Annotated in this window: 52 protein-coding genes and 1 tRNA gene (2 of these 53 only partly in view); 22 read left to right on the plus strand and 31 right to left on the minus strand. The window is 64.9% G+C overall.

Translation table 11 applies throughout. The annotated features are described in order from the left end of the window. From XI03_RS32345 to XI03_RS32375, 8 genes are all read right to left on the minus strand, one after another. Positions 1-218: the beginning of an McrB family protein gene (locus tag XI03_RS32345; protein ID WP_271594376.1), read on the minus strand. It extends 2,161 nt beyond the left edge of the window; only the first 218 of its 2,379 coding nucleotides appear in the window; it begins with the start codon at positions 216-218; the stop codon falls past the left edge of the window. Positions 219-226: 8 nt separating this feature from the next. Then, positions 227-3,109 (minus strand): ATP-binding protein, encoded by a 2,883-nt coding sequence (locus tag XI03_RS32350; RefSeq protein WP_271594377.1) that lies wholly within the window; start codon positions 3,107-3,109, stop codon positions 227-229. A gap of 10 nt (positions 3,110-3,119) precedes the next feature. Next, on the minus strand, positions 3,120-5,879 hold the full coding sequence (locus tag XI03_RS32355; RefSeq protein WP_271594378.1) for a DUF1156 domain-containing protein: 2,760 nt from the start codon (positions 5,877-5,879) through the stop codon (positions 3,120-3,122). After that, the gene (locus XI03_RS32360) at positions 5,876-9,286 is read right to left on the minus strand and encodes a helicase-related protein (protein ID WP_271594379.1); all 3,411 of its coding nucleotides are present in this window, start codon (positions 9,284-9,286) and stop codon (positions 5,876-5,878) included. The genes XI03_RS32355 and XI03_RS32360 overlap by 4 nt, the downstream gene beginning before the upstream one ends. Further along, on the minus strand, positions 9,283-9,564 hold the full coding sequence (locus XI03_RS40610) for a JAB domain-containing protein (RefSeq protein WP_442869762.1): 282 nt from the start codon (positions 9,562-9,564) through the stop codon (positions 9,283-9,285). The genes XI03_RS32360 and XI03_RS40610 overlap by 4 nt, the downstream gene beginning before the upstream one ends. 3 nt (positions 9,565-9,567) lie before the next feature. Next, the gene (gene mads1, locus XI03_RS32365; protein ID WP_232674383.1) at positions 9,568-9,765 is read right to left on the minus strand and encodes a methylation-associated defense system helix-turn-helix domain-containing protein MAD1; all 198 of its coding nucleotides are present in this window, start codon (positions 9,763-9,765) and stop codon (positions 9,568-9,570) included. A 468-nt stretch (positions 9,766-10,233) separates the two neighbouring features. Further along, positions 10,234-11,775, minus strand: a complete 1,542-nt coding sequence (locus tag XI03_RS32370) for a site-specific integrase (RefSeq protein WP_271594380.1) — start codon at positions 11,773-11,775, stop codon at positions 10,234-10,236. An 86-nt stretch (positions 11,776-11,861) separates the two neighbouring features. Continuing rightward, positions 11,862-11,948 (minus strand) — tRNA-Leu (locus tag XI03_RS32375). 151 nt (positions 11,949-12,099) lie between these two features. Between XI03_RS32375 and XI03_RS32380 the strand changes: the two genes are divergently transcribed. Continuing rightward, on the plus strand, positions 12,100-13,065 hold the full coding sequence (locus XI03_RS32380; RefSeq protein WP_271594381.1) for a complex I NDUFA9 subunit family protein: 966 nt from the start codon (positions 12,100-12,102) through the stop codon (positions 13,063-13,065). Positions 13,066-13,125: 60 nt separating this feature from the next. Here XI03_RS32380 and XI03_RS32385 read toward each other — a convergent pair whose 3' ends face one another. The 3 genes from XI03_RS32385 to XI03_RS32395 all read right to left on the minus strand — a co-directional run bounded on the left by XI03_RS32385 (position 13,126) and on the right by XI03_RS32395 (position 16,124). Further along, positions 13,126-13,866 (minus strand): SDR family oxidoreductase, encoded by a 741-nt coding sequence (locus tag XI03_RS32385; protein WP_271594382.1) that lies wholly within the window; start codon positions 13,864-13,866, stop codon positions 13,126-13,128. 3 nt (positions 13,867-13,869) lie between these two features. Beyond that, entirely contained in the window at positions 13,870-15,195 is a 1,326-nt protein-coding gene (locus tag XI03_RS32390) for an FAD-binding oxidoreductase (RefSeq protein ID WP_028139440.1), read from the minus strand. A gap of 122 nt (positions 15,196-15,317) precedes the next feature. Then, complete coding sequence (locus tag XI03_RS32395) at positions 15,318-16,124, minus strand: undecaprenyl-diphosphate phosphatase (protein WP_028139439.1); 807 nt, start codon at positions 16,122-16,124, stop codon at positions 15,318-15,320. Positions 16,125-16,293: 169 nt separating this feature from the next. On the opposite strand from XI03_RS32395, the gene XI03_RS32400 reads away from it, so the two are divergent. The 3 genes from XI03_RS32400 to XI03_RS32410 all read left to right on the plus strand — a co-directional run bounded on the left by XI03_RS32400 (position 16,294) and on the right by XI03_RS32410 (position 19,109). Then, entirely contained in the window at positions 16,294-16,986 is a 693-nt protein-coding gene (locus XI03_RS32400; protein ID WP_028139438.1) for a glutathione S-transferase family protein, read from the plus strand. Next, the gene (gene queG / locus XI03_RS32405; protein WP_271594383.1) at positions 16,935-18,110 is read left to right on the plus strand and encodes a tRNA epoxyqueuosine(34) reductase QueG; all 1,176 of its coding nucleotides are present in this window, start codon (positions 16,935-16,937) and stop codon (positions 18,108-18,110) included. Before XI03_RS32400 ends, queG begins: the two co-directional genes overlap by 52 nt. A gap of 201 nt (positions 18,111-18,311) precedes the next feature. Beyond that, positions 18,312-19,109, plus strand: a complete 798-nt coding sequence (locus tag XI03_RS32410) for an acyl-CoA thioesterase domain-containing protein (protein WP_271594384.1) — start codon at positions 18,312-18,314, stop codon at positions 19,107-19,109. A 133-nt stretch (positions 19,110-19,242) separates the two neighbouring features. On the opposite strand, the gene XI03_RS32415 is transcribed toward XI03_RS32410, so the two are convergent. Continuing rightward, positions 19,243-19,710, minus strand: coding sequence for a nuclear transport factor 2 family protein (locus XI03_RS32415; RefSeq protein ID WP_271594385.1), 468 nt, complete (start codon positions 19,708-19,710; stop codon positions 19,243-19,245). Between the two features lie 29 nt (positions 19,711-19,739). Then, entirely contained in the window at positions 19,740-20,525 is a 786-nt protein-coding gene (locus XI03_RS32420) for an alpha/beta hydrolase (protein ID WP_038972302.1), read from the minus strand. 246 nt (positions 20,526-20,771) lie between these two features. Here XI03_RS32420 and infC point away from each other — a divergent pair, with 246 nt between their 5' ends. Further along, the gene (gene infC, locus XI03_RS32425; RefSeq protein WP_080670072.1) at positions 20,772-21,311 is read left to right on the plus strand and encodes a translation initiation factor IF-3; all 540 of its coding nucleotides are present in this window, start codon (positions 20,772-20,774) and stop codon (positions 21,309-21,311) included. A gap of 196 nt (positions 21,312-21,507) precedes the next feature. Here the strand turns inward: infC and XI03_RS32430 are convergent, their stop codons facing one another. Continuing rightward, positions 21,508-21,912 carry a hypothetical protein gene (locus tag XI03_RS32430; RefSeq protein WP_038948624.1) on the minus strand — a complete coding sequence of 135 codons (405 nt, stop codon included), beginning with the start codon at positions 21,910-21,912 and terminating at the stop codon, positions 21,508-21,510. A gap of 262 nt (positions 21,913-22,174) precedes the next feature. Here XI03_RS32430 and rpmI point away from each other — a divergent pair, with 262 nt between their 5' ends. Then, the gene (gene rpmI, locus XI03_RS32435; RefSeq protein ID WP_008143958.1) at positions 22,175-22,375 is read left to right on the plus strand and encodes a 50S ribosomal protein L35; all 201 of its coding nucleotides are present in this window, start codon (positions 22,175-22,177) and stop codon (positions 22,373-22,375) included. A gap of 80 nt (positions 22,376-22,455) precedes the next feature. Next, entirely contained in the window at positions 22,456-22,815 is a 360-nt protein-coding gene (rplT, locus tag XI03_RS32440) for a 50S ribosomal protein L20 (protein ID WP_027561620.1), read from the plus strand. An 11-nt stretch (positions 22,816-22,826) separates the two neighbouring features. Here the strand turns inward: rplT and XI03_RS32445 are convergent, their stop codons facing one another. Next, positions 22,827-23,246, minus strand: a complete 420-nt coding sequence (locus XI03_RS32445) for a hypothetical protein (protein WP_271594466.1) — start codon at positions 23,244-23,246, stop codon at positions 22,827-22,829. Positions 23,247-23,390: 144 nt separating this feature from the next. On the opposite strand from XI03_RS32445, the gene pheS reads away from it, so the two are divergent. From pheS to XI03_RS32465, 4 genes are read left to right on the plus strand one after another with little or no spacing between them, the layout of a single operon-like run. Continuing rightward, positions 23,391-24,473, plus strand: coding sequence for a phenylalanine--tRNA ligase subunit alpha (pheS, locus tag XI03_RS32450; RefSeq protein WP_271594386.1), 1,083 nt, complete (start codon positions 23,391-23,393; stop codon positions 24,471-24,473). A 2-nt stretch (positions 24,474-24,475) separates the two neighbouring features. Then, positions 24,476-24,865: an ASCH domain-containing protein gene (locus XI03_RS32455; protein ID WP_271594467.1), complete on the plus strand. Its 390-nt coding sequence runs from the start codon at positions 24,476-24,478 to the stop codon at positions 24,863-24,865. 9 nt (positions 24,866-24,874) lie between these two features. Next, entirely contained in the window at positions 24,875-27,283 is a 2,409-nt protein-coding gene (pheT, locus tag XI03_RS32460; RefSeq protein WP_271594387.1) for a phenylalanine--tRNA ligase subunit beta, read from the plus strand. Continuing rightward, positions 27,280-28,050 carry a sulfite exporter TauE/SafE family protein gene (locus XI03_RS32465; RefSeq protein ID WP_271594388.1) on the plus strand — a complete coding sequence of 257 codons (771 nt, stop codon included), beginning with the start codon at positions 27,280-27,282 and terminating at the stop codon, positions 28,048-28,050. Before pheT ends, XI03_RS32465 begins: the two co-directional genes overlap by 4 nt. Before the next feature lie 179 nt (positions 28,051-28,229). On the opposite strand, the gene XI03_RS32470 is transcribed toward XI03_RS32465, so the two are convergent. Beyond that, positions 28,230-29,621 carry a flavin monoamine oxidase family protein gene (locus XI03_RS32470; protein ID WP_271594389.1) on the minus strand — a complete coding sequence of 464 codons (1,392 nt, stop codon included), beginning with the start codon at positions 29,619-29,621 and terminating at the stop codon, positions 28,230-28,232. 192 nt (positions 29,622-29,813) lie between these two features. Here XI03_RS32470 and XI03_RS32475 point away from each other — a divergent pair, with 192 nt between their 5' ends. Beyond that, positions 29,814-30,791: a YiiX/YebB-like N1pC/P60 family cysteine hydrolase gene (locus tag XI03_RS32475; RefSeq protein WP_271594390.1), complete on the plus strand. Its 978-nt coding sequence runs from the start codon at positions 29,814-29,816 to the stop codon at positions 30,789-30,791. Positions 30,792-30,983: 192 nt separating this feature from the next. Here XI03_RS32475 and XI03_RS32480 read toward each other — a convergent pair whose 3' ends face one another. Then, positions 30,984-31,259, minus strand: coding sequence for a metal-sensitive transcriptional regulator (locus XI03_RS32480; protein WP_007598521.1), 276 nt, complete (start codon positions 31,257-31,259; stop codon positions 30,984-30,986). A 65-nt stretch (positions 31,260-31,324) separates the two neighbouring features. On the opposite strand from XI03_RS32480, the gene XI03_RS32485 reads away from it, so the two are divergent. The 3 genes from XI03_RS32485 (at position 31,325) to XI03_RS32495 (ending at position 35,243) form a co-directional block, all read left to right on the plus strand. Then, positions 31,325-33,775 carry a heavy metal translocating P-type ATPase gene (locus tag XI03_RS32485; RefSeq protein ID WP_271594391.1) on the plus strand — a complete coding sequence of 817 codons (2,451 nt, stop codon included), beginning with the start codon at positions 31,325-31,327 and terminating at the stop codon, positions 33,773-33,775. A 58-nt stretch (positions 33,776-33,833) separates the two neighbouring features. Beyond that, positions 33,834-34,280 carry a nickel-responsive transcriptional regulator NikR gene (gene nikR / locus XI03_RS32490; protein ID WP_271594392.1) on the plus strand — a complete coding sequence of 149 codons (447 nt, stop codon included), beginning with the start codon at positions 33,834-33,836 and terminating at the stop codon, positions 34,278-34,280. 222 nt (positions 34,281-34,502) lie between these two features. Beyond that, on the plus strand, positions 34,503-35,243 hold the full coding sequence (locus XI03_RS32495) for a sulfate transporter family protein (protein WP_038948637.1): 741 nt from the start codon (positions 34,503-34,505) through the stop codon (positions 35,241-35,243). A gap of 6 nt (positions 35,244-35,249) precedes the next feature. Here XI03_RS32495 and XI03_RS32500 read toward each other — a convergent pair whose 3' ends face one another. From XI03_RS32500 to nth, 3 genes are all read right to left on the minus strand, one after another. After that, positions 35,250-36,878, minus strand: coding sequence for an MFS transporter (locus XI03_RS32500; protein WP_271594393.1), 1,629 nt, complete (start codon positions 36,876-36,878; stop codon positions 35,250-35,252). Then, positions 36,865-38,004, minus strand: a complete 1,140-nt coding sequence (locus XI03_RS32505) for an HlyD family secretion protein (protein ID WP_271594394.1) — start codon at positions 38,002-38,004, stop codon at positions 36,865-36,867. Before XI03_RS32505 ends, XI03_RS32500 begins: the two co-directional genes overlap by 14 nt. A 157-nt stretch (positions 38,005-38,161) precedes the next feature. Continuing rightward, positions 38,162-38,914, minus strand: coding sequence for an endonuclease III (nth, locus tag XI03_RS32510; RefSeq protein WP_271594395.1), 753 nt, complete (start codon positions 38,912-38,914; stop codon positions 38,162-38,164). Between the two features lie 22 nt (positions 38,915-38,936). Here nth and XI03_RS32515 point away from each other — a divergent pair, with 22 nt between their 5' ends. Together XI03_RS32515 and XI03_RS32520 are read left to right on the plus strand one after the other, a co-directional pair. Continuing rightward, positions 38,937-39,467, plus strand: coding sequence for a DUF2244 domain-containing protein (locus tag XI03_RS32515; RefSeq protein WP_038948641.1), 531 nt, complete (start codon positions 38,937-38,939; stop codon positions 39,465-39,467). A 54-nt stretch (positions 39,468-39,521) separates the two neighbouring features. Further along, a complete protein-coding gene (locus XI03_RS32520; protein WP_097668242.1) occupies positions 39,522-40,418 on the plus strand; it encodes a methylated-DNA--[protein]-cysteine S-methyltransferase in 897 nt (298 codons plus the stop codon). A 148-nt stretch (positions 40,419-40,566) separates the two neighbouring features. Here the strand turns inward: XI03_RS32520 and XI03_RS32525 are convergent, their stop codons facing one another. The 8 genes from XI03_RS32525 to dnaK all read right to left on the minus strand — a co-directional run bounded on the left by XI03_RS32525 (position 40,567) and on the right by dnaK (position 48,031). Then, entirely contained in the window at positions 40,567-41,190 is a 624-nt protein-coding gene (locus XI03_RS32525; protein WP_028139417.1) for a 2,3-bisphosphoglycerate-dependent phosphoglycerate mutase, read from the minus strand. Between the two features lie 82 nt (positions 41,191-41,272). Then, on the minus strand, positions 41,273-42,088 hold the full coding sequence (dapB, locus tag XI03_RS32530; RefSeq protein WP_028139416.1) for a 4-hydroxy-tetrahydrodipicolinate reductase: 816 nt from the start codon (positions 42,086-42,088) through the stop codon (positions 41,273-41,275). Between the two features lie 238 nt (positions 42,089-42,326). After that, the gene (locus XI03_RS32535; RefSeq protein ID WP_027566211.1) at positions 42,327-42,638 is read right to left on the minus strand and encodes a DUF1330 domain-containing protein; all 312 of its coding nucleotides are present in this window, start codon (positions 42,636-42,638) and stop codon (positions 42,327-42,329) included. Between the two features lie 80 nt (positions 42,639-42,718). Next, positions 42,719-43,426, minus strand: a complete 708-nt coding sequence (pyrF, locus tag XI03_RS32540; RefSeq protein WP_028139415.1) for an orotidine-5'-phosphate decarboxylase — start codon at positions 43,424-43,426, stop codon at positions 42,719-42,721. A 6-nt stretch (positions 43,427-43,432) separates the two neighbouring features. After that, the gene (locus XI03_RS32545) at positions 43,433-44,011 is read right to left on the minus strand and encodes an NADPH-dependent FMN reductase (protein WP_028139414.1); all 579 of its coding nucleotides are present in this window, start codon (positions 44,009-44,011) and stop codon (positions 43,433-43,435) included. Between the two features lie 57 nt (positions 44,012-44,068). Further along, positions 44,069-44,668 carry a class I SAM-dependent methyltransferase gene (locus tag XI03_RS32550; protein ID WP_038948644.1) on the minus strand — a complete coding sequence of 200 codons (600 nt, stop codon included), beginning with the start codon at positions 44,666-44,668 and terminating at the stop codon, positions 44,069-44,071. A gap of 88 nt (positions 44,669-44,756) precedes the next feature. Further along, entirely contained in the window at positions 44,757-45,884 is a 1,128-nt protein-coding gene (gene dnaJ, locus XI03_RS32555) for a molecular chaperone DnaJ (protein WP_028139412.1), read from the minus strand. A gap of 245 nt (positions 45,885-46,129) precedes the next feature. Continuing rightward, on the minus strand, positions 46,130-48,031 hold the full coding sequence (gene dnaK, locus XI03_RS32560; protein WP_028139411.1) for a molecular chaperone DnaK: 1,902 nt from the start codon (positions 48,029-48,031) through the stop codon (positions 46,130-46,132). 393 nt (positions 48,032-48,424) lie between these two features. Between dnaK and XI03_RS32565 the strand changes: the two genes are divergently transcribed. Together XI03_RS32565 and pncA are read left to right on the plus strand one after the other, a co-directional pair. Beyond that, on the plus strand, positions 48,425-49,366 hold the full coding sequence (locus XI03_RS32565; protein WP_212477304.1) for a hypothetical protein: 942 nt from the start codon (positions 48,425-48,427) through the stop codon (positions 49,364-49,366). Between the two features lie 305 nt (positions 49,367-49,671). Then, positions 49,672-50,397, plus strand: a complete 726-nt coding sequence (gene pncA, locus XI03_RS32570; protein ID WP_028139409.1) for a bifunctional nicotinamidase/pyrazinamidase — start codon at positions 49,672-49,674, stop codon at positions 50,395-50,397. Positions 50,398-50,512: 115 nt separating this feature from the next. Here the strand turns inward: pncA and grpE are convergent, their stop codons facing one another. Together grpE and hrcA are read right to left on the minus strand one after the other, a co-directional pair. Beyond that, on the minus strand, positions 50,513-51,124 hold the full coding sequence (gene grpE, locus XI03_RS32575; RefSeq protein ID WP_271594396.1) for a nucleotide exchange factor GrpE: 612 nt from the start codon (positions 51,122-51,124) through the stop codon (positions 50,513-50,515). Between the two features lie 96 nt (positions 51,125-51,220). Further along, complete coding sequence (hrcA, locus tag XI03_RS32580) at positions 51,221-52,309, minus strand: heat-inducible transcriptional repressor HrcA (protein WP_028139407.1); 1,089 nt, start codon at positions 52,307-52,309, stop codon at positions 51,221-51,223. A gap of 181 nt (positions 52,310-52,490) precedes the next feature. Here hrcA and rph point away from each other — a divergent pair, with 181 nt between their 5' ends. The 3 genes from rph to hemW are packed head-to-tail and all read left to right on the plus strand — an operon-like array spanning position 52,491 to position 54,992. Beyond that, entirely contained in the window at positions 52,491-53,204 is a 714-nt protein-coding gene (gene rph, locus XI03_RS32585; protein WP_018323503.1) for a ribonuclease PH, read from the plus strand. Between the two features lie 11 nt (positions 53,205-53,215). Continuing rightward, positions 53,216-53,851: an RdgB/HAM1 family non-canonical purine NTP pyrophosphatase gene (gene rdgB / locus XI03_RS32590; RefSeq protein ID WP_028139406.1), complete on the plus strand. Its 636-nt coding sequence runs from the start codon at positions 53,216-53,218 to the stop codon at positions 53,849-53,851. Then, positions 53,838-54,992, plus strand: a complete 1,155-nt coding sequence (hemW, locus tag XI03_RS32595; RefSeq protein WP_271594397.1) for a radical SAM family heme chaperone HemW — start codon at positions 53,838-53,840, stop codon at positions 54,990-54,992. Before rdgB ends, hemW begins: the two co-directional genes overlap by 14 nt. Positions 54,993-55,111: 119 nt before the next feature. Here the strand turns inward: hemW and XI03_RS32600 are convergent, their stop codons facing one another. After that, on the minus strand, positions 55,112-56,226 hold the 3' portion of the coding sequence (locus XI03_RS32600) for a penicillin-binding protein activator (RefSeq protein ID WP_271594398.1). It continues 118 nt past the right edge of the window; the window shows 1,115 of its 1,233 coding nt (coding positions 119-1,233); the start codon falls outside the window, past its right edge; the stop codon is at positions 55,112-55,114.

Genomic DNA, 56,226 nt, shown 5'->3' on the forward strand with positions numbered 1-56,226 from the left:
AACTCCAGCCAGTAGTCCATTGGCTGGTCGTTGCTCGCGTTGTGTGGGAGCTGCCGCAGCAGTTCTGTACCGCTCATCTTGGCGAGCTGCTCAGGCCCGAAGTGCGCAAGGAACGCCGAGCGCTGGCGCGAGAGCTCGGTGACGTCGGGAAGCACGAAGGAACGCCCTAGCTCCGCTGCGATGTAGCGATTGAGGATATCGTGGACGTCCTTGTTCATGAGCGCTCCTACGCCTCTTCGATCTTCAGGAGTTCATCGGAACGGAACAGGTTGAAGAGCGTCTCCTTGACCGTGTCCTCGATGAGCGTGGGACTAAAGCCGTTCTCTGCGGACGCTTCCACCTGCACGGTGATCTTGATATTGTCGGCGTTGCGGCCGAGCGCATTGATGATGCCGGTGTAGAACGTGTGAAAGTCGGTGAACGGCACCTCGACGTCGAGCTTGACGCGACGCGCTTTGTTGCTCGACGCACCACCATTGACAGGCTTCACCGTCGTGGCGGAATCGCCGGACACGGTGGTGACGCCTCCTGCGCTGCCGGACGAGCCGCCCGCCCCAGGGCCAGGGCTCGTCGGCTGCGCTACCACGGTTACGCCCCCGGTGGAGCCCGTACCGACGGTCGTTCCGCTTGGCGGCGGGGCCGCGAGCTTCTCGTCCGCGAGGCTGCTGCGGATGAGCAGATAGCCTTCTTCGAGAGAAACATCGGTGATGGCCAGTGCCGTCTTATAGTAGAGCACCTTCGCGTCTTCAGCGGCCGTACCCTCGCAAAGGGCGAATGTCCCGGCTCGTACGCCATCTGCGATCGACTGCTTCAGCACGTCGTCGTCCTTGAGGATCGGCAGGTGCGTGAACTGCCGGAAGTACCCGGGGAGCGCCTTGAGGCTGAGCGCAGGCTCCTTCTCCGGCCACACCTGCAGCTTCGTCGGATGCACTAGGAGAATCGGGGCGATCTGCTCCAGATACTTCTGCTTATCTTTGAGGAAGGCCACGACGAGCTCCGTGAGGTTCTGGTCCGTCGTCGCCGGCGGCTGCCCCATGTCGAGGGCCTTCAACGGTTCTCCGTTGCTACCGCCCCATGCGGCGTGACGATACGCGCGAAGAATCTGCTGCCGAACTCCCTTCGCAGCGTTCGACTTCTCGGTTTGCAGCTGCGTGTTCTGAGTCTTCGAGAGGTTGTGGCGCTCTCGGTTGGTGTCGACGTTCTCGGTCGCCAGGAGCCCCCGCACCCTTTCCTTGAGCGCCGCCACCTCGCTCTCATCCGCGATAACGAACACCAAGGTGTTGCGACGAGTGCGCGTCGACGTTCCGCTCTTGTTGAGGATGTCTAGTAGCGCAGCCTGCGTGTCGGCACGGCCTGCCACCCCGAGAGTGCGCTCGGGCGGCATCACGACGAGCTTGTTGCTCGCGCTGTCAGCGATGTCCCCGGAGCTCTCGGGCCAGACATAGGGAGAAAGTGGAGCTGCGGAGAGCAGCTTGCGCAGCTCACCGCCGAGTCGCTCCCGCACATTCTCGTCATCGACGCCGTTCTTAGCGTCGAGGAGGATGCGATTGAGGTTCGGCGTGGTCGAAAAGCGGAAGCGCTCGCCCTCAGTGTTGATGAAGTGGAAGCGCTCCTTCATCTGCAGCACGACGCCGGGGATGGTACCAAAGTCGATCTCGGGACGGGCCGACGCGAGGTGAAGCTCCGCAGGCGTTGCACCGCGCGAACCGTTTCCCGCTTCGCAGGTGAACAGGAATGTCGTGGTCGCGAGGCCCGCAGCGACGCGCCACTGCGTCATCAACGGACTCTGTTTGTCGAGCTCAGGGGCATTGGCCGTCGCGCCGATGATATCGGCCTCGAGCGCCGAGCGGAACTCGCGGTCGACGAGCTCCAGGAGTTCGGAGCGCAGCTCCTCGTTCGTCAGGTCGATGTCGCTCGCCTGGATGAGGCCTCCATTGTGGTTCTTCTTCAGTAGGTCCGCGACCAAGAGCGCGAGCACACGGAGCACGCCGCGCGTCCGCTGCAACTTCGGATTTGCACCGACGAGATTCAGGATGTCGAGCAGCGACGGATGGAACGGGTAGCACTTCTTGAACCGCTCGGCGTAGTCGTGCTCCTTCGCCGAGTCGGGGATCTGCGGGCGCGCCTTGAGGTCCGCAATGTACGCGTTGATCGTCCCGTCACGGCTGTTAGCCTTCTTCGTGCGCGTGCCCTTGTCGTCAGTGTCCTGCCCGAAGGGTACGAACAGCCGCCGACGGATGATCTCATGGACCTCGTCGCCCTGCACGGGCTCGCGGACCTTCTGCACGCGGCCGAAAACCTCCTGAAGGGCTTGCAGCACCTGCAGCGAGGCCGTGCCGTGGGTCTGCGTGCCGTCGCTACGTGGCAAAGTCGCAACCACAATGACGCGCGCGTGCTGACCGGCGCGCGTGGTGAGACGCTGGAGGAAGGTGCGCGTCTGCGCAGCCAGGGTAGACTCGGCAACTGAGACGGCGGCAGCGGTCTCGACGTAGTTTGCGACCTCGTCGAGGATAATAAGTCCGCCCTTCGACAGCTTAAGCAGCTTGTCTATGTCGTTGCCATCGGGCGAGACGCGGTCCGCATCGAAGTTCCGCACCAGCTCGTAGCCAGCCTTGCCAGCGAGCTGCCAGGCTAGGTGACCCCACATCGTTTGTACCGACAGGCCGGGTTCTAACTCCACGGCACCTACGCCGACTTGGTTGCCGTCGAAAGCGGCAACGGGAACCGCCGGAGGCGTCTTCCACCCGCGCTCGAACCAGTACTCTTTCAGAGCCGGATGATCGAAACAGGCGGCCCCGTTCTTCACGAGATGATAGAGCGTGATGAGCGTGTGCGTCTTGCCGCCACCGAAGGGCGTCTGGATCTGCATGACCGCGTCGCCGTCGCCCTGCCCGGTGAGGCGCCCAACTACCTCGCCGGCAAGCTGACGAAGGCCCGCCGTGAGGAAAGTGCGGTTGAAGAACCGGATCGGCTCGAAGTAGTCTGGGTTGCCGCTGCTGTTCAGCACGTCGGCAAGGCTGGCGGCGAAGTCGTTCTGCTTCACCTTGCCTTGCTTGATGTTGTCGTGCGGGGTGACAACATTCCGCCAGGGCGTTGTGGTGGTGGTCATGGTTCGTCTCCTAGAACAGCTTCCGCTGCCGCTCGGCAGCCTCGTCCTTCTTCGTGGGCGCCGGCAGCGAGCGTGCTCCGACTAGGAAGTTCTCGTACAGCGAGCGCTCTTTATCGCCGGGAGGCAGCACGTCGACGATGCTTTGCGCGAGGCGCTGCATGCGGTCGATGCCTCCGGGCAGAAGCGCCATCGCGAGGAAGTCCGCGAGGTCCTGTCGCTCGCCTGCCGCCCAGAGGTTGGCGGCGCGGTGGAGGACGTCGATGAGCGGCGCCAGCGTGCCCGTGGGCGCGGGCTCTCCGAGGCCCTTCGCCTTCTTGCGGTCTAGCGGTCCCTTCAGCGTGACCTTGTCGCCCGTCTTGGTCAGCACGCCCCTGTCGGAGACGAGCTCGGAGAACTCGCAGCCCATCGACTGCGCCATGTGAATCGCCTCGCCGCTCTCGACGACCGAAGCACCGAACGCCCATCGCCAGATGACGTAGAAGCGGCTCGCATCGTCGACGTCGCCAGCGGCTGCACCTTGAACGATGCGTTGGAGCGCGTAATCGGCGACGATGCCCCGGACCTTGTTGAGGAGCTCGGCGATCGACACCTCTTCCCCGCTGAGCTTCAACACTCGCTTGTGAGTCCCGAAGACCTCGATGGCGGGACCGATGGCCGACATGAAGAAGTCTGCGCCGCGAATTCCCTGCGTCCAGAAGTAGTCGAGGCGCTCATGAAGTCGTGCCTTCAGCGCCGGTTCGACGTCGTCGATGAAGCCCTCGTCATGTGCCGCGCGCTTGCGGCACACGATGAAGACCGAAGACGCGAGCGACGCCGCGCCCTGCGCGCCGGTGCGCGCGCCCATCTCCGTGTCGACTGGCCACGAGGCCGTGACGACGAGCCCGGCTGCCAGGAGAGAGGTCAGCAGCGTCTCCCAAGCGGCCGTGGTTTTGTGCGCGAACATGACGACGATGATTCCATCGTCCGCCAGAGTGCGGCCGGCCTCCTCGAAGGCCTTGGTCATCTCCGACTCGTAGAACGCGCGCGCCTTCGCCTCGCCGCCGTGGCGAGGGTTGTGTTGGATGATCTCACGGCGCTTCGGCGTTAGCGGACCGGAAAAGGCATCGGGAACGACGTCGCCGAGCGTTCGTCGCAGCCAGACGTAGAAGAAGTCCGAGATATCGGAGTACGGGACGGAGTCGTAGTACGGCGGGTCGGTGATCACCGCGTCGAGTCTCGGGAAGCGCGACGCGAGCTCCGTTGCGCTACCCATCAAGACGCGGGCCGGGTTGGGGAACGAGTTCTTGCGGATGACTTCGGTGCCCCACTCAACGGCACCGGACCAACTCGCGGTCTTCGATCCGATGGGGTTGCTCTCTACGTAGTCCCAGACCATCGCCACGGCCTGCTTGGAGTAGACGCCCTCGATCTTCTCGCCTGAGTTGTGCCAGCGAGACACCGTCGAGCACTGGTTCGCGATGCGGTCGAGCGCGAGCGCGAGATAGCAGGCGACAGCGTCAGCAAACGCTAGGTCCTCGCCGGTCTTCGCAATCTCGTCGCGCGTTGCTCGAATCGCCCGAGCGAAAGCGTCCAGCGTGACCGTCTGCCTCGCGTTGAAGAAGTCGGCAAACTTCGACATGCCGTAGCGCGTGACGGCGCTGAGCCCGCGGGCGTTGCCCGAGGGGCGGTCCGGGGTGACGTCGCCCTCGACGGGCTTGATCTTCGCCGCGAGTTCCTCTGCCTTCCGCCATGCCTTCCGATCAGCTTCGGTGGCCAAGCGATAAAAGCGCCCCTGCTGCTTCGTCGAGACCTCGCAGACGAGAACTAGATCCTGCTCGATCTTTCCGGCCATGCCTTCGGCCCGCATGTATTTGCCGTCGGTGACCTCACCGCAGCACGGGCAGAGCAGCTTGTTCTCGCCGTAGGTTCCGGTCTTTGGATCGAAGTCGATGTCCTCGTCGTAGTGGAGCGAGTACTCCACGCCGGTACGCTTCGCATTCGACTTGATGCGGTAGGCGATCTTACGGTTCGCCTTGTTGGCCAACCAGGTCTGGTTGACGACCGGGATCAACACGCGGCACGCCGGATTCGAGCAGTGAACCTGCCGCACCCAGAAGTAGCCCAGAACTTCACGGTCCGGGCCGCTCGAAGGGTAGAGGCTCCCGATCTCCTTGGCGACCCGCTGCTGGACCCAGTTCGCCCACCGCTCAACCTCGACAGCGAGGCGCGGCTCGGCGGGAACGTCGATGTTGGGAAGGTCACCGTCCTTCTTCGGTCGGACGACGTCCTCCGCAAAGCGCTGTGGGTAGTAGATCGAGCCGAGCTCGATGACGTGGGCCACGGGATTGAGATCATTCCCGAAGGTCTCGCAGCCGAGCCGCTGCGCCTCGAGAGGGATCGCGCCACCGCCGGCGAACGGGTCCAGTACGCGAGGATGCTCGTGCGCGTCGGTCGAGTCCTTTCCCTTGCGCCGGGCGAGGCGTGCCGCGTGGGCCTTCGTGATGTCGTCGGCCGCGACCTTGAGCAGCCCATGATCAGGGTGCGTGGGTTCGAGCACGTCCCAGTCGACAATCTTCTTTAGCAGCTCGTGCTGCCGCTGGCGCTCCTCCTTTGTCTTCGGTGCATCGACCATCGCGGCATAGACGGCTGCACGACACGCAGCGAGCGGTCGCCGCGCCCACCAGAGATGCAGCGTGCTGATGTGGCCCTTGCGGATGTACTTCTCCCGGGCGCTCTGCTCGCTGATCTCCGCCAATGGGAGGCTATCCTCGATGAGGCGCCTGTCGCTCATGCTTCGTTCCTTACGTGCTCTGGCATCGAGAGCTGGAGCCCGTCGATGTGGATGGATACCCGGCGGGTCATTTCGTCGACCTGGGCTGTCGCTGCGTCCTTCGGCGCAAGCCGGAGAAGCTGATCGTCCTTGGCGACGTAGAGCGCCGCGTGGCTATTGAGGTGCTGGAGCTGCGTCCACTCGGTGAACCTAAGCCAGATCTTGCCGTCGCCATCGAGGACGCGCGCCACGAGGAAGTCGACGCCTTGGCCCTCGGCGTCGCTCGCGACCGCGTCGAAGCCGAGGCCTTCGCGGCGCACGTCTTCGACCACGCGCCCTCGCGACGACTCGTACACGCGCACCTGTTCGAGCACGCTCTCGTCGGCCTTTGCCACGCCGACCTTGGCCAGAGCAGGCAGCACCGTCACAACTCCGAGGAACTCGGGAGCGCGCGGCACGAGCTGTTGCTCGAGCCGAATCTCGGCGAGGCGTTCCTGCTGGCGCCGCTTGGCCTCGTCCATGAGCCGCTGCTCGCGGCCGAGGGCGAGCGTCATGTCCTGGCCCGCGCTCGACTTGCTCTCAAGGTCGAGTAGGTGGTCGGAGTGACGGCTGATGACGACACGGAATGAGCGCTCGAGGTAGCGCTCCTTCAACGCCAGCTCCTTGAGCCGTCCGCTCGCAACCTCCTCGACGAAGCGCGGAACGAGAGCTTCGAGGCAGAAGCGCGTCGCGGCGTGCTTGCGCACGTCGAAGTCCGAGAGCGACGGCGGCGGTAGGCCATCGGTGCGCGGTCGCAGGTCATGGAGGCGAATCGGGTGCGCGGGCTCGAAGCTGGCGCTGCCCGGTGCGCCGAACTCGCGCACGGCGAAAAGGCGCTGCGAGAGTACGCGGCCAGTGCCGTCGCCGACGACGCCCCGGAAGAACCAGAGCAGCTCGGGCCCCTCGGCGTCGATGTCGAAGAACACAGCGCCGCGCGTGAGGGCGTCCGCGGAGCTGACCGACGCGGCCTGCAACACCGACTCGAACAGCGGATGGCCCGGGCCGAGCAACTCGGTGCGCCCATCTTCGCCGACGGCCTTCTTGTCGAATGTGAGCGATAGGTAGCTACGCTCGACCGTGCCGAAACGACGGCGGTAGTCGAGCTCTTGTTCGTGCCGCAAGTTCACTGGCACGCGTTCGACACGGAGCTTGCCGTCTGCGCGCCGCTCCGCGCGCCCACGGTTGCGCTCCAGCGCGCGCGTGAAGAAGGACTCGAGGTATGCCGGGATCAGCGAGTGGCTCGCCGACCGGGCCGCGTCCAGGCGAAGCTCCGGCAGGTTCAGGAACCGGCGCGCGAGCCCTTCCTCGCGGGCCGCGATGAGCGACGCTTGGTGTGCCGGACTCACCGCCTGTTCGATGCTCGAGATGGCGTCCTGCAGCCGACGGCGGTTCGTGATGCACGAGATGATGAGATCCGCCAGCGAGATCTCGTGGTCGTCGAGTAGATCGCCGACGAGGTCGAACACACGATCGGATCCGAGGCCCCGCCGCATCTCGTCCATCTTGTTGAGCAGCGCGGCGAGCACGGCGCCCTCGCGTGTGTCGGTCGCGACAAGATTGAAGATGAAGACCTCGTTCTTCTGGCCGATGCGGTGGATGCGCCCCATTCGCTGCTCGAGGCGATTGGGGTTCCACGGGATGTCGTAGTTGACCATCTGGTTGCAGAACTGCAGGTTGATGGACTCGCCACCCGCCTCTGTCGCCACCATCACCTGGGCCGGGCCTCGAAACAGTTCCTGCTGCTTGCGGCGCTGCTCCATCGAGAGCGAACCGTCGATGATGGCTACCGTGAAGCCCTGCTCGCGCAGCCTCTCGACGAGGAAGTCAAGCGTGTCCTTCGCCTCGGTGAAGATGAGGAGCTTCTCGCCACGCGCAGCGAGGCCCTCATCACGGAGGATCGCGTCGTTAAGCCTGATGAGTTTCGCCTCGATCCCGCTGCTGAGAGCCGCTCGGGCGCGACGCACGAGGCGTTCGAGGGCGAGTACCTCGGTCTGCAGCTCTTCAATCGACTCGGCGTTGGTGAGCCGCTCGACCAACGAGTCCTCGACTTTCCAGCGCTCCTCTTCGGTCAGGTCATCAAGGTCTTCGACTTCCGCACCGCCGAGCAATTCTTCGAGCCCAGTGTCGTTCTCGCTCGACTTCAGCGCGCCGCGCGCCTTGGTCGCGACGAGGGCGCGGACCTGGTCGAGAAGCGCCTGGAGCCGCTCATGGCGTCGCGTCAGCGACGCGGTGATCGCTGCGAGGCTGGAGGTCAGGCGGCGCTGCAGAATCGTCATAGCGAAGCCGACAGTGCGCTTCTCCTTCTGCATCGCCTTGTTGAAGTGCTCTGCGACGTACTCGGTGACCTCGTCGTACAGCTCGCGCTCGGCCCGACTCAGGTCGAACGTGACCGTCTTCACGGTGCGTTGCGGGAAAAGAGCCGAGCCGTCGAAGCGGCGCATCTCCTCCTTTAAGCGACGCAGGATAATCGGGTTGTCCGACGAGCGCATCGCCTCCTCGAGGATCTGCCGATCGGCGAAGAGGTCCTTGTCAAGCAGTTCGAGGAGCAGCCGGAAGTTCTCCGGGTCGCCCTTGTGCGGGGTGGCCGTGAGGAGCAACAGGTGCTTCGTGCGCACCGACAGCTCTTCGCCGAGCCGATAGAGCCGCGTCTTGCGCGTCTTCTGCGAGCGCACGCCCTGCTGGTATGCGGCCATCTTGTGGGCCTCGTCGACGATGACGAGGTCCCAGTCGGCATCCTTCAGCGACTCGAGTACGTTGTCGCGCGCCGCCCAATACACCGAGGCGATGCAGCGGTCGGCCTCGGTCCATGGGTTGCGGCCGACGTTCGCCTTGAGCGCCCCGTTGTCGATGATCGTGAACTCTTCGGAGAACTTGCTTGCGAGCTCCTCCTGCCACTGCCGCGCTACGAGCGGCGGGACGATGATGAGCACACGTTCGGCGAGCCCACGGAAGCGCAGCTCCTTGAGGAGCAGGCCCGCCATGATCGTCTTGCCAGCGCCGGGGTCGTCCGCAAGGAGGAAGCGAACAAGCGGTGACTTAAGCATGTAGCGGTAGACCGCGTCGAGCTGATGGGGCAGCGGTGTGATGGTCGATGCGTTCACCGCGAAGTGCGGGTCGTATTCGTAGGCCAGCCGGATCCGCATGGCCTCGATGGCAAGATGAAAGGCCTCGGCGTCGCCGGAGAAATCCATCCCCTTCGCGCTGGAGAGCACCTTGAGCGCTTCAACCTGCACAATCGTGACGATGATGCCGGGGTAGAACTGCCGCGTACGCATGCCGACGGCGTCGACCTGTAGCATGGTCCCGAAGTGGTCGACGCTGAGGACGCGCACGGGCTCGGGCCACAGCGGCCCCTCAATCACCATATCCTTCTCGAGGGTCACGCTCATGTCGTGGCTCCCGCGTTTGCGCGAAGGAGCCCGGCCTCAGTTATACTGAAAGTGCGAGGTCCCGCGCCGATCAGGCGGTCACCGACGGGCACACCGAGAGCATCGAACACTGCCGTCAACTGGGTAACAGCCGGATCTCCTTCGGAAGGCCGCGCCACGCCACCGGGGCAATTGTTCGCCAGGACGACCTGCACGACGCGGTGGTTCTCGAGCGTGCCGAGCACGCTCAAGTTGAAGCGATTGCGAAGCCGCTGGCGATGACCCTTGAGGCAAGACATCGCCTATTCGCGCTCCCCGTGGTCGCGAGAAGCAGCCTTCTGCTGCTCGATCCAGCGGTCAATGTCGACACGCTTGAACCGCCACTGTCCTCGCACCTTGAATGCCGGTAGTTGGCTCCTCTGAGCCATGGTGTAGACGGTCTTCTCGGCAACCTTGAGCAACAGGGCTACCTCCGGCAGCGTCAAAATCTCGTCCGGCATTAAACGGAGGCCCCATCGGAAAACATGGCAAAAGATGCCAGAAAGTACCGGATTTTGCCAGAGGAAAGGGTGACTGGTACCCGGTTCGTCGACTATTCGACAGGATAGCCTGCGGCAATTGTCCAATCTGCATCCCGGGAGGCTGCCTCCGTCCAGGACGGCCTCATCGATATGGGGCACAGGCAACGTCGGCCGAAACGACCCGGCACAGCAGGCACTGGTTGAAATTCTCAACGTGGATCAGTCCGCAAACAGAAGTAAATTCGCCCGCTCCTAGGATCGGCCTCTCAGCGAGAGGTGGGCGATTTCCCTGATGATGGCGCTATCGACGCGCGGTCGGACGTGTTGCCTAGGTCGCAACTTGCAGCACCAAGAACTCACTTTAGAACTCAAGTTTCGGAATTTTACAGATTCCCTCAACAAGGCCTCAACCGGAAATTCCCCATAGGTGAGCGCGTGGCTAACACATCAGAGAATCAGCTCCGGAATTCTGCAAAGCTCCCGATAAAGCGCTTCAACAGGAAATTCGCCGTAAGTATCTGCCACCGATTTCGATCCGTGACCGGTCATTGCCTCCAGAATATCCTTTGCTAGCCCGTGACGCCGTCCCAGTGTCTTGATGCGATGACGCCAAGAATGACTAGGCGAAACACGCGCATCCTTGATGCCGAGCTGACGCACAAATCGCCCGATAACCTTCGTGCCATTGCCGCCGCGCTTACCAAACTTGTCCGGCGACAAACCCGGAAAGATCGGCCCCTCCTTCTTCTTTTGAGCGAATCGTATGAAGCCATTTGCCTCCAGCGCCGGGTGAATAGGAATGATACGTTCCGACCCAGACGTTTTCACTGAACCGGCTTCAGGCATTACCTTTAGGCACCAAATCCCCTCGATCTCCACAATGTCTTCGTGTCGCAACTGGCAGATTTCGGATACGCGGGCCCCAGAGTACGCGCCGATCCATGGCACCCACCGGCGAACAGGATCTGTCTCCTTCAAGGCCGCGCGCAAGATGATCTTTGCTTCCTCCTCTGTGAAGCTCCGCTTCTTTTCGCCCTGCTTGCCGCGGGCATCAATCGTCACTCCGTCCGCGGCATTGACCGCCAATAGCTTGTTATCGACACCCCATTGCAGAATCGCTCGTACTGGAGCCAGCTTGGCGTCCTGGATGGTTTTGGGCCTCAGACCCTCGGCCACCATCGCCGCCTTCCAGCGAATCAGATCGTCGCCTGTCAATGCGCGTGCGTCGGCGTGCCCCAAAAACGCGATCAACTGTTTAAATACGCGGGACCACTCGTAAACCGTCTTGGGCGCTGGGCGACGCTCTGCGGTCCAGCCATCAACGACCTTTCCAAACGGCAACGGTTGTTTGTTCGAGGTGGGAGCGGACGAGGTAGTATGGCCGACGTGTGCGAACGGAAACACAGCGGCCTCTGGCTCACCGTCCGCTAGCCGTTTCAGCTTCAGACTGGCCCCCTGAATGATCCGAGCAACGCACCGGGCGAGCAATCGGACGCCGACATCGTCGAGTTGGATCCCCCGAGAACTTGAGATTTCCGTGGCGGCTTCGAGGCACCACCGTTCCATTTGCATAACTTCGATTTCGCCTTCCCTTAGCGCAAAGACGGCTTCAAGGCTGCTACCATTACCCAGGACCAGCGGGGGCTGTGGTGCGAAAACCCTCTCGCCATACTCGGTCCGCCATGAGGCCTGGGTACTAGGATTTTCGCGATGCTGAGAAATCCACCAGTCACCCAAGGGCGCTGCCAGATCGAGCGCTTCGCGCTCGGTCAAAACCTTGAGCCCGGCCCGAAGGTTTGCCCACTTGGCTTCAACCTCGGCTAACGCTGCCGCATGCCTCCCCTTGGCGACGGCCGGATCCCTCGTGCCGAGCGTGCGCAACTCTTCGCGCTTCCCGACGAGCCCAACCAGCTCATCCGGCACGCGTTTGCGTAACCAGTAAATTCCCGTTTTCGGATGCTTCCAAGGACGTGACATCGCAAGAGGCATGTGTATCACCCGTGTGTATCAAACGGGTAGCCTCAAGCTGTTGATTTTGCTCATTTGCTCTGAAAATCAGAGACTTATGAGTACGATGGTGCCCAGGAAAGGACTCGAACCTTCACGGCCGTTAAGCCACTGGCACCTGAAGCCAGCGCGTCTACCAATTCCACCACCTGGGCATGCCGTTTGGGGCACGGAGGCGGTTACTACGGTTCGGTGACGCCGTTGTCAATTCATGCGTGACCCGGGTTTGGGGATGCCGATTGCGCATCGCAAACCGGCCCGATACAAGCCTGACAAGACGCACTCTTTTCCGCAGGAACGGCTCCCATGGCATCGAATCTGGACACGCTCGTCACGGTTTTCGGCGGATCGGGGTTTTTGGGCCGGAATGTCGTCCGCGCGCTGTGCAAGCGCGATTACCGGGTCCGGGTCGCGGTGCGGCGGCCGGAACTGGCCGGATACCTCCAGCCCTCCGGCAAGGTCGGGCAGGTCCACACCGTGCAGGCCAATTTGCGCTATCCGGCCTCGGTCGAGGCGGCGCTGCGTGATTCGCACGTCGTCATCAACCTCGTGGGCGTCCTCACCGAGGGCGGCGCGCAGACCTTTGACGCCGTCCAGGCCAGGGGTGCCGAAACGGTCGCCAAGGCAGCGGCCGCGGCCGGCGCCCGCCTGGTGCATGTCTCGGCGATCGGGGCCGATGCCGAATCGCCCTCGCGCTATGCCAAGGCCAAGGCGGCCGGCGAAGCCGCGGTGTCGGCTGCGGTGCCCTCGGCCACGATCTTCCGCCCCTCCGTGATGTTCGGCCCCGAGGACCAGTTCACCAACCGGTTCGCCGCGCTGGCCCGGATGTCGCCGGTGCTGCCGCTGATCGGCGGCGAGACCAGGATGCAGCCGGTCTATGTCGGCGACGTCGCCACCGCGATCGCGGACGCCGTCGACGGCAAGGCCAAGGCGGGCGCGACCTACGAGCTCGGCGGGCCGGAAGTGCTGACCATGCGCGAGATCATCGAGGCCATCCTCGAGATCACCGCGCGCAAGCCGGCGCTGATCCCGCTGCCGTTCGGCCTCGCCCGCTTCCAGGCGCACTTCCTGCAATTCGCGCCGGGCGCCTTCAAGCTGACGCCGGACCAGATCACGATGCTCGAGCGTGACAATGTCGTGTCGGATGCGGCGAAGGCCGCCAGCCTGACGCTGGAAGGGCTCGGCATAACAGGCGATTCGCTGGAGGCGATCGCCCCGCAATATCTCTGGCGCTTCCGCGCCGCCGGTCAGTTCCAGCGTATGAGCGTGTGAGGTGGGTGTCACCTCTCCCGCTTGCGGGAGAGGGAGCAGACCGCCGCCGCGGCTACAGCCTCAAAACTTCAGCTTCTTGAACACCGCTTCCGGCAGCGTCTTGATGATCAGCATCACGAGGCGCCATTTGCCGCTGACATAGACGACGTCGGTCTTGTTCTCGACTGCCCGGAGAATGGCATCGCCAACCACCGGCGCTTCGACGGTGAGCGGGCCGATCAGCTTCATGCCATCAGTCATCTTGGTGCGGACGAAGCCGGGCTTGACGGTGACGACATGCACGCCGCCGCGGCTGGCGCGGGCGCGCAAGCCCGACAGGAAAGCGGAGAAGCCGGCCTTGGCCGAGCCATAGACATAGTTCGAGGCCCGGCCGCGATCGCCGGCCACGGACGACACGCCGACAAGCGTGCCGCTGCCGCGGCCTAAGAATTTTTCGGCGAACAGGCCGAGGATCAACGACGGGCCTTCGTAGTTCGAGCGCATGATCGCGGTGGCATGGACGAGATCGCTCTCGGCATTCTGCTGCATACCGAGCAGGCCGACGATCGAGATGACGACATCGGGCAATGCCGGCAGGCCGCTCACAAAGCCCTCGAATGAGGCGGTGTCGAGCACATCGAATTTGTAGAGACCGACGTCGATCGCGTAACGCGCGCGCAGATCGGCCGCGTCAGGCTCCAGCGCGGCGACGTCGCGGCCTGCGAGGCCGACATCGTAGCCGGCTTTGGCGAAGGCACGCGCGGCGGCGCGGCCGATGTCGGAGGAGCCGCCGAGCACCAAGACAGATTTGCGTGACGTCACGGCCTAGACCTCATCAAACAGACGCTGTGAAAGTTTCGATCGGATATTGCCGGCGGGATCGAGCGATTTGCGGATCGCGTTGAAACGCTGCAAGGCAGGATAGCCCGCCGCGAAGGTCGCGCGCGACTGGCGCGCGTCTTTCGCCAGATACAGCCGGCCGCCGGCGGCGACGACCAGGCGATCGATCTCGTCGAGGAAATTCAGGATGTCGCCCTTCACCGGGAAATCCAGCGCCAGCGTGTAGCCGGGCAGCGGGAACGACAGGATGCCGTCACCCTGCCCGAGCTTCTTGAGCACGGCGAGGAAGGAAGCATCGCCGCGCCGCGCGACACGATCGAGGATGTCGCCGAGCACGCCGCGCGCGCCGGCTTGCGGGATCACGCATTGATGCTGCAGGAAGCCGCGCTTGCCATAGATGCGATTCCACTCACCGACGCTGTCGAGCGGAAAGAAATACGGATAGAGCGAGACCACATGGCTGCCGCCGGCGCGCCGCGCGCCCATGCGATAGTAAAGTTCGTTGAAGGCGCGGACGCTGGTGCGGTTCAGTGCCATCGACGGCAGGTCGACGGGCACGCTGAGGCGAGACTCCTTGCCGACCGGAAATGCATCGGCGCCTTCCGTCAGCTCGCCCCTGCCCGCGTGCTCGCCGAGATAGATCAGCGAACGGCCGAGATCGCGCCCCCGTGCCACGCAATCGATCCAGGCCACCGAATAGGTCGCGGCATCGCCCGCCTCGAGCGCGCGCATCGCGGCATCGAGATCGGACGCGGAGATCACCCGCTCGCGGATCCACCCGGTCTCGACCCGGCGCAGCCGCATCGTCGCTTCGAGGATGATGCCGGTCAGGCCCATGCCGCCGACGGTCGCGAAGAAGGCATCGGAGTTCTGTTCACGCGATGCCTCGATGACCTCGCCCTGCCCGGTGCGCAGCAAAAGGCTGTCGACATAGCGACCGAAGCCGCCCTCGCAATGATGGTTCTTGCCGTGGACGTCGGCGGCGATGGCGCCGCCGATCGAGACGAAGCGGGTGCCGGGCACGACGAAAGGCAGAAAGCCACGCGGGCCAAAGGTGTCGATCAGGTCCGACAGGAGAACGCCGGCTTCCAGGCGGATGCGCCCGGTTGCCGGATCGAACGACCTGACCCGGTCGAAGCCGGTCATGCCGATCGTCCTGACAGCGCCGATCGCGGCATCGCCATAGGCGCGGCCGTTGCCGCGCGCGACGGTGCCGGCCGAGATGGCTTCGCCGACTGCCGCGAACGAGCGCGGGCGCAGCACATCGCTATCGACGACCGGGAAACGCCCCCAGCCGCTGACGAGGGTCATGGCTCAGCTCCTGTGCCGGACGCGCGCCGCCCGGCGTTGGAAACTGACTACCCATCAAAAGCTTATTTTGGGTTGAAAACGCCTGCCAGCCGAACTGCCGTAGCCCGGATGGAGCCAGACAGTTAACGCCCCAGCGCCAGCGCGATCAGGCCGAGCGTGCCGACGATGACGCGCCACCAGGCGAACACCACGAAGCCGTGCCGGGTGACATATTCCAGGAACGTCTTGACCACGATGATCGCGGTGATGAACGACACCACGAAGCCGATCGCGACGATGCCCATGTGGTCCATCGTCATCTCGGAGCGGTTCTTGTAGAAGTCGTAGGCGAACGCACCGATCATGGTGGGGATGGCGAGGAAGAACGAGAACTCCGCCGCCGCGCGCTTGTCGGCGCCCAGGAACATCGCGGCGACGATGCTGGCGCCGGAACGCGACACGCCCGGGATCATCGCCACGCACTGCGCGATGCCGATATAGAGATACATCAGCAGCGGAAACCTCGTGGCGTCATGCTCGCGCGGCTTGAGATCGAGCTTGTCGACCCAGAGCAGGATGGCGCCGCCGACGATCAGCGTGAAGCACACGACCCAGGGATTGAACAGCACGCTCTTGATGTATTTGCCGGCGACGAGGCCGACGATCACAGCCGGCAGGAACGCGACCAGCACGCCGAGCACGAAGCGGCGCGAATAGGTGTCGCCCGTGAAGAAGCCGATCACGACATCCCAGAGCTTCTTGAAGTACAGCCCAACGATCGCGAGGATCGCACCCAGCTGGATCAGAACCGTAAACGAATCCCAGAAGGCGCCTTCGCCGAGATGGAAGAAGCGTTCCGCGAGCAGCAAATGGCCGGTCGAGGACACGGGAAGGAACTCGGTCACACCCTCGATGATGCCGAGGATCACTGCCCGTATTGCGTCTGACATATTTACGGTCCATTTCGGCTGGAAAAGCGGGGCCCTTCTCGCCTATTCGCCCCCATGCCGCAATCGCAAAATGCGAAATCACGCCCTTGCCTCGCGGTTTTGAAGGACTAGTGTGGCGTCGCACAAACATTGATGGAATCTTAAGCACCATCAAATAGTCAAAGGCTTCATGTTTACGCTGTTTCATCATCCGTTCTGTCCGCATTCGCGTTTCATCCGCCTGATCGCGGGCGAATACGGGCTCGACCTCAAGCTGGTGGAAGAGCGCAGCTGGGAGCGGCGCGAGGCATTTTTGTTGCTCAATGCGGCCGGCACGACGCCTGTGATGGTGGACGACGAGCAGCCGCCGATCCCGGGCGCTGCGATCATCGCTGAATATGTCGACGAGGCCTATGGCGCCGGGATGGGACCCAAGCGCCTGATGCCGGAAGCCATCGGCGAGCGTGTCGAGGTTCGCCGTCTGATGGCTTGGTTCAACGAAAAATTCTTCGAGGAGGTCTCGCATCCTCTCGTCACCGAGCGCATCTACAAGCGCTTCATGAGCGAGGAGAACGGCGGCGGGCCGCCCTCGGCCGACGTGATGCGCGCCGCCAAGGCCAATGTGCGCTATCATCTGGCCTATATCGGCTGGCTGGCGCAGACCCGTAATTTCCTTGCCGGCGACCGGCTCACTTACGCGGATCTCGCCGCCGCGGCGCATCTCTCGGCGATCGACTATCTGGGCGACGTGCCATGGAGCGAGGACGACGCAGCAAAGGCATGGTACGCGCGGGTGAAGTCCCGCCCGTCGTTCCGTCCGCTGCTGAGCGAATGGCTGGCCGGCGTGCCGGCGTCGCGGACCTACGTGGACCTGGATTTCTGAACTCCGATCCGACTGAACTGAAGGCAGCGCTCACGCGCGAGGCGCGGGCGCTCGGCTTCGACTGCATCGGCGTCACCGCACCTGGCACGATCGAGAGTGCCGGAAAATACTTCCTCGAATTCATCGCCTCCGGCGGCCATGGCGACATGGACTGGCTCGCGGCGCAGCCGGAGCGCCGGGTCGATCCGCGCGGGCTATGGAACGACGTGCGCTCGGTGATCATGCTCGGCGTCAATTACGGCCCGGACCAGGATCCGCTCGCGATTCTCGAGCAGCGCACGCGCGCGGCGATCTCGGTCTATGCGCAGGGCGACGACTATCACGATCTCATCAAGAAGCGGCTGAAGGCGCTGGCGCGCTGGCTGGTCGCGACCGCGCCGTCGGACGTGAAGGTGTTCGTCGACACCGCAGCGGTGATGGAGAAGCCGCTGGCGCAAGCTGCGCATCTGGGCTGGCAGGGCAAGCACACTAACCTCGTCTCGCGCGAGTTCGGCTCGTGGCTTTTCCTCGGCGCGATCTACACCACGCTGGAGCTGCCGCGCGACGCTGCCGAGATCGATCATTGCGGCTCGTGCCAGGCCTGTCTCGACATCTGCCCGACGGCGGCGTTTCCCGCGCCCTACAAGCTCGATGCGAGGCGTTGCATCTCCTATCTCACCATCGAGAACAAGGGACCGATCCCGCACGAATTTCGCAAAGCCATCGGCAACCGCATCTATGGCTGCGACGATTGCCTCGCTGCGTGTCCCTGGAACAAGTTTGCGCAGGAGGGGCGCGAAGCCAAGCTCGCCGCACGCAGCGAATTGCGCGCGCCTGGTCTCGCCGAGCTGGCACGCCTCGACGACGCCGCGTTCCGCGCGCTGTTCACGAAATCGCCGGTCAAGCGCATCGGCCGCGATCGGTTTTTGCGCAACGTCCTGATTGCGATTGGCAACTCGGGTGACGTGACGTTGTCGGAAGAGGCGCGGCGGTTGCTGGAGGATGCGAGCCCGCTGGTGCGTGGCGCGGCGGTGTGGGCGCTGGGGCAACTGGTGAGGCGGGAAGAGTTTGAGGCGATGAAGGCCGCTGCGTTAGACGACGAACGCGACGACAGCGTGCGTGAGGAGTGGCAGACCGTCGCCTAACCCACCGCCGTCATTCCCCGCGAAGGCGGGGAATCCAGTACGCCGCGGCTTCTCGATTTTGTCACGGCCGTCTCGGACTACTGGATCGCCCGGTCAAGCCGGGCGAAGACACCTGTTGTCGTGGCGAGAGCTTGCGCACCTGACTCTCACGACGGCACCACCACCCTTGATTTCCCCGCGCGTTTCTTCAATCTCGCGCGCATGACAAACCTGCCTTTCTTCACCCGCAACAGTAATACATTCCATCCGACGGAAGCCGCCAACGGTCCGTGGGATCCGAAATCCCTGCATGGACGCGTCGTCGTCGGGCTGCTCGGCTTCGCCATCGAGGAGCGCCATTCCGGTCCCAAATTGGTGCCGGCGCGGCTCACCGTCGACATGTTTCGGCTGCCGACCATCGACAAGCCGATCGAGGTGACGACGCGTCTCGTGCGCGACGGCTTGCGCATCCGCGTGGTCGAAGCGGAATTCGTCTCCGGCGGTGTCAGCATGGCGCGGGCCTCGTGCCAGCTGCTGCGCAAGACGCAAAATCCTGATGGCAATGTCTGGTCGCCGCCGAACTGGGACGTGCCGAAGCCGGCCGACATTCCAAAACCCACCGATCCCAGGCTCGGCATGAACGGCAAATGGACGACGCGCCCCATTGTCGGTCATATGGGCTCGCTCGGTCCGCGAAGACTCTGGATGAGCGAGGTGCGCGAGCTCGTCGCGGGCGTGCCGATGACACCGTTCGTCCGTGTCGCAACGGGTGCGGATTTCGCAAGCCCCTTTGCCAATGCCGGCGACAACGGGCTCGGCTACATCAACAGCGACGTCACGATCTATCTGCACCGCCTGCCGGTGACGAACTGGATCGGCTTCGAGGTGGTGAACCACCACGCCACCGACGGCGTCGCGATCGGCGAATGCTGGCTCTATGACGAACAGGGCCCGATCGGCACCGCGACGGTGGCCGCGCTGGCGCAGCGCAAGCCGATGGCCAATCCGTCGAAGCGATAGACTATTCACCGTCATTCCGGGGCACGCGCAGCGTGAGCCCGGAATCCATGCCGCCTCGCGCTTTGACGCCCGATGGATTCCGGGTTCGCGCCAAGTGGCGCGCCCCGGAATGACGATGGAGAGAGTTGCGCCTCTACTTCAAATGCCGCTGCATCTCCGGCCGTGCCTTCAGATCGGCGCCCTGCTTGGCGACGATCTTGGCAATCCGCTCCGGCGCAAACTTCAGGTCGACGAATGCCGGCGCGGTATTGGCGACCTCGTGATAGCTCACGATCTTGCCGCCCTTCAGTGTCATGATCGCAACGCCCTCGAACATCGCCCGCGCGCCGTTCGCTTCCGGCAGGGTCGAACGATAGCTGAAGGTGTAGCGCGCATAGAGCGTGGTGCCGTCGGTGACGGGATCGTGCATGTCCCAGCGGAAATCGGTCGCCGTGCGATAGAACCAGTCGTCGATCATCGCGGCGATCTTCTCGTGGCCGGCGAAGGCGCCGTAGAACACGTCGTGATAGACGCCGTCCTCGGTGAACAGCTCGGCGAACGCTTTGCCGTTGCGCTGCTCGACCGCATCGCAGAAGGCGCGCAGCATGGCGGTGGTGGTCATTGGATTGCCTCCTGAAGGAAGAAGGCACTTCACCCGATCTCAGCCACCGCGGCAAGAATGCGCGCGATGTCCTGCGGGCGGGAGAGGCGGTGATCGCCGTCCTGGATCATGGTCAGCACGACGTCGTCGGCCGGCAGGCGATGCGTCAGCGCGAAAGCGTGCTGCCAGGGCACGTCAGGATCCTTCGCACCTTGCAGGATGCGGACCGGGCAGCCGAGATCGATGGCGCGGCCGAGCACGAGATGGTTGCGGCCCTCCTCGATCAGGTTCCGCGTGATCGGATAGGGCGAGCCGTCGCCATATTCGGACGGCCGCAGCCAGACACCCTTGGTCTCGATCTCCTGCTTCACCGCGGGCGAAAAATTCTTCCACATCAGCTCTTCGGTGAAGTCGGGCGCCGGCGCGATCAGCACGAGCCCTGCGAGCGAGGCCGCGCCAGAACGCTTCCTGATCTCGCGCGCGAGCAGCAGCGCCATCCAGCCGCCCATGGAGGAGCCGATCAGGACCTGCGGGCCATCGCAGAACCGTTCGAACACCGCCACGCACTCCTCCAACCAGCGTCCGATGGTTCCGTCGGCGAAATCGCCGCCGGATTCGCCGTGACCGGAATAGTCGAACCGAACCATGGCGCGGCCGTGGTCCCGGGCCCAGGCGTCCAGTGCCAGGGCCTTGCTGCCCTGCATGTCCGATTTGAATCCGCCGAGCCAGACCAGCCCGGGCCCCTGCCCGCGCCGGCTGCGCACCGCGATCCTGCGTGCTGAGGGGCCCTCACCCACATCGATGGAGTCGAGTACGGCATCAATTGCATGGCTCATGGAACGTTTAACCTGGCTGCGCGGTTTGAGCTGTCGGGTCGTATTCCGCAGCGCCGGAGACCGGCATTGTCCCTTTGGGACGCTTGCGGAACGGAAGCAAGGTGTCTATGTCGGTCAGCGTGCCCAGGCGTGGCCGAAATACCTCGCATTTGAGGGTTTTTCGTTTCGCGCACGAGCGAATTGCTTGCCGGCAAACGCATCTTCCTGCAAAATAGCAGCCTCTTTCACAACTTTGGAGAACCACCCATTCGCCGTCCCAATAAAGCCCCGCCCGTCGCCAGCAAAGATGGGCCGCGCATCAATGATGATATTCGCAATGCGCAGATCCAGCTGATCGATCAGGCCGGTGACAACAAAGGCACGGTCGAGACCGTCATGGCCATCCGGATGGCCCAGGAAGCGGGCATGGATCTGGTCGAGATCTCGCCGAACGTCAGCCCTCCCGTCTGCAAGATCATGGACTACGGGAAATATAAGTATTCGGCCCAGAAAAAAGCCGCCGAAGCCCGCAAGCGGCAGAAGATCGTCGAGATCAAGGAGATCAAGCTCCGCCCGATGATCGACGACCACGATTACGACGTGAAGATGCGCGCGATGCAGCGGTTCTTCGAAGAGGGCGACAAGGTCAAAATCACGCTGCGCTATCGCGGTCGCGAAATGGCGCACCAGGAGATCGGCACCAAGCTGCTCGACAAGATCAAGACCGACGTCGCCGAGCTCGCCAAGGTCGAGCAGGACGCCCGATTTGAGGGCCGTCAGGTCGTCATGGTTCTGGCGCCGCGCTGACGCCGGTTGCTTGGAACTCAAGAGTTCAACGGCCCGTCCGGATCTCCGGCGGGCCGTTTTGTTTTGGGCGAGGTGCGAGCCGCGAGCGCCGGGTGAGGGTTCTGTCCTCTTTGGGGGTTCTCGCCAGCGGAGACACCCTCTCCCCAGCCCTTCCCCGCAAGCGGGGGAGGGAGCGCGCCATTTTTCCCGGCGACAGCTACGTCCTCGTCGCCTGCCAGGTGCCGCTGCACCGATCGCCGGAAATGATGCCCTTCCACGACCCTGTGCCGTTCACGCCGGCGAGCCGGCCGCCGCCGCTGGCATGGGACGCGCCGACCGAGACCTGGACCGCCACAGCACCGCCGCGATTGACCTTGCCGGAAACCCGGCCGCCGCCGGCGGACGACACCCGGCTACCGGTCACGGTGAAGGGGACGCTGTAACCGGAGCTGCAATTGCCCCGCGTGGTGGCGAAGGTGACGTTCCAGATGCCGTCATAGCCGCCGACCCGGGCATCGGCCGTCGATGGCAGCGCGGCCGTGGCGAGCACGGCCAGAAGCGCCAGATGGCGCGGACGGGCGAAAACAGTCGAAGAGGGAAGCGATCGGGAAAAATGGGCCATTTTGGTCCTGCTCCAGGCGACAGGCTTGCACATGAGGGTCGCAATGCCGAATAGTCGCCGGGCTGGTTTCGCCGGTTCATCGTTGCCAATCGGCCTGTCCTCTGTCATAAGCCCAGCCTTCATCGCCCGGCTGATTAAGGGCTGCCGTGGCGGTGTTTCGTGTGGGTTTCGTAAAACCTGAGCACAATCAACGCTCTAACGAGCATTTTTGACGGCCAGCCGCCTTCGCGGGGCGGAACTCTGTGGCCATTAGGAGAGCCAAATGCCCAAGCTGAAGACCAAATCGGGCGCTAAAAAGCGCTTCAAGGTGACTGCCACCGGCAAAGTGATGTTCGCCCATCGCGGCAAGCGTCACGGCATGATCAAGCGGACGAAGAAGCAGATCCGTCAGCTGCGCGGCACCGCGGTGCTGTTCAAGACCGACGGCGACAACGTCAAGAAGTACTTCTTGCCGAACGCCTGACCGCGTCCACGATCATTGCCAACCGTGCCGCGTCTTGCGCGGCAATCCGATAACCAAAGTCATCTCTGAAGGATTTTGTCATGTCTCGCGTCAAACGCGGTGTGACCGCCCACGCCAAGCACAAGAAAGTCTACAAGGCCGCCAAGGGTTTCTACGGCCGCCGCAAGAACACCATCCGCGCCGCCAAGCCGGCCGTGGAGAAGGCCCAGCAGTACGCGTTCCGTGATCGCAAGCGCAAGAAGCGGACCTTCCGCGCGCTCTGGATCCAGCGCATCAACGCTGCCGTTCGTCCGTTCGGCCTGACCTACAGCCGATTTATCGACGGCATGGCCAAGTCCGGGATCACCGTGGACCGCAAGGTGCTGTCGGATCTCGCGATCAGCGAGCCCGCGGCGTTCCAGGCGATCGCCGAGAAGGCCAAGGCTGCGCTCGCTGCCTGAGCCCTGCGGCGCTAGCGGCCGGCTCTGCCGGCCTTCAGCGCACGTTGCGAGTAGCGCTGGGCGACCTCCGCCCGGCAGAAGGCCGTGGCCGAGATATACATGGTGCCGGACTTGCTCCGGTACTTCTGGTCGCAGACCCGCAACTCGCGCTGGTAGCTGAGCTTCTGTGGCGGCTGCAGCTGGCCGATGAAATCGGCCTCGCACTTCTTCTCGACGACGTCACCGAACTGTACGTCGCCGCTGGCGCCGTATGCGCAGGCCTCGAACTGCTTCATGGCACGCTCGCAGCCCGGCGCCGCGTTCAGGGCCACGACGATGTCATCCATCGACGTGGATTTGGCCTGGCATTCTTCGGCGACGAGAGCCGCGCCTCCCAGAAAGCCTTCCAGGAGAACCAGGGCCAGGCCGGCCACCCAGAATCGCAAACGCATCGTCCCCTCCTTCGCGTTCAGGTTGGTGCCAGCCATGCCTTTGCGGTTCAAATGCCCCGCATTTACGACGTCCAATCGGCTTGACGTTCCGCCCCGGCTGCGGCCACAACCCGGCAGCCTTTTGCAAGTTTGAGGGATCCGACCGTGTCCGACCTCGCCAGTCTCGTTCAATCCATCCTCGCGCAGATCAGTGCTGCCGACGACGAAGCGGCCCTCGAAGCCGTCCGCGTTGCCTCGCTCGGCAAGAAGGGCTCGATCTCAGCCTTGCTGGCAACGCTCGGCAAGATGTCGCCGGACGAGCGCAAGACACAGGGCGCCGCGATCAACCAGGCGAAGGACGAGGTCACCCAGGCGCTCGCCGCCCGTCGCGACGTGCTGAAATCGGCGGCGCTCGATGCGCGGCTCGCGTCCGAGACCGTCGATGTCACGCTGCCGCTGCGCGATGCGCCGACGGAAGCCGGCCGTATCCATCCGCTGAGCCAGGTCTGGGACGAGCTGACCACGATCTTCGCCGACATGGGATTCTCGGTCGCCGAAGGCCCCGATATCGAGACCGACGACTACAACTTCACCAAGCTGAATTTCCCGGAAGGCCATCCGGCGCGCGAGATGCACGACACCTTCTTCTTCCATCCGAAGGAGGACGGCTCGCGCATGCTGCTGCGAACCCACACCTCGCCGGTGCAGGTGCGCACCATGCTGAGCCAGAAGCCGCCGATCCGCGTGATCTGCCCGGGCCGCACCTACCGCATCGATTCGGACGCGACCCACACGCCGCAATTCCACCAGGTCGAAGGCCTCGTCATCGACAAGGGCTCGCATCTCGGACACCTCAAATGGATCCTGCACGAGTTCTGCAAGGCGTTCTTCGAGGTCGACCACATCAACATGCGCTTCCGGCCGTCGTTCTTCCCGTTCACCGAGCCGTCGCTGGAAGTCGACATCCAGTGCCGCCGCGACAAGGGCGAGATCCGCTTCGGCGAGGGTGAGGACTGGCTGGAGATTCTCGGCTGCGGCATGGTGCATCCGAACGTGCTGCGCGCCTGCGGCATCGATCCCGACGAGTATCAGGGCTTTGCCTGGGGCATGGGCATCGACCGCATCGCCATGCTGAAATACGGCATCGCCGACCTGCGCCAGCTGTTCGACAGCGACGTGCGCTGGCTGTCCCATTACGGCTTCAAGCCGCTCGAGGTGCCGACGCTCGCGGGGGGATTGAGCACGTGAACCTGAGCGCCGTCCCGGAGCAATATCGCGGCCTGCGGTCGTTCGCCTTCGGCGACGGACCGGCTCTGGCCGACGAGTTGCTCGATCTCGTGATCCGGGGCGTCAAGACCGCGACATGCAGCACCGAGGACGAGCCCAACACCTCGACGGCGGGCGAACGCTGGATCGTGCTCGACGGACGCGGGGAGGCACGCTGCATCATCGAATCGACCGAGGTGAGCTATCGCCGCTTCGGCGAGGTCGATGCGGCCTTTGCCTTCGACGAAGGCGAAGGTGATCGCAGTCTCGACCACTGGCGCAACGCGCATCGCAACTATTTCGGTCGGCAAGGCAAGTTTCGCGAAGACATGATGCTGATGTGCGAACGCTTTCGCCTGATCGAGGTTTTCTAGGAACGCAAAATGAAATTCACCCTCTCCTGGCTGAAGGACCATCTCGAGACCGACGAGCCGCTGGACAAGCTCGCCGAGAAGCTCACCATGATCGGGCTCGAGGTCGAGAACATCGAGGACAAGGCGAAGGCGCTGAAGCCCTTCACCATCGCGAAGGTGATCTCGGCCGAGCAGCATCCGAACGCGGATCGCCTGCGCGTCTGCATGGTCGACACCGGCGACGGCGGTGCGCCCGTGCAGGTCGTGTGCGGCGCGCCGAATGCGCGTGCGGGCCTCGTCAGCGTGTTCTCAGCCCCCGGCACCTACATTCCCGGCAAGGACATCACGCTCGGCGTCGGCACCATTCGCGGCGTCGAGAGCCGCGGCATGCTGTGCTCGGCGGCCGAGCTGCAGATCTCCAACGACCATGACGGCATCATGGAATTGCCGGCGGACGCGCCGATCGGCGCCGGCTATGCCGAATGGGCAGCGCTCGGCGATCCCGTGGTCGAGATCAATCTGACGCCGAACCGGCAGGACTGCACCGGCGTGCACGGCATCGCGCGCGATCTCGCCGCCGCCGACATGGGCAAGTTTAGGGATCCCACCATCAAGCCGATCAAGGGCGAATTCCCGTGTCCCGTGAAGGTCACGGTCGAGGACGCCACGCTGTGTCCGGGCTTTGCGCTCCGCCTCGTGCGCGGCGTGAAGAACGGGCCGTCGCCGGAATGGCTGCAGAAGCGGCTGACCGCGATCGGTCTGCGCCCGATCAATGCGCTGGTCGACATCACCAACTTCATGACCTACGACCGCGCACGCCCGCTGCACGTGTTCGACGCCAGGAAGGTGAAGGGCAATCTCGTCGTGCGCCGCGCGCGCGACGGCGAGACGCTGCTGGCGCTCGACGGCCGCACCTACAATCTCGATCCCGCCATCTGCGTGATCGCGGACGAGCACGGCGTCGAATCTCTTGCCGGCATCATGGGTGGCGAAGCCTCGGGCTGCGACGAGACCACGACCGACGTGCTGATCGAGTCCGCGCTGTGGAACGAGATCAACATCGCCCAGACCGGCCGTAAGCTCGGCATCAATTCCGATGCGCGCTACCGCTTCGAGCGCGGCGTCGATCCGGCCTTCATGGTGCCTGGCCTCGAGCTCGCGACCAAGCTGGTGATGGAGATGTGCGGCGGCGCACCGTCCGAGAACGTCGTGGTCGGCAAATCCTTCGGCGACGACCGCGTGATCGATTTCCCGGTGACGGAAGTGAAGCGTCTCTCCGGCATCGAGGTGCCGCAGGTCGAGATGAAGCGCATCCTGACCCATCTCGGCTTCATGATGGCCGGCCCCGGCCCGGTGGTGAAAGTCGCGGTGCCGTCCTGGCGCTCCGACGTGCACGGCAAGGCCGACATCGTCGAGGAGATCGTCCGCATCTTCGGCGTCGACAAGGTGCCGATGACGCCGTTCGAGCGCGGCGAGGACGCGCGCAAACCGGTGCTGACCCCGTTGCAGCTGCGCACCCGCCGCGCCCGGCGCGCGCTGGCGGGCCGCGGCATCATCGAGGCGGTGACCTGGTCGTTCATCAACAAGACTGCGGCTGAATTGTTCGGCGGTGGCCAGCGCGAGCTCGAAGTGGCCAACCCGATCGCGTCCGATCTTTCGGATATGCGCCCGACCCTGCTCGCAGGGCTGATCGCGGCGGCGCAGGCCAATGCCGATCGCGGCTTTGGCGATGTCGCGCTGTTCGAAGTGGGCCAGGTGTTCAAAGGTGATCGCCCGCAGGACCAGTTCATGGCGGCGAGCGGCGTGCGCCGTGGCTTTGCTTCGTCCGAAGGTCTCGGACGGCACTGGACCGGCTCGGCGCAGGCCGATGTGTTCGACGCCAAGGCCGATGCGCTGGCGGTGCTGGCTGCGGCCGGCGCGCCGATGCAGGCACTGCAGATCGTGGCCGGCGGTCCCGGCTGGCTGCATCCGGGCCGCTCCGGCACGATCCAGATCGGGCCGCAGAACGTGCTCGGCACTTTCGGCGAGGTGCATCCGCGCGCGCTCGAGGCGCTCGGTGCCGACGGGCCGCTGATGGTGTTCGAGGTGATCCTCGACCGCATCCCGGAGGCGAAGAAGAAGCCGACCCGCGCCAAGCCGGTGATCGAGCTGTCGGCATTCCAACCGGTGTCGCGCGACTTCGCCTTCATCGTCGATCGCGCTGTCAAGGCCGGCGACATCGTCCGTGCCGCGCAAGGCGTCGACAAGAAGCTGATCACCGCCGTCAACGTCTTCGACGTCTACGAGGGCAAGGGCATCGATGACGGCAAGAAGTCGATCGCGGTCGCGGTCACGCTTCAGCCGCGCGAGAAGACCCTGACCGATCAGGAGATCGAGGCCGTCGCGGCGAAGATCGTGGCGGAGGTCACCAAGAAGACCGGCGGCGTTCTGCGCGGATGACCCTCGCTGATTTCCTTCCGAAGGACGTCAGCCTCACCATTGCGATGGCGCTCTGCGCCGTCGCTTTCGTTTCGGGCACCGCCCGCGGCTTCTCCGGCTTCGGCTCGGCGCTGATCTTCATGCCGCTGGCGAGCAGCATCGCGGCGCCGCGGCTCGTTGCCGCGCTGCTGCTGGTGATCGATTTCGTCGCGGCCGCGCCGCTGCTGCCGGATGCGTGGCGGAAGGCGGATCGCAAGGCCACCGCCGTGATCGTGCTGGGCGCGCTGATCGGCGTCCCCGTCGGCACCTATTTCCTCAGCGTGCTCGAGCCCGTCACCACGCGCTGGATCATCTCCTGCTTCGTCGCCGCGCTGCTGCTTCTGTTGCTGTCGGGCTGGCGCTATCGCGGCAAGGACCACGCCTGGCTCTCGGTCGGAATCGGCGGCCTGTCGGGCTTCTGCAGCGGCCTCGCGCAGACCGGCGGGCCGCCGATCGTCGGCTACTGGCTCGGTCGCCCGATCGCGCCGATCGTCGCGCGCGCCAATATCGTGCTGTTCTTCGGCGCGTCTGATTTCTTCTCGATGATCAGTTACGCGTCCACGGGTCTGATCAGCCGCGAGTCGCTCGTGCTCTCGCTGATCGTCGGGCCGGTCTATGCGGCTGGCGTCGCATTCGGCGCCTCGCTGTTCGGCCGCGCCAGCGAGAAAGTATTTCGCGCGATTTGCTATGGTCTAATCGCGATGGCGGTGATCGCGGGACTGCCGGTGCTGGACGGGGTGTTGCGCTGATTATCTCCGCTGTCGTCCCTGCGAACGCAGGGACCCATACCGCGTGATCTATCGATAAGACACAAGTGACAGTCCCGACGACGATCTCTCAACTGCGAGGCTTCGTCAAACGTCTCCCTGTGGTTATGGGTCCCTGCGTTCGCAGGGACGACGGCGGAGTGTTTGGCGGCTTGATTGCCTTACTGCCGCGGCGCTCTGCGCTTTTTCGTCGATTGCGTCGGCACATCGGTGGTGTCGTCCTTGAGCGCACCGATCTTGCGCAAGGCTGCGTCCGCAGCGCGCTCGCCACTTTCCCAGGCGCCGTCGACGGTGCCCCACAGCGTCTCGTGCGTGGCTTCGCCGGCAAGGAACACGTTGCCGATCGGCTCGCTCAGGATTTTTCGCGACAGCTGGCCGCCAGGGGAAGCCGCCGACATCGCACCCAGGACGTAGGGCGAGGCGGTCCAGCGCGTAGCGCTGGTCTTCCCGACGGCAGCCGCAGCCTCGCTACCGAACAATTTCGTGATCCATTCCCTGGCGAAGGCGACCATCGCCTTCTCGCCCTGCTCGGAGAGATCGCGGCCGAACGCGCCGCCGACGTCGATCGAGCACAGCGAGGAGCCGCCGATATTGGCGTACATCAGCGCCGTGCGCGCCGAATTGCTCTGCTCGATAAGGATATCGTCGCGCGACAGGCCGAGCGGATTGCCGGGCAATTGCAGCACGATCCGATCATAGCTGCCGAGGCCCAGCTTTGACGCCGCGTCCAACGTGCGTTTGGGAATGTCGGGCGTGAACTTGATCGCGCCCGATGTCAGCACGTTGGTCGAGACTGTGACGATGGCGGCGCGCGCGGCGATCTTGCCGGCTTGCGTCTCCACGCTGACGTCGCGGTTGCTCCAGCTGATGCGGCTCGCCGGCGTCGACAGCGCCACCGGCGCCTGCTCGCCGAGCTTGGTGATCAGCGTGCCCAGGCCCTGACGGCAGGCGATCGCCGCGTTGCGATCCTGCGCGCGTCCCTTGTCGATCGCGGACAGCTCCTTCAGGTCCTTGCCGGCAAAGCCCGCGCCCAGCATGAATTCGGCCGCCCCCGCCCAGTCGCCGAGATCCTTCGGCAGCACGGAGGCGCAAGAGGTATCCAGCTTGGCCCGCGAAGCATCGTCGATGGCGCGGTTGGCGCGCACCAGCGCCGCCAGGAATTGCTCGGTCTCGCCCGCGCGCGCGTTGCGGCGGCCGATGCGCATCTTCTGGCCCGATGGCGCCGGCATCACGTCCAGCCCGACACTGCGCGCCAGCCGGATCATCGGATTGGTGTCGGGATTGTGCATCCAGCGCGCACCACGGTCGAACGGCACCTCGAAGGTGGTGCTGTCGGTGATACAGCGGCCGCCGATCTGCGATGCCGCTTCCATCACGACGACCTTGCGGCCCGTCGCCATGATGCGCCGCGCCGCGGCGATTCCGGCGGCCCCCGCACCGATCACGACGATATCCGCCTCGCGCGGCAGGGGCGCGGCGGTTGCGCGCAGGACCGGCATTGCGGCGGCAAGACTCGCCGACGCCGAAAGGAAACCGCGGCGCGTGATTGTCATGTCATGGTTTCCGAGGACTTGCGGCGAACGGGAACAGTCAGCGAACCTTGCCGCATCTGATGTTGCACGGCAACCATCATGGTGAATCAATCGTGCTTGAAGTCACGGAGTGATGAACCGAATTGCAAGACGTTTCGACCATGATAGAGAAGGGAAAAAGACGGCCGCAAAAGGTCGTGGGGGGAGTTGGAAATGGGGACGGTCCTAGATTCAGTCGGCAAGCTGATTGCCGCGTACCTCTCCAAGGAGGTGCCGGGCTACGAGCCGTTCACGCCGAGCGACCCGGAGCACTTGCGCGGCGTGATCGAGCCCGGCGACGTGCTGCTGGTCGAGGGCAACAACCGCATCTCAGGCATCATCAAATATCTGACGCAGTCGACCTGGTCGCATGCCGCGCTCTATGTCGGCCCGGTCGAGGGCGCCGCGGAGCCCGACGGCGAACCGCATGTGCTGATCGAGGCCAATATCGGCGAAGGCGTCACCTCTGCGCCGCTGTCGAAATATTTCCCGTATCACACCCGGGTCTGCCGCCCGGTCGGGCTGTCCTACGAGGACCGCACCACGGTCTGCCGCTATGCGATCAACCGCATCGGCTTCGGCTACGACACCAAGAACATCGTCGACCTCATGCGCTTCTTGTTCCCGTTGCCGGTGCCGCAGCGCTGGCGGCGACGCATGATCGCGATTGGCTCGGGCGATCCGACCAAGATCATCTGCTCGGCGCTGATCGCGCAGGCGTTCGATGCGGTGCGCTATCCGATCCTGCCCAAGATCACCAAGGCCGGCAGCCGCGCCGCCCGCCGCGAGATCCTGCACATCCGCGATTCCTCGCTCTACATGCCCCGCGACTTCGACATCTCGCCCTATTTCGAAGTCGTCAAACCCACCATCGTGCACGGGTTCGACTACACCGCCCTGCACTGGGCCGACAAGCAGAAGCCGCTCGAGGAGGTAGCGGGCACATTCAGTGTGTTTCCAGAAACGATCAGTGCGCCGCCGCTCGTTCCTGAGGCGGTTGACGAAGAGGCGCCGGCTGAAATTCCGGCTGCGCAAGTGAGTGCACAGCCTGCGGTGACGGCTGAAAGCGTTCCCGGGCCTGTCCCGCTGCTGAAGAAGCTGGCGATGTACCGCCCGAGGCGCCGTGGCCGGGCGAGAGAAATTGCGGCGTAACCGCTGTCGTCCCTGCGAAAGCAGGGACCCATACCGCGTGATCTATCGAGTGGTCGCGGTAGACATACCGAACAACGAGTCTTCGCCAACATCTCCCTGGGTTATGGATCCCTGCGTTCGCAGGGAGGACACCGGAGTTATGGCGCGATCTCGCTCAACAACAATCATCACGAGCGCAGCGACGGTGAAAACCTACCGCTCCGCCCGTCCGATCACCGCCATCAGCTCCGCGATCTTCTCGCGTTGGTCGGCCTTGTCGCCGCTCGCGATCGCGTGCTCGACGCAATGGGCGACGTGGTCCTTGAGGACCTCTTCCTCGACCCGGCGCAGTGCGGCCCGCACCGCAGAGATCTGCGTCACGATGTCGATGCAGTAGCGGTCCTCCTCTACCATTTTCGAGAGGCCGCGAACCTGGCCCTCGATCCGGCCGAGGCGTTTTCCGACAGATGCCTTGATGTCCTTGCGCATGGGGTCTATATACCCCTACCGGGTATGGGTTGCAAGACCCCGGGTACAAGGCCGGAGCAGGGACAATGAACGAACACAGGCATCATCAGGGCGGGGACGCACATTCCGGATGCGGTTGTTCCGCCAAAACGGAAGCGACCAAGCCGGCGGCGTCCTCCTGCTGCGGCGGGCACGGCAATCATGCCGGCCACGGCCATCATCACGCGCATGACCATGGCGATGCGGCCAGCAAGGTGCACGACCCCGTCTGCGGCATGACGGTCGATCCCACGACCTCGAAGCACCGTTTCGACCATCACGGCGAGACCTTCCATTTCTGCTCGGCCGGCTGCCGCACCAAGTTTGCCGCCGATCCCGCAAAATATCTCGCCAAGGACAAGGCGCCCGAGCCGGAGATGCCCGCGGGCACGATCTACACCTGCCCGATGCATCCGGAGATCCGCCAGGTCGGACCCGGCAGCTGTCCGATCTGCGGCATGGCGCTGGAGCCGGAAGTTGCAAGCCTGGAGACCGGCCCCAACCCCGAGCTCGCCGACATGACGCGGCGGTTCTGGATCGGCGGCGCGCTGGCGCTGCCGGCCGTGGTGCTGGAGATGGGCGGCCATCTCGCGGGCTCGCACAATTGGATCGATCAGACGCTGTCGAACTGGATCCAGCTCGCCTTCGCCACCCCCGTGGTGCTATGGGCCGGCTGGCCGTTCTTCGTTCGCGGCTGGCAGTCGCTGCTGACGCGCAACCTCAACATGTTCACGCTGATCGCGATGGGCACCGGGGTTGCCTATGTCTACAGCATCATCGGCACCGTCGTGCCGCAGATCTTCCCCGCCACGTTCCGCGGCCATGAAGGTGCTGTTGCCGTCTATTTCGAAGCGGCTGCCGTCATCACCGTGCTGGTGCTGCTCGGCCAGGTGCTGGAGCTGCGCGCCCGTGACGCAACCTCCGGCGCGATCAAGGCGCTGCTTCAGCTTGCGCCGAAGACCGCGCGCCGCGTCGATGACGACGGCAGCGAGCACGAGGTCGAAATCGACGCGCTGCATGCCGGCGATCGCCTGCGCGTCCGTCCCGGCGAAAAGGTGCCTGTCGACGGCGAGATCCTCGAGGGCCGGTCCTCGCTCGACGAATCGCTCGTCACCGGCGAGTCCATGCCGGTGACGAAGGAGAGCGGCGCGAAGGTGATCGCCGGCACGCTGAACCAGTCGGGCAGCTTCATCATGCGCGCCGACAAGGTCGGACGCGAGACGCTGCTGTCGCAGATCGTGCAAATGGTCGCGGACGCGCAGCGCTCGCGCGCGCCGATCCAGCGGCTGGCCGACCAGGTCGCGGGTTGGTTCGTGCCCACCGTCATCGTCGTCGCGATCGCCGCCTTTGCCGCCTGGGCCTGGTTCGGACCTGAGCCGCGGCTGGCCTTCGGCCTGGTCGCTGCCGTCAGCGTGCTGATCATCGCCTGCCCCTGTGCGCTGGGCCTCGCAACCCCGATGTCGATCATGGTCGGCGTCGGCCGCGGAGCGCAAGGCGGCGTGCTGATCAAGAACGCCGAGGCGCTGGAGCGGATGGAGAAGATCGACACGCTGGTGGTCGACAAGACAGGAACGCTCACCGAAGGCAAGCCCAAGGTGGTTGCAATCGTGCCGGCGTCAGGCTTTGCGGAGGATGACATTCTCCGGCTTGCGGCCAGCGTCGAGCGTGCCAGCGAGCATCCTTTGGCCGACGCGATCATGCGCGCGGCCAAAGAGAAGCAGCTTGCCCTCGGTCAGGTCGAGCAATTCGACTCGCCGACCGGCAAAGGCGCCACCGGCAAGGTCGACGGCAAGACCATCGCGCTCGGCAATGCCAGATATCTGACGTCGATCGGCATCGACACTACCGCGCTCGACACTGACGCCGAACGGCTGCGCCAGGACGGCGCCACCGTGATCAACATGGCCGTCGACGGCCGGCTCGCCGGCCTGTTCGCGATCGCCGATCCGGTCAAGGCCTCGACGCCGGAAGCGCTGAAGGCGCTCGCGGCCGAAGGCATCAAGGTCATCATGCTGACGGGCGACAACCGCACCACGGCGGAAGCGGTGGCGCGCCGGCTCGGCATTGCCGAGGTCGAGGCCGAGGTGCTTCCGGACCAAAAGAGCGCGGTGGTCACCAGGCTGCAAAAGGCCGGCCGCAGCGTCGCGATGGCCGGTGACGGCGTCAACGACGCGCCGGCGCTGGCCGCCGCGGAAGTCGGCATCGCCATGGGCACCGGCACGGATGTGGCGATGGAGAGCGCGGGCGTGACCCTGCTCAAGGGCGACCTCGTCGGCATCGTCCGGGCGCGAAAGCTGTCGCAGGCGACGATGAGCAACATCCGGCAAAACCTGTTCTTCGCCTTCATCTACAACGCCGCCGGCATTCCGATCGCGGCCGGCATCCTCTATCCCGCCTTCGGCGTCTTGCTCTCGCCGATCATCGCCGCGGCGGCGATGGCGCTGTCCTCGGTCAGCGTGGTCGGAAATGCGCTGCGGCTGCGGGCGACGCGGCTTTGAGGGGGACGAAATCCGTGTAAGACAGGTCCATTCAGCGGGTACGCGCGGAGAGGACCTGATGCAGCGAATTACCATCACGATCGAGGACGATCTGCTGGCGGAGATCGACGCGGCGGCGGAAGCCCGCGGCTACCAGAACCGCTCCGAGATCATCCGCGATCTCGCCCGCGCCGGCCTGCAGCAGAGCACCGAGGACACCGCGCAGACCGGCCAATGCGTGGCCGGTCTCGTCTATGTCTACGACCACGCCGCCCGCGATCTGTCAAAACGCCTGGTGCAGGAATTCCACGGCCATCACGACCTCGCGCTGGCGACGCTGCACGTCCATCTCGACGACAACAATTGCATGGAGATGACGGCGCTGCGCGGCGATGCCGCCGAAGTCAGGCATTTCGCCGACCACATCATCGCCGAACGCGGCGTCCGCTACGGCCGCGTGGTGATGATCCCGACCGGCGAAGGCAAGCAGGGGAAGGCGCGGAAGCACGGGCACCGGGATGGGTAGGAGCGAGCTTGCGTGCCCCGGACGCGGCGCAGCGCTTCTTCAGCGGTGCGCCGCTGAGCCGGGGCCCATCTCGCCGCAATCTCCTGGGTCCCGGCTCAGCAGCGCGCCATTGCATGCCGCACTGCGTCCGGGACACGGTCGTGCCTTGGGCAACCGCCCTCCCTTGCCGAAGCCGCATTGGGTGTCTACCTCTCGCAGGGTGTTTACCTCAGAGGGTCCCCCATGCTGGATGCCGCCATCAAGGCGCTGTCGCAAATGATCTCGCCGCCGATGCGCTCGATCCTGTGGCGATCGGTCGGGCTTGCGCTCGTGCTGATCACCGTGCTGGCGATCGGGCTGCAGCGGCTGCTGAGCTGGTTTGCGACCTCCGGTGAGGTCTGGCTGGAAGGCCTGCTCGGGCCGGGCTGGCACACCTCGCTCGAGGTCTTGTCCTGGATCGTCTCGATCGCGGCGGGCCTCGGCGTCGTGTTCGGCGGCGTATTCCTGATGCCCGCGATCACCTCGCTGGTGGCGAGCCTGTTCGTCGACGACGTCGCCGACATCGTCGAGCGCGAGCATTATCCCGCCGAGCAGCCGGGCCTCGCGCTGCCGTTCAGCCAGGCGATCTTCGAGGGCATCAAGACCGCGCTCCTGACCATCCTGGTCTATCTGATCGCGTTGCCGCTGGTGCTTTTCGCCGGGGCAGGCTTCCTGATCTTCTTCCTCGCCGCCGCCTGGCTGCTCGGCCGCGAATATTTCGAGCTCGCCGCGATGCGCTTCCGCTCGCCGGAAGAGGCCAAGGCGATGCGGCGCGACAATGCCGCCACCATCTTCACCGCCGGCCTCTTCATCGCCGCCTTCGTCTCGATCCCGATCGTGAACCTGGCGACGCCGATCTTCGGCATGGCCTTCATGGTCCACATGCACAAGCGGCTGTCGGGCCCGCGGCCCGAGCTGATCGAGCCGGCGCGGCAGATGCGGTAACGCGCTCTACGTCACCTGCACGCCACACTTGCGCAGCACCGTCTTGGCGAAGCCGAATGGCGCCGGCGTGAACGGGCCCGCCGGCGCACGGGTGATCAGTGCGAGGACACCGAGCGCGGCTATCGCGAGCCAGAAGCACAGCCAGAAGCCGTCGATATAGGCGAGCACGTTGGCCTCGCGCTGCACGATGCCCGCCAGCGTGCCGATCGCGCGCGGCTGTGCCAGTCCGGCGCCGTGGGCAGCGAAGTGATCGGCAAGCTGCTTCAGCATCCGCACCACGTCGACGTCGCCGACGCCGAGGTTCTGGCCGAGATAGAAGGAGTGGACTTGCTCGCGCACGCGCAGCCATGTCCCCATCAGCGCCACGCCGATCTCGGCGCCGCCGAGCCGCATGATCTGGATATAGGCCGCGAACGACGTCGCGCGGCTCGGGTCGGAGTTCGACAGCAGCGTGATGATCAGCGGCAGCAAGGTCAGCGACTGCCCGATCGCCTGGAGCAGCACGATGCCGACAAAGTCCTCGCGCGCCCAGTCATGGGTGAGCTGCGTGCCCCAGAGATTGGCGGCGGCGAAGCAGGCGAAACCCACGACAATCACGGTGCGCGTATCGAAATGCCGCAGCAGCCAGATCGAGAGCGGCACCAGCACGAACATCGGGAGCGCGCCATAGGTGAGCAGCAGCACGCCGCTCTGCTCGGGCCTGAGCAGGGCGATGGCAGCGAGGAAATTCGGCACCAGCGAGGCGTTGGACAGGCTGGTCAGCGTGTAGAGCAGGATCAGCACCAGCCCCAATCCGATATTCCGCGAGAACAAGACGTTCACATGCGCCCAGGGCTGCCGCACCAGCGACTCGTTGACGAGGAAGCCTGCGAACAGCACCGCGCCACCGACGAGCAGCGCCATCACCGTTCCCGAACCCAGCCAGTCCAGCCGGTTGCCCTGATCGAGCCCGGCGTAGATCATCGCGACACCTGCGCCGAGCAGCAGCATGCCGCCCCAATCGGCCTCGCGCAGCAGCGCGCGGTTCACGGGCTCGTTCGGTGTGCCGAGATAGACCATCAGCCCCATCAGCGGCGCGATCACGACGCTTTGCCAGTACAGCCATTGCCAGCCGAGATGATCGACATAGAAGCCGACCAGCGAGCTCGAGGTATCGAGCGCAAAGCCGACGCGGATCGAATAGATCGAGATCGCCGGCAGCCACCACCGGATCGGCAGATTGCGGAACACGATCATCAGCGTCGCCGGCACGAAGGTGCCGAGCAGGAGGCCATGCACGACGCTGAGCGCGAGCAGCGTTGGATAATCGTGCACGAAGGGAACGATCAGCGAGATGACGGCATAGACCAGGCTCGGAATGCCAAGCACGCGCCGCAGCCCGAACACGGTCGCGAGCCATGCCACTGCCGGCGCGATGAAGATCTGCGAGCCGATGCCGGCGGTCGAAAGCCAGGCGCCCTCGTCGAAGCTGAGCGAGAACGCGCCGCGCAGGTCGGGCAGGCCGACCGTGGTCAGGCGGCTGTCGAAATTGGCGAGGAAGGAGCCGAGCAGCACCGCCGCAACGGCGAACAGCGGCCGCGGCGCGACGCCGCCGCGCGACAGCGGTCCGCGATCGGCGTCGTCATTTTCCGCCATTCGCAGCCTTGGTGTCGATGCGGGTGACGACCGACATGCCCGGCACCAGCCGCGCCAGCAGCGGCTGGTTATCATCGAGCTGGATCCGCACCGGAATGCGTTGCACGACCTTGGTGAAATTGCCGGTGGCGTTTTCGGGCGGCAGCAGCGCCACTTGCGCCCCCGTCGCCGGCGCGATGCGCTCGACCGTGCCGCGCAGCGTCTCGCGCGGAAAACTGTCGACGGTGATCTCGACCGGCTGGCCCGGCGCGACGTGCGTCAGCTGGGTCTCCTTGTAGTTCGCGATCACATAGACCTTCGGCAGCGGCACCACGTTGATGAGGTTGGTGCCGATATTGACGTAGTCGCCGGGCTGCACCTGGCGCTCGCCGACGACGCCGTCGAACGGCGCCGATATCCTGGTGTAGCCGAGCTTGAGCTTCGCACCCGCCAGCGTTGCCTTGGCCGCGGCGACATCGGCGGCGCGCTGCTTCCGGGTGCCTTGCAGGACTTCGAGCTGATGCTGCTGGGCTGCGATCACGGCGCGGCTCGCGCGCACGTCGGCCTGCGCCTTGGCGTAAGCAGCCACCGCCTGCTCGAGCCGCTGCCGCGTGCCGGCTTCGGTCTGCGACAGCGATTGCTGACGCTCCTGCTCCTGCCGCGCCTCGACCTCCAGGGCTTCCGCGGAGAGCCGCGCCGCCTGCGCCTGCGCGATCGTCGCATATTGCAGCTCGATCTGGCTGGCCAGATTGTCGAGCGTGGCCTGCGCGGCGGCGACCGAAGCTTCGGACTGCGCGACCTGGGCCTCATAGTCGGCGGGATCGATCTGGATCAGGAGATCACCGGCCTTGACGCGCTGGAAGTCGGTCACGGCGACGGTCAGCACTTCGCCCGAGACACGGCTGGAAAGCCGGGTCAACTCGGCGCGCACATAGGCATCATTGGTGGTCTGGATCGCCGCATTGCCGACCCATTCGTCGAAACGCAACGTCGCCAGCGCGACGAAGCCGAGCGCGACGATCACGGCGAACAGCGGGATCGCGAACCGGCTCCAGAGTGAGGTCGCCGGAGGCTGTGTCGGCTTGGGCGGTGAGGCTGGTGCTGCGGCGGCCGATGGCGGCGACGAGACCTGTTCCTGTTGACTCACGACATGCCCCCCAAAATCGGCTGCGCTTGGACTCGAATCTCACCGCCATCATTCCGGGATGGTCCGAAGGACCAGACCCGGAATCTCGAGATTCTCAGGTGCGCAATGGCGCACCATAGTTCGATGCTGCGCATCGCCCCGGAATGACATCGGTTGCTCAGATCGTCTTCTCCGGCCACCGGCACAGATCGTTGATCAGGCAGACCTCGCAGCGCGGCTTGCGTGCGAGGCAAGTATAGCGGCCGTGCAGGATCAGCCAATGATGGGCATGCAGCATGAACTCGGCCGGGATCACCTTTTCGAGACCAAGCTCGACTTCGAGCGGCGTCTTGCCGGGCGCAAGTCCCGTGCGGTTGCCGACGCGGAAGACATGCGTGTCGACCGCCATGGTGTGCTCGCCGAAGGCCATGTTGAGCACGACGTTGGCGGTCTTGCGTCCGGCGCCGGGCAACGACTCGATCTCGGCGCGCGTGCGCGGCACCTCGCCGCCGAACTCGCTGAGCACCTTGGCGGACAGCGCGATCACGTTCCTTGCCTTGGTGCGGTAGAGGCCGATGGTCTTGATGTACTCGCGCAAGCGCTCCTCGCCGAGATCGAGCATCTTCTGCGGGGTGTCAGCGATTTCGAACAAGGCGCGCGTCGCCTTGTTGACGCCGGCGTCGGTTGCCTGCGCCGACAGCACCACGGCGACCAGCAGCGTGAACGGATTGACGTGCTCGAGCTCGCCTTTCGGTTCCGGGTTGGCTTTGCGGAAACGGCTGAAGACCTCGTGGATCTCGGCGGGCGTCCAGCGCTTTATCGCCTTGAGCGTCTTCTTGGCGGGCGCGTTCGGCTTCGCGACGATCGCCTTTGCCTTCTTCTTCGGCACCGGCGCGTTGCGCGGAGCCGGCTTGCGGGTGATTTTCGCCATGATCGGGATATACTGAGGGACGATGAGCACAGGCAACGAAATTGAGGGCAGCGATCCTGATCCGCGCGAGGTGCAGATCTTCTCCGCGCTGCTGACGCCGCACCGCTCGCTGAACCGCACCGGCTTCCTCGCCGTGATGCTGTTCCTGAGCGTGGTCAGCTTCGTCACGGGCCTCGCCTTCCTGATGATGGGTGCCTGGCCGGTGTTCGGCTTCTTCGGCCTCGACGTGCTCGTGATCTGGTGGGCCTTCAAGGCCAATTTCCGCGCGGCGCGGGCCAGCGAAGAGATCGTGGTCACGCCGTCGGAGCTGCGGGTGCGCCGCGTCAGCCATCGTGGCCAGGTCTCGGAATGGACGTTCAATCCGCTCTGGGTCCGGCTCGACCAGGAGGTCGACGAGGAATACGGCATCGAGCACGTCTATCTGATTTCCCGCGGCCGCCGGCTGCTCATTGCCGGCTTTCTCGGGCCAGAGGAAAAAGCTAGCTTTTACAATGCCTTGGTCGGCGCCCTGAACGCCGCCCGGCGCGGCCCGACTTACAATCCGGTGACCTGAGTGCAGTCAGAAATCGGGTGGTTTCCCACCCGTCCCTCTCCTACATTTCCAGTCATGATGACACTCGCCATACATGACCAGCGCCTGGCCAGGCCGGGCACCCAGAACGCCGCGCTGCGCGACTATGATTCGGTGCGCCGGGCGATCGCCTTCATCTCGGAGAACTGGCGCGCGCAGCCGACCATCGAGGCGATGGCGGATGCGGCCGGGGTCACGCCGGATGAGCTGCACCATCTGTTCCGCCGCTGGGCCTCGATCACGCCGAAGGCTTTCATGCAGGCCCTGACGCTCGATCACGCCAAGGGTCTGCTGCGGGACTCCGCGAGCATCCTCGACGCCGCGCTCGACTCCGGGCTGTCAGGCCCGGGACGGCTGCACGATCTCTTCGTGACCCATGAAGCGATGTCGCCGGGCGAATGGAAGAACGGCGGCGCCGGCCTGACCTTGCGTTACGGCTTTCACCCCTCGCCGTTCGGGACGGCCATCGTGATCGCGACCGATCGCGGCCTGTCGGGCCTCGCTTTCGCCGATCATGGCGAGGAGAAGGTCGCGCTGGCCGACATGACCCGGCGCTGGCCGAACGCGACCTATTTCGAAGATCACGAAGGCACCGCGCCACTGGCGCAGCGCATCTTCGATCCAAAACTGTGGCGGCCGGACCAGCCGCTGCGCGTGGTGATGATCGGCACCGATTTCGAGGTGCGGGTGTGGGAGACGCTGCTGAAAATCCCGATGGGGCGCGCGGTGTCCTATTCCGACATCGCCTGCAACATCAACAGCCCGAAGGCCTCGCGCGCCGTCGGCGCGGCGGTCGGCAAGAACCCGGTCTCGTTCGTCGTGCCCTGCCACCGCGCGCTCGGCAAGAGCGGCACACTGACGGGCTATCACTGGGGCATCACCCGCAAGCAGGCGATGCTGGGCTGGGAAGCCGGGCAATTGGGGGTGCAGTAGGCTAGGCGAGATGCCGTAGGGTGGGCAAAGGCGCAACGCGCCGTGCCCACGATCTCTCTGAAACGGCCGACAGAACGTGGGCACGCTTCCGCCTTCGCTCTTCGAGCTACGGCGGACAAGTCGCTTTGCCCACCCTACGAGACCGTCGCTAACCCGCCAGATCGAGCTTCGAGGCCACCGTCGAATCCGCATTGAGCCGGTAGATGATCGGCACACCCGTCGCCAGCTCGCGCTTCAAAATGCCTTCGGGTGAGAGCTTTTCCAGCACCATGATCAGCGCGCGCAGCGAATTGCCGTGGGCAGCGACCAGCGTGCGCTTGCCGTTGAGCACGCCGGGCAGGATCTCCTGCACGTAGTACGGCAATGCACGTGCAAGGGTGTCCTTCAGGCTTTCGCCGCCGGGCGGCGGCACGTCGTAGGAGCGGCGCCAGATCAGCACCTGGTCCTCACCCCATTTCTTGCGCGCGTCGTCCTTGTTGAGGCCGGAGAGATCGCCGTAATCGCGCTCGTTCAGCGCGAGGTTCTTCGTCGTCGGCAGGCCCTCCTGGCCGAGCTCGCCGAGAATGAGGTCGAGCGTGTGCTGCGCGCGGGTGAGCACCGAAGTGTAGGCGACGTCGAACACGAGGCCCTGCGCCTTCAGCTTGCGGCCGGCTTCCGTGGCTTCCTTGACGCCGAGCTCGGTGAGGTCAGGGTCCTTCCAACCCGTGAACAGGTTCTTCAGATTCCATTCGCTCTGGCCGTGGCGCACGAGCACGAGAAGACGTTCGCTCATTGACTGCTTTCCGTTCGGGTTATTTGTTTGAGCATGATCTTGTCGGAAAACCGCTCCACACTTTCCGGATCATGCTCGTCGATCAGATATCGGCGAGGCCGAGCACGTCGGCCATGGAGTAGTGGCCCGGCTTCTTGCCATGCGCCCACAGCGCCGCCTTCAGCGCGCCATGGGCGAACAGCATGCGATCCTCGGCCTGGTGCGACAGCGTCAGGCGCTCGAACGGGCCGAGGAAGGTGACGCTGTGATCGCCGGCGACGGTGCCGCCGCGCAACGAGGCGAAACCGATATTGCCCGGCCTGCGCGCGCCGGTGATGCCGTCACGGCCACGCTCGGAATGGTCATCGAGGGTGACGCCGCGGCCGCTGGCTGCGGCCTGCCCCAGCATCAGCGCGGTGCCGGATGGCGCATCGACCTTCATCCGGTGATGGGTCTCGACGATCTCGATATCAAAACTCTGGTCGAGCGCCTTGGCGACGCGCTTGACCACGGCGGCCAGCAGATTGACGCCGAGGCTCATATTGCCTGATTGCACCACGACGGCGCGGTTGGTGACGCTCTTGATCACGGCATTGTCGGAGCCCGACAATCCGGTCGTGCCGACGACATGCACGATCCCGCGCTGTGCCGCGATCGCGACATTTGCGATGGTCGCCGCCGGAACGGTGAAGTCGAGGATGCCGTCGGCCTCCTTCGACATCGCCCAGAGGTCAGCGGAGAGCTTGATGTCGTTGGCCGGCAGTCCTGCGAGCACACCGGCATCCTTGCCGAGCAGCTCCGAGCCGGGCGCCTCGAGCGCGCCGGCCAGCACCGCGCCTTTGCTCTCGGCAATCGCCCGCACCAGCGCGCGGCCCATCCGGCCACCGGCTCCAGCAACAATCAGGCGCATGTCGGACATGGTGTGATCCTCTCATGGCCGTTGTAGCGGGGGGACGCAGTTCCGGCAACCGAGGGGGGAGCAGACGGGCGACCCTCTCTAAAGCGTCATGGCCGGGCTTGTTGTTTAGCCCGGCCATCCACGCCTTGCCACGCGCAAGAAGAACGTGGATGCCCGGGACAAGCCCGGGCATGACGACCCCTCGTGAACGTTCAAATGCGACGGCCCCTCCCGCGCAGGGGAAGACCAGCAGCACGCCTCAGCCGTCAGACGGCTGCGGGCCGTCATAGCCCTCGATGATGATGAGGTCGGCGACCGAGTGCGGCTGGCGCACCTTGATGTTGGCCTGGTATTCCGGCGAATTGTAGCAGGCGATCGCGGTCTCGTAGTCCGGGAATTCGATCACGACGTTGCGGGTGCGGCTGGCGCCTTCGACGGTGGTGAACTTTCCGGCGCGGACGACGAAGCGACCACCCCACTTCTTGAAGATCGGGCCGTTGGCGACGGCGTAGGGCTTGTAGCCCTCGTCACTGCTCACATCGACGCGCCCGATCCAGTAGCCTTTTGCCATTGTTCTTCTCCCTGTTGTTGCTGATCTTCATTTGAGCATGATCTGATCGGAAAACCGCTTCACACTTTTCCGGATCGTGCTCAGAGCGCCTGCGCGATCTCGGCCTGGATGGCTTCCGCAATCGCCTTCGGATCGGCGGCTTCGACGACCGGCCGTCCGACGACGAGATAATCGGCGCCGGCGGCGATCGCGCGGCCCGGCGTCATGATGCGCTTCTGGTCGCCGGTCGCCGAACCGACCGGCCGGATGCCGGGGGTGACGAGATGCATCTGGTGGCCGACGATCTTGCGCAAGGCCCCAACTTCCTCCGGCGACGACACCAGTCCGTCGATGCCAAGCACCTGCGCCTGCTGCGCGCGGGCCTCGACCAGCTCGGAGACGCCGAGCCGATAGCCGGCCGCATGCAGATCGTCCTCGTTGTAGGATGTCAGCACCGTGACGGCGAGGATCTTCAGGCTGGAATTGCCGCGGCCTTCGACTGCGCCCTTCATGGTCTGCGGATAGGCGTGCACGGTGAGGAAGGTGGCGCCGAGCCTGGTGATGCTTTCGACGCCTTGCATCACGGTGTTGCCGATGTCGTGCAGCTTGAGATCGAGAAAGACCTTCTTGCCCTTGTCGGCGAGCTTGCCGACCAGCGGCAATCCGCCGGCATAAGCGAGCCGATAACCGATCTTGTAGAAGCTGACGCTGTCGCCGAGACGATTGATCGTCGCCTCCGCGGCATCGACGCTGGGCAGATCGAGCGCGACGATCAGGCGGTCCTTGGGGGCGATCTCGGCTGGCGTCATGTCACCTCACATCATGCGTTGGGAAAAGTCGATCAACTGCGCCACCAACTCCTTCAACGCGGCGATATCGCCCTCGTTCTTGAGCCTGTCCATATCGTCATAGGCCTGGTCGGCAAAGGCAAGCGTGAGCTGGCTGGCAATCACATTGGCGTGGCAGGAGGTCAGGATCAGCCGCAGCGCCTGCAGGGCACGGGCCGCGCCGAGCCGGCTCTGCGAGGCGCCGGCGAGCGCGAAGGCGCGGTTGCGAAACACATCGCCGCGCGCCTCGTGCAGATCGTGCACGCGGCTGACCCAGTCGATTGCGTTCTTGAGCAGCGGCGGCACCGAGGCATTGTATTCGGGCGAGACGATCAGCACGCCATGATGCGCGCCGATCATGCGCTTGAGGTTGATCGCGTGCTTCGGCAGCCCAGACTTGGCCTGGAGATCGCCGTCATAGATCGGCAGCGGAAAATCGGCGAGCGAGATGCGGGTGACGTCCACGCCGGCCCGGGCAAACTCATAGGCGGCGACCGCCGCCAGCTTCGCATTGTGCGAGCCGGTGCGCAGCGAGCCGGGAATGATAAGGATCTTGGGAGCTGACATCCAATCCAATGCGTTCGGCGAAACGAGCCCGCCGCGCAAAGAACCGAGCCGGCGGAATTAGTGCTTGCGATACACCCAGACGCGGGCGGGCGGAAGGTTCATCCAGATCCGTTCCGAAGCCTCTGTGGACACGCCGGGCAGCGATTTCGGGATCGGCGGCACGACCGCATAGGTGAACTGGACGAAGGGCGCGCCGGGCGCGAGCGCCGTGAAGGCGTCGCGGATCAGCCGCAGCCGCGTCAGCATCGGCTTTGTCACCAGCGGCAGGCCGGAGACGACCGCGGAGGCCGGCGCGCTCAGGACGTTCCAGAGCGTGTCACGCAGGCGATAGGCATCGCCCTGCACCACCTTGGCCTGCGGATAGCGGTCGCGCAGCAGGGCGCAGAAGCCGGGATTGTATTCGACGAGGACGAGACGCTTCTGGTCGACGCCGCGCTCGATCAGGGCCGAGGTGATGGCGCCGGTGCCGGGTCCGAGCTCGACCACAGGCGCGTCCGAATCGACATCGACGTAATGGGCCATGGTCCGGGCCAGCAGCTTGCCCGACGGCATCACCGCGCCCATGTGCAGGGGCTTTTCGATCCATGATCTGAGAAAGCGCACCTCGTCATCGAGACGAGGCTTCTTCAACGCACGCGCGGACGATGGCAATGGCATGTCAGGACCGGACGGGACCGCGGGACCGCGGCGTGTCAGAAAATGGTCATAAAGACGTATAGGCCGAAGGCGGTATGGTCAAGCCGGGTCAACTCGCCCGATTACCGAAGAAATCCTTGACCTTGGCGAAGAAGCCCTCGGATTCCGGCTGGGTGTTGCCGGAGGACAGCTTTTCGAACTCGGCCAGCAATTCCTGCTGCTTCTTGGTGAGGTTCTGCGGGGTCTCGACCACGACCTGAACATACATGTCGCCCATCTGGCGCGACCGCAGCACCGGCATGCCTTTTGATGCAATGCGGAACCGGCGGTTCGACTGGGTCCCGGCCGGCACCTTCACCTTGGCCTTGCCCTTCTCGATGGTCGGCACCTCGAATTCGCCGCCGAGCGCGGCCGTCACCATCGAGATCGGCACACGGCAATGCAGATCGGCGCCGTCGCGCTGGAAGAACTGGTGCTGGGCCAGCGACAGGAAGATGTAGAGGTCGCCGGGCGGACCGCCGCGGACCCCTGCCTCGCCCTCGCCGGCGAGCCTGATCCTCGTGCCGTCCTCGACGCCCGGGGGAATGTTGACCGAAAGATTCCGCTCGCGGGTGACGCGGCCCTGGCCCGAGCACGACGGGCAGGCATCCTCGATCATCTGGCCGCGGCCCTGGCAGCCCGGACAGGTCCGCTCCAGCGTGAAGAAGCCCTGCGACTGCCGCACGCGGCCGGCGCCGCCGCAGCTCGAACAGGTCTTCGGCTTGGTTCCGGCCTTGGCGCCGATGCCCGAGCAGGCCTCGCAGGTGACCGAGACCGGAATCTCGATCTGCGCGGTCTTGCCGCCGAAGGCTTCCTCGAGCGTGATTTCCATGTTGTAGCGCAGGTCGGCGCCGCGCTCGCGGCCGCCGCGGCCGCGCTGCCCGGCCATGCCGAACAGATCTTCGAAAATATCGGAGAAGGAAGAGGCGAAACCCGCGCCGAAGCCGGCGCCACCGCCGCCCTGCTCGAAGGCGGCATGGCCGTAGCGGTCATAGGCCGCGCGCTTGTCCTTGTCCTTGAGGACCTCGTAGGCCTCGTTGATTTCCTTGAACTTGACTTCGCTGGTGTCGTCCCCGGGATTGCGGTCCGGGTGGAACTTCATCGCCAGCTTGCGGAACGACGATTTCAGAACGGATTCGTCGGCATCGCGTTCGACTTCGAGAGTTTCGTAATAGCAGCGCTTGGTGGACGTGGACATGTGGGACTCGGTCTATCCAATCGCGATTCAAGTCGGAGCGAAACGACGTCGCCACACGACGATATAGGCAGCCTTCTGCCCGGCGGCAGAGGGTCGCTTGGCGGCGTTCAGCATAACGGCTGGGAATTGATCGATCGTAACGGGCGACCCGCCCGTCCGTCCCGACACGGCGGCCTCCCCCGCGAAGGAGGAGGCCGGTAGAGCGTGTGGGGTCCAAGCCGTCCGCATCATGACCCTCTTGGGGTTCAGGCGGACTTCTTGTTGTTCTTGTCGTCGTCGACTTCGGTGAATTCCGCGTCGACGACGTCGTCCTTGGCCGCGTCCTTCTTGGCGTCGGCCTCGGCCTGCTGCTTGTACATGGCCTCGCCGAGCTTCATCGAAGCCTGGGCCAGCGTCTGGGTCTTGGCCTTGATCGCCTCGGCATCGTCGCCCTTCAGCGCTTCCTTGAGGTCGCCGACGGCATCCTCGATGGCGCGGCGCTCGGTCTCGCCGACCTTCGAACCGTGCTCGGCCAAAGCCTTCTCGGTCGAATGCACCAGACCATCCGCCTCGTTCTTGGCGGTCACGGCCTCGCGGCGCTTCTTGTCCGCCTCGGCATTGGCCTCGGCGTCCTTGACCATCTTCTCGATGTCGGCTTCCGACAGGCCGCCGGAGGCCTGGATGCGGATCTGCTGCTCCTTGCCGGTGGCCTTGTCCTTGGCCGAGACGTTGACGATACCGTTGGCGTCGATGTCGAAGGTCACCTCGATCTGCGGCATGCCGCGCGGAGCCGGCGGAATGCCCATCAGGTCGAACTGGCCGAGCATCTTGTTGTCGGCCGCCATTTCACGCTCGCCCTGGAAGACGCGGATGGTGACCGCGTTCTGGCTGTCCTCGGCGGTCGAGAACACCTGGCTCTTCTTGGTCGGGATCGTGGTGTTGCGGTCGATGATGCGGGTGAACACGCCGCCCAGCGTCTCGATGCCCAGCGACAGCGGGGTGACGTCGAGCAGCAGCACGTCCTTGACGTCGCCCTGGAGCACGCCGGCCTGGATCGCAGCGCCGATCGCCACGACTTCGTCCGGGTTGACGCCCTTGTGCGGCTCCTTGCCGAACAGCTGCTTCACGACTTCCTGGACCTTCGGCATGCGCGACATGCCGCCGACCAGAACCACTTCGCCGATCTCACCGGCGGTGACGCCGGCGTCCTTCAGCGCCTTTCGGCAGGGCTCGACGGTCTTCTGGACGAGGTCGTCGACCAGCGCCTCGAACTTGGCGCGGGTGAGCTTCATCGTCAGATGCTTCGGGCCGGTCTGGTCCGCGGTGATGAAGGGCAGATTGATCTCGGTCTGCGTCGTCGAGGACAGCTCGATCTTGGCCTTTTCAGCGGCTTCCTTCAGGCGCTGCAACGCGAGCTTGTCGTTGCGCAGGTTGATGCCCTGCTCCTTCTGGAATTCGTCGGCGAGATAGCCGACCAGGCGCATGTCGAAGTCTTCGCCGCCGAGGAAGGTGTCGCCGTTGGTCGACTTCACCTCGAACACGCCGTCGCCGATCTCGAGGATCGAGATATCGAACGTGCCGCCGCCGAGATCGTACACCGCGATCGTGCCGGTCTTGGTCTTGTCGAGGCCATAGGCGAGCGCGGCCGCGGTCGGCTCGTTGATGATGCGCAGCACTTCGAGGCCCGCGATCTTGCCGGCATCCTTGGTCGCCTGGCGCTGGGCGTCGTTGAAGTAGGCGGGAACGGTGATGACGGCCTGATCGACCTTCTGGCCGAGATGGGCTTCCGCGGTCTCCTTCATCTTCTGCAAGATGAACGCCGAGACCTGCGAGGGCGAGTAGGTCTGGCCGTCGGCCTCGACCCAGGCGTCGCCGTTGGAAGCCTTCACGATCTTGTAGGGGACGAGCTTCTTGTCCTTCTCGACCATCGGGTCGTCGTAGCGGCGGCCGATGAGGCGCTTCACTGCGAAGAAGGTGCGCTCGGGATTGGTGACGGCCTGGCGCTTGGCCGGCTGGCCGACGAGGCGCTCACCGTCGTCCGTCACGGCGACGATCGAAGGCGTCGTGCGCATGCCTTCGGAATTCTCGATGACTTTGGCGTTCTTGCCATCCATCACGGCGACGCACGAATTCGTGGTGCCGAGGTCGATCCCAATGACCTTTCCCATGGTCCTGATATCCTTGTTTTTGCGGCAGGTTGGCTGGGCCCAGAAGGCACCCGACCGAAACCCCCTAAGATCAAACATCCGCGATATTGCGATGATTGAGGCTCATATAGGAGGGGGGGAGGGGCCCGCAAGGACCGAAGCTACGTTTCTGCCGTGAAAACATTGGGTTTTGGACGATGATATCCGGGCTTCACCGCCCTTGCGGGTGAGGAATTATTAACAGGTTCAGGCTTCAGCAAGCCCCCGCTACCGCAAGCCCGCCCACCCTGTTGCCGCAAGCCCAAACCCGGTAAAAGGCGGACCGGCCGGGCAGCCGCCACAGCTGCTTCGCGCGACAATGCGGCCCGGTGGCCGACCATCGAACGGCCTCAATGTGAACCAATCAGAGTGCCCATGAAGCTGATCCGCCCCCTCGCCGCGCTCGCCCTTCTGATCGCCTCCGCGTTTCCGGCCTTCGCCGCCGACGCCGTGTTTCCACCCGGCTTGCGCCTCGGCATGGTGCCGCTGGTCGGTCTCAGCACGGCAAAAACGTTTCCGGGATTCGAGAGCGAGGATGGCAGCGTCAAGGTGTTGATCACCGAGCTGCCGCCGGCAGCCTATGGCGAGGTCGTGAGCGCCTTCAATTCCAATCCGGCCGGCGCTGGCGGCGTCAAGCAGGACAAGATCGAGACGCCCGCGGGCCTCGCTTATTTCACCACCGAAAGCGGCAAGGCCGGCGACACCCCGGTGAAGCGCTATTCGATGATCGTGCCGGGCGCCGGCTTCTCCGGCTACGTCGCGGTGCAGGTCCCGGACAATGCGACCAAGATCTACACGGATGAGGCGGTGCGGCAGATGTTTGCGACCGCCACCACCCGCAAGCAGGTCTCGGCCGAGGAGCAGATCGCGCTGATGCCGTTCAGGATCACCGATCTCGCCGAATTCAAGGACATCCGCACTCTGGCGCCGGGCTCGAGCATCATCCTGGCGGACGGCGACGAGAGCACCGGTTACGAGTCGAAGCCGTTCATGATCCTCGGCCTGATCGGCGCCACGCCGCAGCAGGCCGACGACCGCGCCCGCTTCGCCCAGGAGGCGGCGCTGCAGATTCCCGGCGTGCGCGAATCGCGCGTCACCATGTCCGAGCCGATCCGCATCAACGGCCAGCAAGGCTTCGAGACCCGGATCGACGGCATCAGCGGCAAGGACAAGGTCCCGGTGACCGTGGTGCAGTGGATCCGCTTCTCGAGCGGAGGCGCCTCGCTGCGCATCATCGCCAGCGCCCCGCGCGACCAGTGGCTGGCCGCCTTCACTCGCTTCCGCGCCGTGCGCGACGGCATCCAGCCGAAGGGGTAGGCCAGAGGCGCTCCAACACACTCGGTGTCGTCCCGGCCTAGCGCGCAATTGCGCGCGGGGGGCCGGGACCCATACCGCGTGATCTCGCGATTGCGGTCGGTCGCAGTACCCACGAAGAGTCTTCGCCAAACTTCTCCCTGGGGGTATGGGTCCCGGATCTGCGCTGCGCTTGTCCGGGACGACAGCGGTGTTGAGGCTGCACGCCCAACCCCTCATCAAAGCCGGCCGCATTTTCGGGCTTCTGTTCGTACACGAACGGAACTAGGCTTCGTCTCCGTTGAGTTCATCCGAAGGGGAGGCGAACGATGCTGGATCGGCGACAAGTCTTGGCAATGCTTGGGACGACGGCGCTTGCAACGCTGGCTCCAACCGCACTCCTTGCAGCGGCATCGATCAAGCCGGACGATGCCTCCGCGCTGCTCGTGATCGACGTGCAGAACTGCTTCCTGCCCGGCGGCAGCCTCGCGGTGAAAGAGGGCGAGCAGGTGGTGCCCGTCATCAACAAGATCTCGAGAGCATTTGCGAATGTGGTGATGACGCAGGACTGGCACACGCCGGGCCACATCTCGTTTGCGTCGGTGCATTCCGGCAAGAAGCCGTTCGAGACCGTCGACCTTCCCTATGGCAAGCAGGTGCTGTGGCCCGACCATTGCGTGCAGGGCACCGATGGCGCTTCGCTGTCGAAGGACCTTGCGATCCCGCACGCCGAGCTCATCATCCGCAAGGGCTTTCACAAGGACGTCGACAGCTATTCGGCCTTCCTCGAAGCCGACGGCAAGACCTCGACGGGACTTGCCGGCTATCTGAGGGGACGCAAGATCAAGCGCGTCTTCGTCGCAGGGCTCGCGACGGATTTCTGCGTCGCCTGGACCGCGCTCGACGCGCGCAAGGCTGGCTTCGAGGTCTATGTGGTGGAAGACGCCTGCCGCGGCATCGACACGCAGGGCTCGCTGGCAAAAGCCTGGGCCGATATGGCCAAGGCCGGCGTGAAGCGGATTCAGTCTGCGGATATCGCGAGCGCGCAGGGCTAGATGACTGTCATTCCGGGGCGATGCGAAGCATCGAACTATGGTGCGCCGTTGCGCACCTGAGAATCCCGAGATTCCGGGTTCGGCTCTTCGAGCCGCCCGGAATGACGCAAAAAAATCAGTTCGCCGCGCCGCTCGACTCGTTGTTGTTCGCCGCGGGCTTCGCGCCGCCCTTGGCGACACCGACCAGGGCCGGGCGCAGCACGCGCTCGCCGATGGTGTAGCCGGCCTGCATGATCTGCACCACGGTGCCCGACGGCACCGACGCATCGGGCACTTCGTACATCGCCTGGTGGAAGTTCGGGTCGAACTTCTGGCCCTGCGGATCGAGCTTCTTCACGCCGTGCTTTTCCAGCGCGTTGAGCAGCGAACGCTCGGTGAGCTCGACGCCTTCGATCAGCGAGATCAGGCCGGGATCGGCCGTGGCGCGGGCCTCGGCCGGAACGGCATCGAGCGCGCGCTGAAGATTATCGGCGATGTCGAGCACGTCGCGGGCAAAGCCGGTGATGCCGTAGAGGCGGGCGTCGGCGACCTCCTTGGTGGTACGCTTGCGCAGATTCTCCATCTCGGCCAGCGTCCGCAGCATGCGGTCACGCGCCTCGGCGGCTTCCTTCTGCAACAGCTCGACCGAGCCGGGCTCGGGATCGTCGGGCATGATGTAGGGTTTTGACACCACGGGCTCGCCGGTCGCGGCAGTCGTGTCTTCGGGTTGCCGGTCTTGCTCGGTCATCGGCTCTAATCTCGAACTCGTTTCCAGGGATTGTTGGCCCGGATATCGTGCCTAGAGCGCCGAAAATCAAGCGCCCGTGATCGGCGGAAACGCCGATCAGCCTCCCAAAAGACGGCTGACGATGCGGGCCGCGTAGTCCACGGTCGGGATCACGCGGGCATAATTCAGCCGGGTTGGCCCGATCACGCCCAAAACACCGACAATATGGCCGGCGGCGTCCCGATAGGGCGAGATGATCGTAGAGGAGCCGGACAAGGAAAACAGTTTGTTCTCCGAACCGATGAAGATACGCACGCCCTCAGCGGTCTCGGCACGCCCCAGCAGGTCGATCACGCCGCGCTTGGTCTCGAGATCGTCGAACAGCAGGCGCACCCGTTCCAGATCCTCCAGCGCATGCAGGTCTTCGAGCAGATTGGCGTGGCCGCGGACGATGAGCTGGCGATCCTCGTTCTCGCCGCCGGACCAGCTGGCGATGCCGGCGGAAATCACCTTCTGTGCGAGCTGATCGAGCTCGGCACGGGCCTCTCCAAGTGCCGTCTCGAGCTCGAGCCGCGCCTCGGCCAGGGTGCGCCCGCGGATGCGCGCATTGAGGAAATTGCCGGCCTCGGTGATCGCCGAGGAGGGAACTCCGGGGGGCAGCGACAGCACGCGGTTTTCGACCTGGCCGTCCTCGCCGACCAGGATCACCAGCGCCTTTTCCGGTTCCAGACGGACGAATTCGATGTGTTTCAGCCGCGCATTGGATTTCGGCGTCAGCACCACCGCGGCGGCGCGGGTCAGGCCCGACAGCCGCGTCAGTGCCTGGTCCAGCGCCGCCTCGACCGATTGCGCCTGGCCGACGGTGGCAAGCTGGCTCTGGATCGACTGCCGCTCGGCCTCGTTGAGGTCGCCGACCTGCATCAGGGCATCGACGAAGAACCGCAGGCCGAGTTCCGTCGGCAGCCGACCGGCGGAGGTGTGCGGGGCGTAGATCAGGCCGAGCTGTTCCAGATCGGCCATGACGTTGCGGACCGAGGCCGGCGACAGCGGCATGGCGATGAGGCGCGAGATATTGCGCGAGCCCACGGGCTCACCGGTCGCGAGGTAACTTTCGACAATTTGACGAAAGATGTCGCGAGAACGCTCGTTGAGCTGGGCGAGGCCTGCGCGCGGCGCGATCAGATGGATCGGATCGTGATGGGCCACAGACGGTAACTCCTCTCAGATGCTCATAATTTGTCCATCCAGGAGGGTTCTGACAAGCGTCGCGTTTGCAGGGTGGAGAACCGGGGGTGAAAAAGCCTTGTCCTTTCCCCTTGCCGCATACCCTCACCCCACCTACAAGCACCGCGAATAGCCCTAACCTGCGAGTTTTGGAGGATTTCCCATGCGGCCAAGCCGCCGTGCGCCCGACGAATTGCGCCCCGTGACGCTGGAGCGCGGCGTGGTCAAATATGCGGAAGGCTCCTGCCTGGTGAAATTCGGCGACACCCATGTGCTGGTCACCGCCACGCTGGAAGATCGCCTGCCGCCGTGGCTGAAGGGCCAGGGCCGCGGCTGGGTCACCGCCGAATATGGCATGCTGCCGCGCGCGACCTCCGAACGCACCCGCCGCGAGGCCTCCGCCGGCAAGCAAAGTGGCCGCACCGTCGAGATCCAGCGCCTGATCGGCCGCTCGCTTCGCACCATCGTCGATCTCGAAGCGCTCGGTGAGCGCCAGATCACGGTCGATTGCGACGTGCTCCAGGCCGACGGCGGCACGCGCACGGCCTCGATCACCGGCGCCTGGGTCGCGCTCGCCGATTGCATCAACTGGATGAAGGCGCGCAACATGATCAAGGCCAATGTGATGCGCGACAACGTCGCTGCGATCTCCTGCGGCATCTACAACGGCACGCCCGTGCTCGATCTCGACTATGCCGAGGATTCGGAAGCCCAGACCGACGCCAATTTCGTCATGACCGGCGACGGCCGCATCATCGAGGTGCAGGGCACCGCGGAACGCGAGCCGTTCACGCAGGACGAGTTCCTGAAGCTGATCGCCCTGGCGCAAAAGGGCATCGCGCGTCTCGTGGACTTGCAGAAACTGGCTGTCGCGTAGTCAATAAGCCCATGCACCGCCGAATCACCGGAAAGCTGGTCATCGCCACCCATAATCCCGGCAAGCTCGCCGAGATGAAGGAGCTGCTCGCGCCGTACGGCATCGAGGCGGTGTCGGCCGGAGAGCTCGGCCTCGGCGAGCCCGACGAGACCGGCAACGATTTCCGCAGCAATGCCGCGATCAAGGCGATCGCGGCGGCGCGGGCGACCAAGCTTCCCGCGTTTGCCGACGATTCCGGCATCGTGGTCGACGCACTCGACGGCGCGCCGGGCATTTTCTCCGCGCGCTGGGCTGGACCTTCCAAGGATTTCGCCGCGGCGATGGCGCAGATCGAGCGCCTGTTGCAGGAGCGCGGCGCCACCACGCCGGACAAGCGCAAAGCGCATTTCGTCTCCGCGCTCTGCGTCGCCTGGCCCGACGATCATCTCGAAGAGGTCGAGGCGCGCGTCGACGGCACGCTGGTCTGGCCGCCGCGCGGCACCGCCGGCTTCGGCTACGACCCGATGTTCCTGCCGGACGGCCACAGCCGCACCTTCGGCGAGATGGACAGCATCGAGAAGCACGGCCTGCCGCCGCTCGGCCTTGGCCTGTCGCATCGCGCCCGCGCCTTCGTGAAACTGGCGGAGATCTGCCTTGAGCCGCGCTAAGGAAGCCTTCGGCGTCTACGTGCACTGGCCGTTCTGCCTGTCGAAATGCCCGTATTGCGACTTCAACAGCCATGTCCGCCACGCTGCGATCGACGAGGCGCGCTTCGCCTCCGCCTTCGCGCGCGAGATCGCAGCCACCGCCGAGCGCTCGCCCGGCCGTGAGGTCACCTCGATCTTTCTCGGCGGCGGCACACCGTCGTTGATGCAGCCCGCAACGGTCGGCGCGGTGCTCGATGCGATCGGCAAGCACTGGACCGTCGCCGGCGATGTCGAGGTGACGCTGGAGGCGAATCCGACCAGCGTCGAAGCCACGCGCTTTGCTGGCTATCGCACCGCCGGCGTCAACCGCGTCTCGCTCGGCGTGCAGGCGCTCGACGATGCCTCGCTGAAAGCGCTGGGCCGCCTGCACAGCGCGCGCGAGGCGCTCGATGCCGTCGCCATAGCGCGCCGCTCGTTCGATCGCTATTCGTTCGATCTGATCTACGCCCGTCCCGACCAGACGCCGGCGATGTGGGCCGATGAGCTGCGTCTCGCCATCGACAAAGCGGCCGAGCATCTGTCGCTCTATCAATTGACGATCGAGGAAGGCACGCCGTTCTTCGGCCTGCACCAGGCCGGCAAATTGAAGACGCCGGACGAAGCGGTGGCGCGCGCCCTTTACGACGTCACGCAGGAGACCTGCGACAAGCTCGGGCTGCCCGCCTACGAGATTTCCAATCACGCGCGGCGCGGCGCCGAGTGCCGGCACAATCTGGTCTATTGGCGCGGCGAGGAATATGCCGGCATCGGCCCCGGCGCGCATGGCCGGCTCGACATCGACGGCGTCAGGCACGCCACCGCCACCGAGAAGCGTCCCGAGGCTTGGCTGATGCGGGTCGAGACCAACGGCCATGGTGTCGTCACCGACGATCTGCTCAACAGCGAAGAGCGCGCCGACGAATTTTTGCTGATGGGATTGCGTCTCGCCGAAGGCATCGACCCCGAGCGCTACAAAGCCCTCTCCGGTCGCCCGCTCGACCCCAAGCGCATCGCACTACTGCGCGAGGAAGGCGCGATCACGGTGGATGCGACGGGCCGCTTGCGCGTGACGAGCAGCGGTTTTCCGGTGCTGGATGCAGTGGTCGCGGATCTCGCGGCATAACGCGCTGCCGTAGGGTGGGCAAAGCGAAGCGTGCCCACGAATTCCATGCGATTAGCTGAGAGATGGTGGGCACGGCGCGAAGCGCGCCTTTGCCCACCCTACGGCACTGTCGTCCCGAACTACGCCCCAAAACTCTTCGGCGAGCCCGCGACGGCAACGCCGCCACCCTGGGTCACCTTCATCACCGCAAGCCCGCGCTCGTTGGTGCCGTCCGCACGGAAACGAAACAGGCCGTCGATGCCGGCAAAGCCGGACGGATTGGTCAGTACGTCGGACGAGAAGCGCGTGGTGCCTTGCGTGCGCGCCAGCGCGGCGACGAGGGCGACCGCGTCATAGGCCAGCGTTGCCGTGCGAATCGGTTCGGCGCCGTATTTGGTGCGGTAGCGGCCGGAGAAGGCGCGGAAGCCGGCCGGGTCGGGCGCGGCATAGAGGCCGCCTTGCAAGCTCGCATTCGCATAAACCCGCGGATTGTCCCACAGGCCGGTGCCGAGCAACTGGATGTTGCGTAAGTTCGCGCCCGCCGCGGTCATCGCATCTGCGACCGTCACCACGGCATCGCCGTCATCGGCAATGAACAACGCATCCGCGCTGCCGAGTTGCTGCGCCACGGTGCGCGCCGGCGTGGCGCGATCGGCGCCGTATTTTTCGAACGCGACGATGCGCCCGCCGCGGCGTGGCACGGCCGCTTTCACCGCGGCCTCGACGACATTGCCATAGGCATTGTCGGGCACCAGCACGGCGACGGAGCGCTTTCCGATGCTGGCGGAATATTCGACGATGCGGTTGACGTCGGACTCCGGCAGGAAGGAGAGCAAATAGACGCCGCGGCCCGCGATGCTGGAATCGGTCGAGAACGCCATCACGGAAATGCCGCGCGTGCGCGCGACTTGCGCCACCGCCGGCACCGATTGCGCGAACAGCGGTCCCAAAATGATCTCGGCGCCTTCGTCGACGGCCTGCTGCGCGGCGCCCTGCGCGCCTTGCGGGCTGCCATTGTCATCCTTGATCAGCAGCTGGATGTTCGGGTTCTGGAACTCGGCCAGCGCCATCTCGGCGGCGTTGCGCATGGATTGCGCGGCCAAGCCGGCATTGCCGGCGGCCGAGAGCGGCAGAATCACGGCGACCTTCACGCCGCCGGTGCCGGCGGTCGTCGCCTGTTGCGGGGGACCTGCGGGCTGAGCCGGCGGCGTCGAGTTCGAGAAGGGGTTGGAAAACTGGCTCAGGCTCTGCTGCA

This window comes from Bradyrhizobium sp. CCBAU 65884 (assembly GCF_028128835.1).
Classification (GTDB): domain Bacteria; phylum Pseudomonadota; class Alphaproteobacteria; order Rhizobiales; family Xanthobacteraceae; genus Bradyrhizobium; species Bradyrhizobium ottawaense.

What these genes read in the sequence shown, in the direction of transcription:
- XI03_RS32350 (WP_271594377.1), bottom strand. Translation starts at nt 3,109, where the DNA reads ATGACCACCACCACAACGCCCTGGCGGAATGTTGTCACCCCGCACGAC.
- XI03_RS32355 (WP_271594378.1), bottom strand. Translation starts at nt 5,879, where the DNA reads ATGAGCGACAGGCGCCTCATCGAGGATAGCCTCCCATTGGCGGAGATC.
- XI03_RS32360 (WP_271594379.1), bottom strand. Translation starts at nt 9,286, where the DNA reads ATGAGCGTGACCCTCGAGAAGGATATGGTGATTGAGGGGCCGCTGTGG.
- XI03_RS40610 (WP_442869762.1), bottom strand. Translation starts at nt 9,564, where the DNA reads ATGTCTTGCCTCAAGGGTCATCGCCAGCGGCTTCGCAATCGCTTCAAC.
- mads1 (WP_232674383.1), bottom strand. Translation starts at nt 9,765, where the DNA reads ATGCCGGACGAGATTTTGACGCTGCCGGAGGTAGCCCTGTTGCTCAAG.
- XI03_RS32370 (WP_271594380.1), bottom strand. Translation starts at nt 11,775, where the DNA reads ATGCCTCTTGCGATGTCACGTCCTTGGAAGCATCCGAAAACGGGAATT.
- XI03_RS32380 (WP_271594381.1), top strand. Translation starts at nt 12,100, where the DNA reads ATGGCATCGAATCTGGACACGCTCGTCACGGTTTTCGGCGGATCGGGG.
- XI03_RS32390 (WP_028139440.1), bottom strand. Translation starts at nt 15,195, where the DNA reads ATGACCCTCGTCAGCGGCTGGGGGCGTTTCCCGGTCGTCGATAGCGAT.
- XI03_RS32395 (WP_028139439.1), bottom strand. Translation starts at nt 16,124, where the DNA reads ATGTCAGACGCAATACGGGCAGTGATCCTCGGCATCATCGAGGGTGTG.
- XI03_RS32400 (WP_028139438.1), top strand. Translation starts at nt 16,294, where the DNA reads ATGTTTACGCTGTTTCATCATCCGTTCTGTCCGCATTCGCGTTTCATC.
- queG (WP_271594383.1), top strand. Translation starts at nt 16,935, where the DNA reads ATGGCTGGCCGGCGTGCCGGCGTCGCGGACCTACGTGGACCTGGATTT.
- XI03_RS32410 (WP_271594384.1), top strand. Translation starts at nt 18,312, where the DNA reads ATGACAAACCTGCCTTTCTTCACCCGCAACAGTAATACATTCCATCCG.
- XI03_RS32415 (WP_271594385.1), bottom strand. Translation starts at nt 19,710, where the DNA reads ATGACCACCACCGCCATGCTGCGCGCCTTCTGCGATGCGGTCGAGCAG.
- XI03_RS32420 (WP_038972302.1), bottom strand. Translation starts at nt 20,525, where the DNA reads ATGAGCCATGCAATTGATGCCGTACTCGACTCCATCGATGTGGGTGAG.
- XI03_RS32430 (WP_038948624.1), bottom strand. Translation starts at nt 21,912, where the DNA reads ATGGCCCATTTTTCCCGATCGCTTCCCTCTTCGACTGTTTTCGCCCGT.
- rpmI (WP_008143958.1), top strand. Translation starts at nt 22,175, where the DNA reads ATGCCCAAGCTGAAGACCAAATCGGGCGCTAAAAAGCGCTTCAAGGTG.
- rplT (WP_027561620.1), top strand. Translation starts at nt 22,456, where the DNA reads ATGTCTCGCGTCAAACGCGGTGTGACCGCCCACGCCAAGCACAAGAAA.
- XI03_RS32445 (WP_271594466.1), bottom strand. Translation starts at nt 23,246, where the DNA reads ATGCGTTTGCGATTCTGGGTGGCCGGCCTGGCCCTGGTTCTCCTGGAA.
- pheT (WP_271594387.1), top strand. Translation starts at nt 24,875, where the DNA reads ATGAAATTCACCCTCTCCTGGCTGAAGGACCATCTCGAGACCGACGAG.
- XI03_RS32465 (WP_271594388.1), top strand. Translation starts at nt 27,280, where the DNA reads ATGACCCTCGCTGATTTCCTTCCGAAGGACGTCAGCCTCACCATTGCG.
- XI03_RS32470 (WP_271594389.1), bottom strand. Translation starts at nt 29,621, where the DNA reads ATGACAATCACGCGCCGCGGTTTCCTTTCGGCGTCGGCGAGTCTTGCC.
- XI03_RS32475 (WP_271594390.1), top strand. Translation starts at nt 29,814, where the DNA reads ATGGGGACGGTCCTAGATTCAGTCGGCAAGCTGATTGCCGCGTACCTC.
- XI03_RS32480 (WP_007598521.1), bottom strand. Translation starts at nt 31,259, where the DNA reads ATGCGCAAGGACATCAAGGCATCTGTCGGAAAACGCCTCGGCCGGATC.
- XI03_RS32485 (WP_271594391.1), top strand. Translation starts at nt 31,325, where the DNA reads ATGAACGAACACAGGCATCATCAGGGCGGGGACGCACATTCCGGATGC.
- nikR (WP_271594392.1), top strand. Translation starts at nt 33,834, where the DNA reads ATGCAGCGAATTACCATCACGATCGAGGACGATCTGCTGGCGGAGATC.
- XI03_RS32495 (WP_038948637.1), top strand. Translation starts at nt 34,503, where the DNA reads ATGCTGGATGCCGCCATCAAGGCGCTGTCGCAAATGATCTCGCCGCCG.
- XI03_RS32500 (WP_271594393.1), bottom strand. Translation starts at nt 36,878, where the DNA reads ATGGCGGAAAATGACGACGCCGATCGCGGACCGCTGTCGCGCGGCGGC.
- nth (WP_271594395.1), bottom strand. Translation starts at nt 38,914, where the DNA reads ATGGCGAAAATCACCCGCAAGCCGGCTCCGCGCAACGCGCCGGTGCCG.
- XI03_RS32515 (WP_038948641.1), top strand. Translation starts at nt 38,937, where the DNA reads ATGAGCACAGGCAACGAAATTGAGGGCAGCGATCCTGATCCGCGCGAG.
- XI03_RS32520 (WP_097668242.1), top strand. Translation starts at nt 39,522, where the DNA reads ATGATGACACTCGCCATACATGACCAGCGCCTGGCCAGGCCGGGCACC.
- XI03_RS32525 (WP_028139417.1), bottom strand. Translation starts at nt 41,190, where the DNA reads ATGAGCGAACGTCTTCTCGTGCTCGTGCGCCACGGCCAGAGCGAATGG.
- dapB (WP_028139416.1), bottom strand. Translation starts at nt 42,088, where the DNA reads ATGTCCGACATGCGCCTGATTGTTGCTGGAGCCGGTGGCCGGATGGGC.
- XI03_RS32535 (WP_027566211.1), bottom strand. Translation starts at nt 42,638, where the DNA reads ATGGCAAAAGGCTACTGGATCGGGCGCGTCGATGTGAGCAGTGACGAG.
- pyrF (WP_028139415.1), bottom strand. Translation starts at nt 43,426, where the DNA reads ATGACGCCAGCCGAGATCGCCCCCAAGGACCGCCTGATCGTCGCGCTC.
- XI03_RS32545 (WP_028139414.1), bottom strand. Translation starts at nt 44,011, where the DNA reads ATGTCAGCTCCCAAGATCCTTATCATTCCCGGCTCGCTGCGCACCGGC.
- XI03_RS32550 (WP_038948644.1), bottom strand. Translation starts at nt 44,668, where the DNA reads ATGCCATTGCCATCGTCCGCGCGTGCGTTGAAGAAGCCTCGTCTCGAT.
- dnaJ (WP_028139412.1), bottom strand. Translation starts at nt 45,884, where the DNA reads ATGTCCACGTCCACCAAGCGCTGCTATTACGAAACTCTCGAAGTCGAA.
- dnaK (WP_028139411.1), bottom strand. Translation starts at nt 48,031, where the DNA reads ATGGGAAAGGTCATTGGGATCGACCTCGGCACCACGAATTCGTGCGTC.
- XI03_RS32565 (WP_212477304.1), top strand. Translation starts at nt 48,425, where the DNA reads ATGAAGCTGATCCGCCCCCTCGCCGCGCTCGCCCTTCTGATCGCCTCC.
- pncA (WP_028139409.1), top strand. Translation starts at nt 49,672, where the DNA reads ATGCTGGATCGGCGACAAGTCTTGGCAATGCTTGGGACGACGGCGCTT.
- grpE (WP_271594396.1), bottom strand. Translation starts at nt 51,124, where the DNA reads ATGACCGAGCAAGACCGGCAACCCGAAGACACGACTGCCGCGACCGGC.
- rph (WP_018323503.1), top strand. Translation starts at nt 52,491, where the DNA reads ATGCGGCCAAGCCGCCGTGCGCCCGACGAATTGCGCCCCGTGACGCTG.
- rdgB (WP_028139406.1), top strand. Translation starts at nt 53,216, where the DNA reads ATGCACCGCCGAATCACCGGAAAGCTGGTCATCGCCACCCATAATCCC.